Origin of the sequence: Microbacterium sp. NPDC087665 (assembly GCF_044743285.1) — a bacterium.
Classification (GTDB): domain Bacteria; phylum Actinomycetota; class Actinomycetes; order Actinomycetales; family Microbacteriaceae; genus Microbacterium.
The window spans coordinates 514,850-570,174 of record NZ_JBIUWD010000003.1; the positions used below are offsets into that span (position 1 = coordinate 514,850).

General features: G+C 67.9%; 54 protein-coding genes and 1 tRNA gene (2 of these 55 running past the window's edge). 37 read left to right on the forward strand and 18 right to left on the reverse strand.

Going from position 1 to position 55,325, the window contains the following annotated elements:
- The 6 genes from ACIOSY_RS09255 to ACIOSY_RS09280 all read left to right on the forward strand — a co-directional run.
- Nucleotides 1–699: the end of a glucoamylase family protein gene (locus tag ACIOSY_RS09255; RefSeq protein ID WP_400852419.1), read on the forward strand. The gene continues 870 nt to the left of window position 1, outside the view; only the last 699 of its 1,569 coding nucleotides appear in the window; its start codon lies off the left edge, out of view; it ends in the stop codon at nt 697–699.
- A gap of 175 nt (nt 700–874) precedes the next feature.
- A complete protein-coding gene (locus tag ACIOSY_RS09260) occupies nt 875–1,981 on the forward strand; it encodes an ABC transporter substrate-binding protein (protein WP_400852421.1) in 1,107 nt (368 codons plus the stop codon).
- Complete coding sequence (locus ACIOSY_RS09265; RefSeq protein WP_400852423.1) at nt 1,981–2,805, forward strand: ABC transporter ATP-binding protein; 825 nt, start codon at nt 1,981–1,983, stop codon at nt 2,803–2,805. The genes ACIOSY_RS09260 and ACIOSY_RS09265 overlap by 1 nt, the downstream gene beginning before the upstream one ends.
- Nucleotides 2,798–3,649 carry an ABC transporter permease gene (locus tag ACIOSY_RS09270; protein WP_400852425.1) on the forward strand — a complete coding sequence of 284 codons (852 nt, stop codon included), beginning with the start codon at nt 2,798–2,800 and terminating at the stop codon, nt 3,647–3,649. Before ACIOSY_RS09265 ends, ACIOSY_RS09270 begins: the two co-directional genes overlap by 8 nt.
- Before the next feature lie 102 nt (nt 3,650–3,751).
- Nucleotides 3,752–5,131: an NtaA/DmoA family FMN-dependent monooxygenase gene (locus ACIOSY_RS09275; protein WP_400852427.1), complete on the forward strand. Its 1,380-nt coding sequence runs from the start codon at nt 3,752–3,754 to the stop codon at nt 5,129–5,131.
- Complete coding sequence (locus ACIOSY_RS09280) at nt 5,124–6,008, forward strand: PfkB family carbohydrate kinase (protein ID WP_400852429.1); 885 nt, start codon at nt 5,124–5,126, stop codon at nt 6,006–6,008. Before ACIOSY_RS09275 ends, ACIOSY_RS09280 begins: the two co-directional genes overlap by 8 nt.
- 34 nt (nt 6,009–6,042) lie before the next feature.
- Here ACIOSY_RS09280 and ACIOSY_RS09285 read toward each other — a convergent pair whose 3' ends face one another.
- Entirely contained in the window at nt 6,043–6,633 is a 591-nt protein-coding gene (locus ACIOSY_RS09285) for a PadR family transcriptional regulator (protein WP_400852431.1), read from the reverse strand.
- A 103-nt stretch (nt 6,634–6,736) separates the two neighbouring features.
- Between ACIOSY_RS09285 and ACIOSY_RS09290 the strand changes: the two genes are divergently transcribed.
- From ACIOSY_RS09290 to ACIOSY_RS09300, 3 genes are read left to right on the forward strand one after another with little or no spacing between them, the layout of a single operon-like run.
- Nucleotides 6,737–7,246: a flavin reductase family protein gene (locus ACIOSY_RS09290; protein ID WP_400852433.1), complete on the forward strand. Its 510-nt coding sequence runs from the start codon at nt 6,737–6,739 to the stop codon at nt 7,244–7,246.
- Nucleotides 7,243–7,671: a riboflavin kinase gene (locus ACIOSY_RS09295; RefSeq protein ID WP_400852435.1), complete on the forward strand. Its 429-nt coding sequence runs from the start codon at nt 7,243–7,245 to the stop codon at nt 7,669–7,671. The genes ACIOSY_RS09290 and ACIOSY_RS09295 overlap by 4 nt, the downstream gene beginning before the upstream one ends.
- A gap of 60 nt (nt 7,672–7,731) precedes the next feature.
- The gene (locus ACIOSY_RS09300; protein ID WP_400852437.1) at nt 7,732–7,974 is read left to right on the forward strand and encodes a hypothetical protein; all 243 of its coding nucleotides are present in this window, start codon (nt 7,732–7,734) and stop codon (nt 7,972–7,974) included.
- 47 nt (nt 7,975–8,021) lie between these two features.
- On the opposite strand, the gene ACIOSY_RS09305 is transcribed toward ACIOSY_RS09300, so the two are convergent.
- The gene (locus ACIOSY_RS09305; protein WP_400852439.1) at nt 8,022–9,527 is read right to left on the reverse strand and encodes a PucR family transcriptional regulator; all 1,506 of its coding nucleotides are present in this window, start codon (nt 9,525–9,527) and stop codon (nt 8,022–8,024) included.
- Nucleotides 9,528–9,627: 100 nt separating this feature from the next.
- Between ACIOSY_RS09305 and gabT the strand changes: the two genes are divergently transcribed.
- The 8 genes from gabT to poxB all read left to right on the forward strand — a co-directional run bounded on the left by gabT (nt 9,628) and on the right by poxB (nt 21,033).
- Nucleotides 9,628–10,992, forward strand: coding sequence for a 4-aminobutyrate--2-oxoglutarate transaminase (gabT, locus tag ACIOSY_RS09310; protein ID WP_400852441.1), 1,365 nt, complete (start codon nt 9,628–9,630; stop codon nt 10,990–10,992).
- Between the two features lie 101 nt (nt 10,993–11,093).
- Nucleotides 11,094–12,473 carry a flavin monoamine oxidase family protein gene (locus ACIOSY_RS09315; RefSeq protein ID WP_400852443.1) on the forward strand — a complete coding sequence of 460 codons (1,380 nt, stop codon included), beginning with the start codon at nt 11,094–11,096 and terminating at the stop codon, nt 12,471–12,473.
- Complete coding sequence (locus tag ACIOSY_RS09320) at nt 12,470–13,354, forward strand: universal stress protein (RefSeq protein ID WP_400852445.1); 885 nt, start codon at nt 12,470–12,472, stop codon at nt 13,352–13,354. Before ACIOSY_RS09315 ends, ACIOSY_RS09320 begins: the two co-directional genes overlap by 4 nt.
- Nucleotides 13,354–14,895: an APC family permease gene (locus tag ACIOSY_RS09325; protein ID WP_400852447.1), complete on the forward strand. Its 1,542-nt coding sequence runs from the start codon at nt 13,354–13,356 to the stop codon at nt 14,893–14,895. The genes ACIOSY_RS09320 and ACIOSY_RS09325 overlap by 1 nt, the downstream gene beginning before the upstream one ends.
- A 28-nt stretch (nt 14,896–14,923) precedes the next feature.
- A complete protein-coding gene (locus ACIOSY_RS09330) occupies nt 14,924–16,399 on the forward strand; it encodes an NAD-dependent succinate-semialdehyde dehydrogenase (RefSeq protein ID WP_400852449.1) in 1,476 nt (491 codons plus the stop codon).
- A gap of 63 nt (nt 16,400–16,462) precedes the next feature.
- Nucleotides 16,463–17,827 carry an NAD-dependent succinate-semialdehyde dehydrogenase gene (locus ACIOSY_RS09335; protein ID WP_400852451.1) on the forward strand — a complete coding sequence of 455 codons (1,365 nt, stop codon included), beginning with the start codon at nt 16,463–16,465 and terminating at the stop codon, nt 17,825–17,827.
- A 375-nt stretch (nt 17,828–18,202) separates the two neighbouring features.
- Nucleotides 18,203–19,093: an endonuclease domain-containing protein gene (locus tag ACIOSY_RS09340; protein ID WP_400852453.1), complete on the forward strand. Its 891-nt coding sequence runs from the start codon at nt 18,203–18,205 to the stop codon at nt 19,091–19,093.
- A 215-nt stretch (nt 19,094–19,308) separates the two neighbouring features.
- The gene (poxB, locus tag ACIOSY_RS09345; RefSeq protein WP_400852455.1) at nt 19,309–21,033 is read left to right on the forward strand and encodes a ubiquinone-dependent pyruvate dehydrogenase; all 1,725 of its coding nucleotides are present in this window, start codon (nt 19,309–19,311) and stop codon (nt 21,031–21,033) included.
- Nucleotides 21,034–21,145: 112 nt separating this feature from the next.
- Here the strand turns inward: poxB and ACIOSY_RS09350 are convergent, their stop codons facing one another.
- Nucleotides 21,146–23,944, reverse strand: coding sequence for a hypothetical protein (locus ACIOSY_RS09350; RefSeq protein ID WP_400852457.1), 2,799 nt, complete (start codon nt 23,942–23,944; stop codon nt 21,146–21,148).
- Nucleotides 23,945–23,976: 32 nt separating this feature from the next.
- Nucleotides 23,977–25,809 (reverse strand): HSP90 family protein, encoded by a 1,833-nt coding sequence (locus ACIOSY_RS09355; RefSeq protein WP_400852459.1) that lies wholly within the window; start codon nt 25,807–25,809, stop codon nt 23,977–23,979.
- 193 nt (nt 25,810–26,002) lie between these two features.
- Between ACIOSY_RS09355 and ACIOSY_RS09360 the strand changes: the two genes are divergently transcribed.
- The 3 genes from ACIOSY_RS09360 to nusG all read left to right on the forward strand — a co-directional run bounded on the left by ACIOSY_RS09360 (nt 26,003) and on the right by nusG (nt 27,598).
- Nucleotides 26,003–26,075: transfer RNA gene (locus tag ACIOSY_RS09360), tRNA-Trp, on the forward strand.
- A 39-nt stretch (nt 26,076–26,114) separates the two neighbouring features.
- On the forward strand, nt 26,115–26,387 hold the full coding sequence (secE, locus tag ACIOSY_RS09365; protein WP_400852461.1) for a preprotein translocase subunit SecE: 273 nt from the start codon (nt 26,115–26,117) through the stop codon (nt 26,385–26,387).
- Nucleotides 26,388–26,533: 146 nt separating this feature from the next.
- On the forward strand, nt 26,534–27,598 hold the full coding sequence (gene nusG, locus ACIOSY_RS09370) for a transcription termination/antitermination protein NusG (RefSeq protein WP_400852463.1): 1,065 nt from the start codon (nt 26,534–26,536) through the stop codon (nt 27,596–27,598).
- Nucleotides 27,599–27,677: 79 nt separating this feature from the next.
- Here the strand turns inward: nusG and ACIOSY_RS09375 are convergent, their stop codons facing one another.
- Nucleotides 27,678–28,298 (reverse strand): hypothetical protein, encoded by a 621-nt coding sequence (locus ACIOSY_RS09375; RefSeq protein ID WP_400852465.1) that lies wholly within the window; start codon nt 28,296–28,298, stop codon nt 27,678–27,680.
- Between the two features lie 240 nt (nt 28,299–28,538).
- On the opposite strand from ACIOSY_RS09375, the gene rplK reads away from it, so the two are divergent.
- The 6 genes from rplK (at nt 28,539) to ACIOSY_RS09405 (ending at nt 33,338) form a co-directional block, all read left to right on the forward strand.
- Nucleotides 28,539–28,970 carry a 50S ribosomal protein L11 gene (rplK, locus tag ACIOSY_RS09380; RefSeq protein ID WP_053097443.1) on the forward strand — a complete coding sequence of 144 codons (432 nt, stop codon included), beginning with the start codon at nt 28,539–28,541 and terminating at the stop codon, nt 28,968–28,970.
- Between the two features lie 11 nt (nt 28,971–28,981).
- Nucleotides 28,982–29,668: a 50S ribosomal protein L1 gene (gene rplA / locus ACIOSY_RS09385; protein WP_400852467.1), complete on the forward strand. Its 687-nt coding sequence runs from the start codon at nt 28,982–28,984 to the stop codon at nt 29,666–29,668.
- Nucleotides 29,669–29,863: 195 nt separating this feature from the next.
- Nucleotides 29,864–30,838: a hypothetical protein gene (locus ACIOSY_RS09390; RefSeq protein WP_400852469.1), complete on the forward strand. Its 975-nt coding sequence runs from the start codon at nt 29,864–29,866 to the stop codon at nt 30,836–30,838.
- Between the two features lie 204 nt (nt 30,839–31,042).
- On the forward strand, nt 31,043–31,864 hold the full coding sequence (locus ACIOSY_RS09395) for an amino acid ABC transporter substrate-binding protein (protein ID WP_400852471.1): 822 nt from the start codon (nt 31,043–31,045) through the stop codon (nt 31,862–31,864).
- Nucleotides 31,865–31,867: 3 nt separating this feature from the next.
- Complete coding sequence (locus ACIOSY_RS09400) at nt 31,868–32,533, forward strand: amino acid ABC transporter permease (protein WP_400852473.1); 666 nt, start codon at nt 31,868–31,870, stop codon at nt 32,531–32,533.
- Nucleotides 32,520–33,338, forward strand: coding sequence for an amino acid ABC transporter ATP-binding protein (locus ACIOSY_RS09405; RefSeq protein WP_400852475.1), 819 nt, complete (start codon nt 32,520–32,522; stop codon nt 33,336–33,338). Before ACIOSY_RS09400 ends, ACIOSY_RS09405 begins: the two co-directional genes overlap by 14 nt.
- A 15-nt stretch (nt 33,339–33,353) precedes the next feature.
- Here the strand turns inward: ACIOSY_RS09405 and ACIOSY_RS09410 are convergent, their stop codons facing one another.
- Nucleotides 33,354–34,016: a LysE/ArgO family amino acid transporter gene (locus ACIOSY_RS09410; protein WP_400852477.1), complete on the reverse strand. Its 663-nt coding sequence runs from the start codon at nt 34,014–34,016 to the stop codon at nt 33,354–33,356.
- Between the two features lie 70 nt (nt 34,017–34,086).
- Here ACIOSY_RS09410 and ACIOSY_RS09415 point away from each other — a divergent pair, with 70 nt between their 5' ends.
- Nucleotides 34,087–34,965: a LysR family transcriptional regulator ArgP gene (locus tag ACIOSY_RS09415; RefSeq protein ID WP_400852479.1), complete on the forward strand. Its 879-nt coding sequence runs from the start codon at nt 34,087–34,089 to the stop codon at nt 34,963–34,965.
- Here ACIOSY_RS09415 and ACIOSY_RS09420 read toward each other — a convergent pair.
- Together ACIOSY_RS09420 and ACIOSY_RS09425 are read right to left on the reverse strand one after the other, a co-directional pair.
- The gene (locus ACIOSY_RS09420; RefSeq protein WP_400852481.1) at nt 34,956–35,477 is read right to left on the reverse strand and encodes a MarR family winged helix-turn-helix transcriptional regulator; all 522 of its coding nucleotides are present in this window, start codon (nt 35,475–35,477) and stop codon (nt 34,956–34,958) included. The two genes, ACIOSY_RS09415 and ACIOSY_RS09420, sit on opposite strands and share 10 nt — an antisense overlap.
- Nucleotides 35,464–37,164 carry an MDR family MFS transporter gene (locus tag ACIOSY_RS09425; RefSeq protein ID WP_400852483.1) on the reverse strand — a complete coding sequence of 567 codons (1,701 nt, stop codon included), beginning with the start codon at nt 37,162–37,164 and terminating at the stop codon, nt 35,464–35,466. The genes ACIOSY_RS09420 and ACIOSY_RS09425 overlap by 14 nt, the downstream gene beginning before the upstream one ends.
- 315 nt (nt 37,165–37,479) lie before the next feature.
- Between ACIOSY_RS09425 and ACIOSY_RS09430 the strand changes: the two genes are divergently transcribed.
- The 5 genes from ACIOSY_RS09430 to ACIOSY_RS09450 are packed head-to-tail and all read left to right on the forward strand — an operon-like array spanning nt 37,480 to nt 40,578.
- Complete coding sequence (locus tag ACIOSY_RS09430; RefSeq protein WP_400852644.1) at nt 37,480–38,064, forward strand: SipW-dependent-type signal peptide-containing protein; 585 nt, start codon at nt 37,480–37,482, stop codon at nt 38,062–38,064.
- A 7-nt stretch (nt 38,065–38,071) separates the two neighbouring features.
- Nucleotides 38,072–38,728 carry a SipW-dependent-type signal peptide-containing protein gene (locus ACIOSY_RS09435; RefSeq protein WP_400852485.1) on the forward strand — a complete coding sequence of 219 codons (657 nt, stop codon included), beginning with the start codon at nt 38,072–38,074 and terminating at the stop codon, nt 38,726–38,728.
- A gap of 46 nt (nt 38,729–38,774) precedes the next feature.
- Nucleotides 38,775–39,377: a signal peptidase I gene (locus ACIOSY_RS09440; protein WP_400852487.1), complete on the forward strand. Its 603-nt coding sequence runs from the start codon at nt 38,775–38,777 to the stop codon at nt 39,375–39,377.
- The gene (locus ACIOSY_RS09445) at nt 39,323–40,009 is read left to right on the forward strand and encodes a hypothetical protein (protein WP_400852489.1); all 687 of its coding nucleotides are present in this window, start codon (nt 39,323–39,325) and stop codon (nt 40,007–40,009) included. Before ACIOSY_RS09440 ends, ACIOSY_RS09445 begins: the two co-directional genes overlap by 55 nt.
- A gap of 56 nt (nt 40,010–40,065) precedes the next feature.
- Nucleotides 40,066–40,578 (forward strand): hypothetical protein, encoded by a 513-nt coding sequence (locus ACIOSY_RS09450; protein WP_400852491.1) that lies wholly within the window; start codon nt 40,066–40,068, stop codon nt 40,576–40,578.
- Nucleotides 40,579–40,596: 18 nt separating this feature from the next.
- Here ACIOSY_RS09450 and ACIOSY_RS09455 read toward each other — a convergent pair whose 3' ends face one another.
- The gene (locus tag ACIOSY_RS09455; RefSeq protein WP_400852493.1) at nt 40,597–41,289 is read right to left on the reverse strand and encodes a YqaJ viral recombinase family protein; all 693 of its coding nucleotides are present in this window, start codon (nt 41,287–41,289) and stop codon (nt 40,597–40,599) included.
- A 304-nt stretch (nt 41,290–41,593) separates the two neighbouring features.
- Here ACIOSY_RS09455 and rplJ point away from each other — a divergent pair, with 304 nt between their 5' ends.
- Nucleotides 41,594–42,082, forward strand: a complete 489-nt coding sequence (rplJ, locus tag ACIOSY_RS09460) for a 50S ribosomal protein L10 (RefSeq protein ID WP_400852495.1) — start codon at nt 41,594–41,596, stop codon at nt 42,080–42,082.
- Between the two features lie 48 nt (nt 42,083–42,130).
- Nucleotides 42,131–42,514, forward strand: a complete 384-nt coding sequence (gene rplL, locus ACIOSY_RS09465) for a 50S ribosomal protein L7/L12 (RefSeq protein ID WP_400852497.1) — start codon at nt 42,131–42,133, stop codon at nt 42,512–42,514.
- A 54-nt stretch (nt 42,515–42,568) separates the two neighbouring features.
- Here rplL and ACIOSY_RS09470 read toward each other — a convergent pair whose 3' ends face one another.
- The 9 genes from ACIOSY_RS09470 to ACIOSY_RS09510 form a co-directional block, all read right to left on the reverse strand.
- Nucleotides 42,569–43,861, reverse strand: a complete 1,293-nt coding sequence (locus ACIOSY_RS09470; RefSeq protein WP_400852499.1) for a glycosyltransferase family 4 protein — start codon at nt 43,859–43,861, stop codon at nt 42,569–42,571.
- A complete protein-coding gene (locus tag ACIOSY_RS09475; protein ID WP_400852501.1) occupies nt 43,858–45,099 on the reverse strand; it encodes a lipopolysaccharide biosynthesis protein in 1,242 nt (413 codons plus the stop codon). Before ACIOSY_RS09475 ends, ACIOSY_RS09470 begins: the two co-directional genes overlap by 4 nt.
- On the reverse strand, nt 45,099–46,283 hold the full coding sequence (locus ACIOSY_RS09480) for a glycosyltransferase family 4 protein (protein ID WP_400852503.1): 1,185 nt from the start codon (nt 46,281–46,283) through the stop codon (nt 45,099–45,101). Before ACIOSY_RS09480 ends, ACIOSY_RS09475 begins: the two co-directional genes overlap by 1 nt.
- Nucleotides 46,280–47,017: an NTP transferase domain-containing protein gene (locus tag ACIOSY_RS09485; RefSeq protein ID WP_400852505.1), complete on the reverse strand. Its 738-nt coding sequence runs from the start codon at nt 47,015–47,017 to the stop codon at nt 46,280–46,282. Before ACIOSY_RS09485 ends, ACIOSY_RS09480 begins: the two co-directional genes overlap by 4 nt.
- 11 nt (nt 47,018–47,028) lie before the next feature.
- A complete protein-coding gene (locus ACIOSY_RS09490; protein WP_400852507.1) occupies nt 47,029–47,703 on the reverse strand; it encodes an HAD family hydrolase in 675 nt (224 codons plus the stop codon).
- Nucleotides 47,700–48,944 carry a 2-phospho-L-lactate transferase CofD family protein gene (locus tag ACIOSY_RS09495; protein WP_400852509.1) on the reverse strand — a complete coding sequence of 415 codons (1,245 nt, stop codon included), beginning with the start codon at nt 48,942–48,944 and terminating at the stop codon, nt 47,700–47,702. The genes ACIOSY_RS09490 and ACIOSY_RS09495 overlap by 4 nt, the downstream gene beginning before the upstream one ends.
- A complete protein-coding gene (locus ACIOSY_RS09500; RefSeq protein ID WP_400852511.1) occupies nt 48,941–49,711 on the reverse strand; it encodes a glycosyltransferase family 2 protein in 771 nt (256 codons plus the stop codon). Before ACIOSY_RS09500 ends, ACIOSY_RS09495 begins: the two co-directional genes overlap by 4 nt.
- Complete coding sequence (locus ACIOSY_RS09505) at nt 49,708–50,421, reverse strand: hypothetical protein (RefSeq protein ID WP_400852513.1); 714 nt, start codon at nt 50,419–50,421, stop codon at nt 49,708–49,710. The genes ACIOSY_RS09500 and ACIOSY_RS09505 overlap by 4 nt, the downstream gene beginning before the upstream one ends.
- Before the next feature lie 124 nt (nt 50,422–50,545).
- On the reverse strand, nt 50,546–51,550 hold the full coding sequence (locus ACIOSY_RS09510; RefSeq protein ID WP_400852515.1) for a LacI family DNA-binding transcriptional regulator: 1,005 nt from the start codon (nt 51,548–51,550) through the stop codon (nt 50,546–50,548).
- A 274-nt stretch (nt 51,551–51,824) separates the two neighbouring features.
- Between ACIOSY_RS09510 and ACIOSY_RS09515 the strand changes: the two genes are divergently transcribed.
- The 3 genes from ACIOSY_RS09515 to ACIOSY_RS09525 form a co-directional block, all read left to right on the forward strand.
- Nucleotides 51,825–53,150 carry an ABC transporter substrate-binding protein gene (locus ACIOSY_RS09515; RefSeq protein WP_400852517.1) on the forward strand — a complete coding sequence of 442 codons (1,326 nt, stop codon included), beginning with the start codon at nt 51,825–51,827 and terminating at the stop codon, nt 53,148–53,150.
- Between the two features lie 107 nt (nt 53,151–53,257).
- Nucleotides 53,258–54,595 (forward strand): carbohydrate ABC transporter permease, encoded by a 1,338-nt coding sequence (locus ACIOSY_RS09520; protein WP_400852519.1) that lies wholly within the window; start codon nt 53,258–53,260, stop codon nt 54,593–54,595.
- Nucleotides 54,595–55,325 carry the 5' portion of a carbohydrate ABC transporter permease gene (locus tag ACIOSY_RS09525; RefSeq protein ID WP_400852521.1) on the forward strand. Its footprint extends 241 nt past the window's final position, so only the first 731 of its 972 coding nucleotides appear in the window; the start codon lies at nt 54,595–54,597; its stop codon lies beyond the right edge, outside the window. Before ACIOSY_RS09520 ends, ACIOSY_RS09525 begins: the two co-directional genes overlap by 1 nt.

The following is a 55,325-nucleotide window of genomic DNA, read 5'->3' on the forward strand; positions in this document are numbered from 1 at the left end:
GGCGTCGACGTGTGGGAGGGCGCATACCGCTACGCGGGGATGTCATTCGTCCCGAGCTGGGGCGGCAGCATGTTCGAGTCGCTGATGCCCGACCTCCTGGTCCCGGAGACGAGTTGGGGGCCGACGTCGTGGGGGCTCAACCATCCGATCACGGTCGCCGTGCAGGAGCAGCACGGACTCGATGAGGCTGGATACGGATACTGGGGCTTCTCGCCCGCGAGCAACCCGTTCGGCGGATACGCGGAGTACGGCGTTGACGTCGCGGGGATACGTTCCGACGGCTACACCTCCGACGTCGAGCGGACCGACGTCGATATCGACCGGACCGGCTGTGCGGCGGGTGCGAACCCCGCGCCCGAGTTCGGCGACGGCGTGGTGACGCCGCACGCGTCGTTCCTCGCCTTGCCCTACGACCGAGCGGGCGTGCTGAGCAACCTCCGGGGGATCGAGGACGACCTCGGCGGCTATGGTCTCGGCGGGTTCTACGACGCGGTCGCCGTGCGGAGCGGCACGATCTCCGAGCAGTACCTCTCGCTCGATCAGTCGATGATCATGGCCGCGATCGGCAACGAGCTCACTGGAGACTCCCTCAAGGACTACTTCGTGGATTCCGACATGAGGGAGCGCTTGCGGCCCGCGATGCGACAGCAGCACTTCGGTTCGTCGTGGGGAGAGGGAGGCGACGGCTGCGAGGGCTGACCTCCGGTCGGCCCGCCATGAAGAGGTAAGAGCGGCGCACGGACTCTTCACCGAGTCCGTGCGCCGCTCTGTGACCACGCCGATCCGTCGACAATTGGTTTCTTCTTGCTTAGTCAATCTTGACTATGTTACTTTCAACGAGCCATCAATGACGAACGGCCGAGAAGGGACCCTCATGGCTACTCTCACCGCGGAAACCCGATTCCGCACCGCTGCCACCCTGACGTGCGTTCTCGCCGCCACGCTGACGCTCGGAGCATGCTCCGCGCAGACGCCCGGCGGCGATACCGCCCCCACGAACGCCGCTGTCGACGACGACAGCTGCACGCGGAATCAGGATGCCGGCACCATCACCTACATCTCCGGATACGGATACTCGGCCAGCGCCGGGCAGATCGACGTCTTCCTCGCCGAGGAACTCGGCTACTTCGACGAGCTCTGCCTCGACGTCGAAATCAACGCATCCGGCGCGAACGGGCAGCAGCTCGTCGCCTCCGGCCAGGCGCAGTTCACCGCTCTCGGCTCGGCATCCGACGTCATGCTCGCCGCCGCCAACAGCAAGAACCTCACCGCCGTCGCCACCTACGGCACCACCCCGCCGTTCTCGATCTTCGGCAACGAGAAGCTCGAGAGCCTGAAGGACCTCGAGGGCGGAACGCTCGGCTACTTCATCAACCTCACCCCGGTCGCCTCGGCCATGCTCGACGAGGCCGGCGTCGACGTCTCGAAGGTTGAGATGGTGAAGATGACCAACTACGACCCCACCGTCGTCGTGCGCGACCAGGTCGACGCGATCGTCGGATACGCGTCGAACCAGCCGCAGTCGCTCAAGGCGCAGGACATGCCGTTCAGCGAGTTCCTCCCCTCCGACCTCGGGGTCGAGGGCACGTACAACGTGATGGAGGTGAACTCGCAGTTCCTCGCCGAGAACCGTGAGGTCGCCGCCGACTTCATGCGTGCGACGCTCAAGGCGCTGCAGTTCTGCCTCGACGAGTCCGAGGAGTGCATCGACATGCTCGCCCAGCTCGCCGAGGACAGCGGACAGGGCGCCGCGTTCCCGCGCGACCAGCTCGCCCGCACCTGGGAGGTGGAATCCGCCTGGGTGCGCGAGAGCGCCGGCGGCAACCCGGGCGTGCAGACCGCGGCCATGTGGGAGCCCGAGTACGAGCTCGTCGAAAAGTACGGCGACGTCAAGAACGTGCCCGCCATCGAAGACATGATGGACGCCGACCTCGTCGCCGACCTGTACGACGGCGACACCCTCATCTGGCCGGCGAAGTGATGGCCGGCGAAGCGGTGGCGGTCGCGCAGGGCGCGGGCGTCGAGGTCACCGGGGTCACCAAGACCTTCGGGGTCGACGGCTCGCGGGTCACCGTGCTCGACGACGTGAGCCTCACGATCGGCATGGGCGAGTTCGTCTCGGTGATCGGACCGAGCGGATGCGGCAAGTCGACGCTGCTCAAAGTGGTCGCCGGCCTCTTGGACGCCGACTCCGGAACGGTGACGATCGACGGCGAGAGCGTGTCGGCGGCATCCCGCGACAAGAAGATCGGTCTCGTTCCGCAGTCCCCGGCGCTCCTTCCCTGGAAGACCGTGCGGGAGAACGTCGAACTGCCCGTGCGCATCAACGGCAAGGCGAACGCGGGGCGCGTTCTGCGTGACCCGGCGGAACTGCTGTCGACCTTCGGGCTGGGCGCGGCGATGTCGAAGTACCCCGGGCAGCTGTCCGGCGGCATGCAGCAGCGCGCGGCGATCGCCCGGGCGTTCGTGTTCGACCCGGCCATCATGCTCATGGACGAACCGTTCTCGGCGCTCGACGAGATGAACCGCGATCTGCAGCGCATCGCGCTGCTGGAGTTCTGGCAGTCCAATCGCAAGGCCGTCATGTTCGTCACGCACTCGGTGCCGGAGGCGATCATGCTCTCCGACCGCATCGTGGTGATGGCGGCGCACCCCGGCCGGATCGCGCAGGTGATCGATGTGAACCTTCCACGCCCGCGCAACGAGCAGGCCTACGCCACCGACGAGTTCCGCGAGCTCGAAGCGGTCGTGCGCGGGGCGCTGCGCGCCCAGACCGAGAGGCAGACGGAGAAGACCCATGTCTGAGTTGACGATGAGAGACACGACGGCGACGATCGCGACCGCACGCCTGCGCGCCACGAAGCCCCGCGGTGGCGTTCCGCCGTGGCTGCGCTGGGGCTCCTGGGTGCCGACGCTCATCACGTTCGTCATCGCGGCCCTGCTCTGGCAGGTCGTGGCCTGGACCAACCCGTACGTGCTCCCCACGCTCGAAGCGATCGGCGGCAGCCTCGTCGACGATGCGGGCATGTACTGGTCGAACTTCCTCGTCACCCTGCTCGAGGTCGTCGTCGGAGCATCCGCCGGCATCCTCGCCGGATTCCTGCTGGCGGTGGTGATGGCCGAGTTCCAGATCATCGAGCGGGCCGTGATGCCCCTCGTGATCATCGTGATGGTGACCCCGATCGTGGCGATCGCCCCGGCCTTGGTCGTCGCGTTCGGCTTCGGCATGGTGCCGAAGTTCATCGTGACCGGGCTCGTGGTGTTCTTCCCGATGCTGGTGAACTCGCTCGCGGGACTCCGTGACGTCGACCATCGCGCACTCGACGTCTTCAAGACGCTGCACGCCTCGCGGTGGGAGATCTTCCGCGAGCTGCGATTCCCCGGCAGCATGCCGTACGTGTTCGCGGGACTCCGCATCGCCCTGCCGCTCGCGGTGGTCGGTGCGGCGGTCGCCGAGTTCGTCGCGGCCGGTCAGCAGGCGGGCCTCGGCTCGCTCGTGACCACCTCGGCCGCTCAGGCCAACCTGCCCGTCACCTGGGCGAGCATCGCCCTGCTCTGCCTGCTCGGCGTGCTCCTGATCATCGTCCTCGCCCTGGTGCGCAAGCGCGTGCTGTGGTGGAGCGACGGCGAGGTCACGGCCAAGGGCTGACGCGGCATTCGATCCCGGGGCGGGATTCCCCCCTCCCGCCCCGGGGTTCCTCCGGCGCGCCCGGACAACGACATGAACCACCCACAAGGAAGGCACCCGCACATGAGCGATCAGAACAGCGTCAAGCAGCTGCGTCTCGGCCTCTTCGAGAACGCACAGGCCAACGACTCCGGCACGGCGACGTGGCGTCACCCCGACAACAAGCGCTACCTCTTCGACAAGTTCGAGTACTGGCGCGACACCGCGCATCTCGTCGAGGACGCCGGGTTCGACTTCCTGTTCCTCGCGGATGCCTGGGGCTGGGCCGACGTCGCCGGTGAGCGCCCCGACATCTGCTCGGTAGAAGGCCTCGACCTGCCGCGTCTCGATCCGGCGATCATCCTCGCCGCGCTCATCCCCGAGACCACGCGCCTCGGTCTCGTCGCCACCGGATCGACGCTGCTCGAACCGCCCTACTCGTTCGCCCGTCGCCTGGCGACTCTCGACATCCTCTCGGGCGGGCGCATCGGCTGGAACGTCGTCACGACCGGCACCGCCGACACCGCGGTGCAGGGCTTCGGTGTGCCGATGGTCGGCCACGACGAGCGCTACCTGATGGCCGACGACTTCATGCAGGTCGTCTACAAGCTGTGGGAGCAGGCGTGGGAGGAGGGCGCGCTCGAACGCGACAAGGCCGGTCGCTTCGCCGACCCGGGCAAGGTGCACCGCATCGAGCACGACGGCCCGTACTTCCGCTCGCACGGTTACGGCAACACCGCCCGCACGCCGCAGGGCACGCCGGTGCTGTTCCAGGCGGGTGCGTCGCCCGCAGGGCGTGAGTTCGGCGGCAAGCACGGCGAAGCGATCTTCGTCGGCAGTGGCTCGGTCGAGCAGCTGCGTGCGCACTCCACCGCGATCCGCGAGGAGGCCGTGAAGAACGGCCGAGAGGCGAACGACGTGAAGATCATGTCTGCCTTCGCCGCCGTGGTCGGCAGCACCGAGGAAGAGGCCCGGCGCAAGTACGCCGAGGTGGCGGATGCGCAGAACCCCGAGGTGACCGTCGCCTCGTACGCCTGGTTCACGGGGCTCGACCTCTCGGCGTACCCCACCGACACCCCCATGTCGGAGCTGAGCACCGAGCTGTCTCAGACGCAGGTCGCCCGCTTCGCCGACAAGACCGTGGGCGACGTGCTGGGGGACTGGCACGCGCACGGCGTGGGTGCGCGCCCGCTCGTCGGAACGCCCGAGCAGATCGCCGACCGCATGGTCGAGCTCGCCGACGGCGCCGACCTCGACGGCTACCTGTTCGCACCGGTCATCCCGCCCGCCTCCACGGTCGACTTCATCGAGCACGTGATGCCGATCCTCAAGGAGCGCGGCGTGATCGCTCCGCAGCCCGACGAGCCGCAGACCCTGCGCGAACGTCTGATCGGTACGCCCACCCCAGCACTGGCCGACTCGCACCCCGGCGCGCAGTATCGCCGGACGATGACGCGTGTCTGACACCCTCACCGGTGTCGCCGTCGTGGGGAGCGCGAACCTCGACCTCGTGGTCGCGGTCTCGCGCCCTCCCCGCGTCGGCGAGACGCTGCTCGGTACGGCCGCCGGACGCTTCCCCGGTGGCAAGGGCCTCAACCAGGCGGTGGCCGCCGCGCGCAGCGGCGCGGCCACCCGGTTCTGCGCGGTCGTCGGCGACGACGAGGCCGGCACGCTGCTGCAGCGCACCCTGACGGATGCCGGAGTCACCGGCATCCTTCGCCGCTCCGCCGCCGCCCCCACCGGCGTCGCGCACGTGCTCGCGCTCGACGGCGGCGACAACAGCATCATCGTCGCGGCCGGTGCCAATGCGGAACTGGGCGTGGCCGATGCGGTGACCGGTGTCGCGGGCGCGGCGGTCGTGCTCGCCCAGCTGGAGATCCCGGTCGGGAGCGTCGCCGCGGCGCTGCGGACCGCGGCGGATGCCGGCGCGGTCACGCTGTTGAACGCGGCCCCGGCGACGGAATCGGCGATCGCCCTGCTCGATGACGTCGACTACCTGATCGTGAACGAGACCGAGTGCGCCGAGCTCGGGGGCGTCGAACGTCTGCTCGGTGCGGGGGCGGATGCCGTCGTGCTCACGCGCGGAGGTGAGGTTGTGAGCCTGCACCGTCCGCACCGCGACACGGTGCAGGTCGCGGCGTTCCCGATCGACCCCGTCGACACGACCGGCGCCGGAGATGCGTTCTGCGGGGCGCTCGCGGCAGCGCTCGCCGCGGGGGAGCGGATCGAGCGCGCGCTGGTCGTCGCCTGCGCGGCGGGGGCCATCGTCGCCCGCCACCACGGGGCGAACACCGCGGCGCTCACTCCCGAGGCGGTCGCGACGCTCGTCGCGACGCGCTGAGCTCGCCGTTCGCCCATCGGGCGGGCGGTTCGCACTATTCGGTGGCGGGCTCTTCGGGCACCGTCTCGCCGGCGAACACGTACTCGCCGTCGTTGAGGCGGGCGAGCAGATCGAGCAGCCACTGCTTCTCGGCGGTGAGGCGGGCGGTCGACAGGTCGAAGATCTCGCGCACGTACTTCGGTGTCGTCTCGGAGCGCAGGGTGTCCTGCACATCGAAGCCGTTCTGGGTGATGATCGCGTCGCTCTTGATGAGGCGGTGCTCGAGGCCGGCGATCACCTCCTGCCGGCTCAGCACGAACATGAACGACGCGACGGTCATGATGGCCTGGGTGTCGAAGGCGGCGACGTTCCAGAGGTTCTCGCGCAGCATCCGCTGCAGTTCCACCTCGCCGGCGGGGGTGATGCGGTAGGTCGTGCGGGCGGGGCGCTTGCCCTCGGTCTCGGTGCCGCTCTCGGCGATGTAGCCGTCGACCTCGAGGGCGCGCAGCGCGTTGTAGATCGAGCCGGGCTGGATGTGGGCCCACTCGTCGACGTGCCAGGTCATGAGTTCTCGGCGCAGGAAGTAGCCGTGCACCGGCTGGAACTGCTTGACGGCACCGAGGACGACGAGGCGGGTGGTCGACATGCCCCTCATGCTAACGGCTGGTGCGCGAATTGCCTGTTGTTTGCATGGTCAAAAATGCTTATGATCAGAACTAGTCAAAGTTGACTAACGAAAGGACACCGAAATGTCGACTGCCGTGACCGATGCCCTTCCCCGGGACCGCGCCCTGCGCCGAGCGTTCTCCGTCTACCCCACGGGCGTCGTCGCCCTCGCCGCCGAGGTCGACGGACGCGCGGTCGGGATGGCCGTCAACTCCTTCACCTCCATCTCGTTGGAACCGGCTCTCGTCGCCATCAGCGCGGCCCGCACCTCGAAGACCTGGCCGGTGCTCCGCGCCGTTCCCGAGCTCGGCATGAGCGTGCTCGCCGCTCATCACGAACCGCTGAGCCGCCTGCTCTCGTCGCGCGAGGACGACCGCTTCGGCACGCACGGCTGGCACCGCAGCGAGCAGGGCGCCGTGCTCGTGCAGGATGCCGCGCTCTGGCTGACCTGCCGGCTGCACAGCACCTTCGACGGCGGCGACCACGAGGTCGCGCTCTATGAGATCGCCGACATCACGGTGTTCGACGATGTCGAGCCGCTGGTCTTCCAGCAGAGCCGGTATCGCGCCATCTCGCCCTTCGAGACGGAATGACGGTGCCGCCGTCGGCGGTGATCGGGGGCGTGGTCGTGCCCGGCGACGGGCGGGGACGCGACCTCGGATTCCCCACGGCCAACCTCGCGCTCGACGACGGCATCCTGCCTGCCGACGGCATCTACGCCGCGTGGGTGCGCATCGACGATGATGCGCACCCCTGGGCGGCCAGCGTCAGTGTCGGCGCCAACCCCACCTTCGCGGGCGACCGAGAACGCCGCGTGGAGGTGCACCTGCACGACGCCGACATCGACCTGTACGGCCGGCGGCTGCAGGTGCAGCTCGTCGCGCATTTGCGCCCGACGCTGCGGTTCGCCGATGTGCCCGAGCTGATCGCGCAGACGGCGGACGACGTCGAGCGCTGCCGGGTGCTGCTCGGGGCAAGTGCGCTCGGTTCCGCGGAGCGCGAAGGCCGGAGGCTATGATCTGTCGAAATCACGGGAAATGATGGGCGACGTCGTAGAGCCCTCGACGAGAGATGGCACATGGGCTTTATGGCATACGCCAAGCAGACCTTTTCCAACAGTGTGGTCGCCGTGTACGAGTTCGGCTTCCGGCCGGAGGAGCCGATCCACGGGTCATTCGTCGTCTCCCTCGCAGACCCCTCTGACTGGCACGTGTTCGGCGCCGATCGAGTCCCCCGTACGGCCGAGGTGACATATCGCAAGGGGGCGGCGCTGTTCGGGGAGTCCGGCGAATGGCCGCTGTGGATCAGCTTCAACTCCTGAGCACCGTCCGGGTGCTGTTCGGCGGTTAGGCCCGCTCCCGTCGCACTTCAGTCCCGCGCCGTCTGCAGCAGTGCCCACAGTTCGGCGCGCGCCGGGAACGACGACAGGTCGATGCCCAGCAGTCCACCGGCCTGGGTGATCCGTGACCGCAGGGTGTGGCGGTGCACCCCCAGTGATTCCGCGGCGGCCTCGGCGCGGGCATCGTGCTCCAGCCAGACCCGCACCGAGGTCTCGAGCTGGCCTCCGGTCTGCAGGTCGTGCTCGCGCAGGGGAGCGAGGCGCGATTCGGCGACCAGGCGCGCTTCGTCGGTGGCGAGGGCGGCGAGGATGCTCGTGCCCACGGCATCCGCATAGCGCGCGGTTCCTGCGGCGCTCTGCTGGCGCAACGCCGTCTGCGCCTGCGCGTGGGCGCGAGAGAAGGCGGCGTACGTCTCGGGGGCGGACACGCCGATGCGGATGCCGAAGCGTTCGGCCGCCTCGTCGAGCAGCTCTTCGTCCGACGCCGAGACGCACATCGTCACCCCATCGTCGGACTCGGCGAGGAAGACGGCCGTGCCGTGCTCGACGCGATGACGCTCCCACCAGTCCGCGAGCGGGCCGGCGGGCGCATCGCCCGCCACCGCCACCACGATCGGTGCGGGCGGGAGCGACCCGAGCACCCGGCGGGGCAGGGTCGGGTCGTCTGCGAGAAGGGAGCGCAGCAGCTGGGCGTGCAGGCGGCGACGACTGCGGGCGAGCTGTTCGCTCTGTTCGAGCGCGAGACCGGCCATGGCGATCACCGAGGTGACCACCGAGCGCGCTTCGGGATCGAGCGTGTCGCTGGCCAGGGCGATCACGCCGCGCAGGTTGCCGCCGCGACCGACCGTGAACAGCATGAACGTGCGGTCGTCGAGCGTGAGCGACTGGCCCGTCTCGAGTCCGCGCGTGAGCACGTCGCCCACGCGGTCGGCGAGGCGTTCGAGCGACGCGGGGCCGATGGCGTCCCGCGGATGCCCGTGCATCAGTGACCCGGCGGCGTCGAACATCCCGGTCCAGACCCCCAGGCGGCGGGCGAGCTCGGTGAGGATCGCGTCGAGTCCGTGCGGGCGCAGGGCGGCGAGGGCGAGAGCGCGCTGCGCGTCGAGCGCCCACGACCGGCGGGCGTACACCTGGGCGGCGATGGCTTCGGAGTGGGCGCGCGCCACGGCGATGAACGGTGTGCGGTACGGCACTTCGAACAGCGGCATTCCACGTGCCGCGCAGGCGGTGACCAGTTCGTCGGGAACGCCGGCGCGATAGACATCGGTGCCGAAGCCGAGGCCGAGCACCCCGCGGTCGGCGAGGCGGGCGACGTACGCGTCGATGTCGGCCGTGTCGTCGAACTGCGTGCCCGTGGTGAGAAGCGCGAGATCTTCGGCCAGGAACGGGGTCGGGTCGGCGAGGTCGGAGCTGTGCACCCAGCGCAGCGGGCGTTCGAGAGACTCGGCCGGAAGCTCTTCGTCGGTCGAGACCAGGTGCAGCCCGAGGTCGCGGCGGCGCAGCAGTGTGCGCAGTGTGGGTTGGTCGGCGGCCACGGATGCTCCTGCAAGGGTTTGTACAGAACGGCGAAGTCGGTGTTCAGATTGTACGCGTCGGCGAATGCATCCGTCATCGACCCGGTCGTACGCTCGCGACATGGCACTCCTCGACACCGCATCCCCCGTCGTTCCTCTCGGAGGACCCGAGCTCCCCCAGGAGCGTCGTCTGGTCACCGAACTTCCCGGCCCGCGGTCGGCCGAGATCCTGGCACGCAAGGCGGATGCCGTGGCTGCGGGCGTCGGACACACCGTGCCGATCGCCGCCGTCGCCGCCGGAGGGGGAGTGGTCGTCGACGCCGACGGCAACTCGCTGATCGATCTCGGATCGGGCATCGCCGTGACCTCGGTCGGCAACGCGCACCCGAAGGTCGCCGCGGCCGTCGCCGCCCAGGCCGCGCAGTTCACGCACACCTGCTTCATGATCTCGCCGTACGAGTCGTACGTCGGCGTCGCCGAGGCGCTCAACCGCATCACCCCGGGTGACTTCGCGAAGAAGAGCGCCCTGTTCAATTCGGGCGCCGAGGCGGTCGAGAACGCGATCAAGATCGCCCGCAAGTTCACCGGCCGTCAGGCCGTCGTCGCCTTCGACCACGGCTACCACGGCCGCACCAACCTGACCATGGCGCTCACGGCCAAGTCGATGCCGTACAAGAGCGGCTTCGGTCCCTTCGCTCCCGAGGTCTACCGCGCCCCCATGTCGTACCCGTTCCGCGACGGACTCGAGGGTGGCGAGGCCGCAGCCCGCGTCATCCTCCAGCTCGAGAAGCAGATCGGCGCCGACAACCTCGCCGCCGTCATCATCGAGCCCATCCAGGGTGAGGGCGGCTTCATCGTCCCCGCCGAGGGCTTCCTCCCCGCGATCGCCGACTGGTGCCGCGCGAACGGCGTCGTCTTCATCGCCGACGAGGTGCAGACCGGCTTCGCCCGCACCGGGCACATGTTCGCGAGCGAGATCTTCGGCATCGAGCCCGACCTGATCACCACCGCCAAGGGCATCGCCGGCGGCCTTCCGCTCGCCGCCGTCAGCGGCCGGGCCGAGATCATGGACGCCTCGCACGCGGGCGGCCTCGGCGGCACGTACGGCGGCAACCCGATCGCCTGCGCCGCAGCCCTCGCCTCGATCGACGTGTTCGAGAACGACGGGGTGATCGAGCGTGCCCGCGAGATCGGAACCCTCCTCACCGATCGCCTCACCGCACTGCAGCAGAACGACCCGCGGATCGGCGACGTGCGTGGACACGGCGCGATGATCGCCGCCGAGTTCGTCGACCCCGAGACCAAGGCTCCGGATGCCGCGCTCACCGCCGCGGTCGCCAAGGCCGCCATCGCCCAGGGCGTCATCGTGCTCACCTGCGGCACCTACGGCAACGTCATCCGCTTCCTGCCGCCGCTCTCGATCGGCGACGACCTGCTGAACGAAGGCCTCGACGTCGTCGCTGCGGCTCTCGCCGCGGCGGCGTAGTTCGCGGTCGCGCTTTCGCGCGACCGGACCACCACGTCCGGTCGCGACCTTGATCGGGGGATTACAGGTCGCGACCGGCACTTCCAACAAAGGAGTTGTACATGGCTGAGATCACTCGTGACGTCCTGATCATCGGTGCCGGAGCTGCAGGGCTCACGGCGGCGAACGACCTGCGCAAGGCGGGGCTCTCCGTCGCCGTCCTCGAGGCGCGCGACCGTGTGGGCGGACGCCTGTGGACCGACGTCATCGACGGCGCCATGCTCGAGCTCGGCGGCCAGTGGGTCTCGCCCGACCAGCAGGCCCTCATCGACACGATCGACGAGCTCGGGCTCGAGACGTACAGCCGCTACCGCGAGGGCGACAGCGTGTACGTCGGCCCCGACGGGAAGACCTCCCGCTTCACCGGCGAGATGTTCCCCGTGTCGGCCGAGACCGAGAAGACGATCGCCGACATCACCGAGCGTCTCGACGCGATGGTCGCCGAGATCGACCCGGATCGCCCCTGGGAGCACCCGAAGGCGGCCGAGTGGGACATCGTCACGTGGGATGCCTGGCTGCGGCAGCAGACCGACGACGACGAGGCCGTGCGCAACCTGGCCTTCGCCACGGGTTCCGCCATGCTCACCAAGCCGACGCACTCCTTCTCTCTTCTGCAGTCGCTGCTGATGGCGGCATCCGCCGGTTCGTATTCGCACCTGGTCGACGCCGACTTCATCCTCGACAAGCGCGTCGTGGGTGGCCTGCAGCGCGTGCCGATCCTGCTCGCCGAGCGCCTGGGCGACGATGTCTTCCTCAACCAGCCCGTGCGCTCGCTCGAATGGGGCGACACCGGTGTGGTCGCGACGACCGACGACCTCACCGTCAGCGCCCGCTTCGCGATCCTCGCGCACGCCCCGGTGCTCTACAGCCGCATCTCGTTCGTGCCGCCGCTGCCGCGTCGCCAGCACCAGCTGCACCAGCACCTGTCGATGGGCTTCGTGATCAAGGTGCACGCCGTCTACGACCGTCCGTTCTGGCGCGAGCAGGGTCTCAGCGGCACCGCCTTCAGCCCCTACGAGCTCTCGCACGAGGCCTACGACAACACCAACCATGGTGACGAGCGCGGCACCCTGGTGGGCTTCGTCTCCGACGCGAACGCCGACGGCGTGTTCGAGCTCTCGGCGGAGGAGCGCAAGGAGCGCATCCTCGAATCGCTCTCGCACTACTACGGTCCCGAGGCGAAGAACCCGGTCGTCTACTACGAGAGCGACTGGGGCACCGAGGAGTGGACCCGCGGCGCGTACGCGGCAAGCTTCGATATGGGTGGCCTGCACCGCTACGGCGCAGACCTGCGTGCGGCCGTCGGCCCGATCCACGTCGCGTGCAGCGACATGGCGGGAGCCGGCTACCAGCACGTCGACGGCGCCATCCGCATGGGACACCTGGTCGCGACGAACATCATCGACGCCGGTCGGGCCGCCACGGCAGCGAGCGGCGCATGACCTCCGCTATCGTCGTCGGCTACACGGCGACGGATGCCGGTGCGGATGCCGCGGCCCTCGGGGCGCGCATCGCACGCAGCATCGGGGCGACCCTCCACCTGGTGATCGTGCTCCCCGCCGAGGGGACGCGCAGCCCGGTGGTGCCGCCGGAGCGCGCCTACGAGGACCACATTCGGGCGCAGGCGAAGAAGTGGCTCGAAGACGCGATCCTGCGTCTTCCGCACGACCTCCCCAGCCGCGGTCACGTGCGCATCGCCGAGTCGTTCGCCGAAGGGCTGCTCGCTGCGGGTGAGGAGTTCGACGCCCGCCTGATCGTCGTCGGTGCCGCCGGCGACAGCATCTTCGGCCGTCACCGCCTCGGCAGCGTCGCCTCCGAGTTGCTGCACTACTCGACGATCCCGGTCGCCCTCGCTCCGGCGGGCTCCGCCACGCAAGACGACCACGTCATCCCGCGGGTGACCGTCGCGGTGGGCCAGCGGCCCGGCGCCGAGGCTCTCCTCGACGAAGCATCCGCTCTCGCCGCCGAGAGCCGGGTCGATCTGCGACTGGTGTCGCTGGTGCCCTTCGACGTGCCACCGGGTCTCGACACCGGCGCCATCCGCGTGGTGGGCAACGCGCACGCCCACGACGTGCTCGCCGTCGCCAAGGAACTCCTTCCCGACGGCCTCGGCGCCATCGTCGAAGAGGCTCCGGGCGAAAGCGTCGAAGACGCCGTGTCGAACCTCTCCTGGCTCCCGGGCGAGGTCATTCTCGTCGGCTCCAGCAGGCTCGCACAGCCGCGACGCCTCTTCCTGGGCTCCACCGCAGCGAAGATGCTGCACGTGCTGCCCGTTCCCATGATCGTCGTCCCGCGCACGCGCGGTGAAGCAGGAGACCGCTGATGAGCAGCACCGATCGGGCGACGGAGCCCGAAGCCGTAACCACCGGCATTTCCAGCAAGGGTCTGAGCGCCGGAACGATTGGACTGCTCGGCGCGATCGTCATCGGCATCTCTTGCATCGCCCCGGCGTACACGTTCACCGCGGCGGTCGGCCCCACGGCATCCACCGTCGGCCCGCAGATCCCCGCGATCATCCTCGTCGGCTTCATCCCGATGCTGCTCGTCGCCTTCGGATACCGCGAGCTCAACAACCGCATGCCCGACTCGGGCACGTCGTTCACCTGGGCGACCCGGGCGTTCGGCCCCTGGATCGGCTGGATGGCCGGGTGGGGACTCGTCGTCGCGACGATCCTGGTGCTCTCGAATCTCGCCGGCATCGCCGTCGACTTCCTGTTCCTGCTCATCTCGCAGATCACCAACAACCCCGACATCGCCGAACTCGCCAGCGTCACCTGGATCAACATCGGCGTCTGCCTGCTCTTCATGCTGGCGGCGACGATGATCTCGTACCGCGACATGCAGACCACGCAGAAGCTGCAGTACTGGCTCGTGAGCTTCCAGATCCTCGTGCTGGTGTTCTTCGCCGGTGCGGCGATCGTGCAGGCGGTCAGCGGCAACGGCTTCGACTACCAGCCGTTCGACCTGAACTGGTTCAACCCGTTCGCGATCTCGTCGTTCAGCGCGGTCGCCGCCGGACTCTCGCTCTCGATCTTCATCTTCTGGGGGTGGGACGTCACCCTCACGATGAACGAGGAGACCAAGGATCCCGAGAAGACACCGGGCCGTGCGGCCACGGCCACAGTCATCACCATCGTCACGCTGTACCTGCTGCTCGCGGTCGCGATGATCATGTTCGCCGGCGTCGGCACGGGAGAGCTGGGTCTCGGCAACGAGAACATCCAGGAGAACGTGTTCTTCCACCTCTCCGGCCCCATCCTCGGACCGCTCGCCTTCCTCGTCTCGCTCGCCGTGCTCACCAGCTCCGCGTCGTCGCTGCAGTCGACGTTCGTGGGCCCGGCGCGCACGCTCCTCGCCATGGGGCACTACGGCGCGCTGCCGAAGTCGTTCGCGAAGGTCAGCCCGCGGTTCTTCACCCCGGGCTACGCCACCATCGCCTCGGCCATCGTCGCCTCGGCGTTCTACGCCGTGATGCGCGTCGTCAGCGAGAACACCCTGTGGGACACGATCCTCACGCTCGGCATGATGATCTGCTTCTACTACGGCATCACCGCGTTCGCCTGCGTCTGGTATTTCCGCAAGCAGTGGTTCGACTCGGTGCGCAACGTGTTCTTCACCTTCCTGTTCCCGCTCATCGGCGGGCTCATCCTGGCCGTGCTGTTCGTCACCACGCTGATCGACTCGATGGACCCGGCCTACGGCTCGGGTGCGCAGATCGGTGGCCTCGGCATCGTCTTCATCCTCGGCATGCTGATCATCGTCGTCGGCATCGCCGTGATGATCTGGAACGCCATCAAGCGTCCGGCCTTCTTCCGCGGCCAGACGCTCAGCATGGACGCCCCGGCCAGCCTCCGCCGTCGCTGAACCCCGCCCTCCTCAGAGAAAGAGAATCATGACCTCGCAGATCGCACCCGCTGAGCAGGCGCTGCTCGACAGCATCCCCACCGGCCTCTTCATCGACGGACAGTGGACGGATGCCGAGACCGGCGGCACCTTCGATGTGACCGACCCCTCGACCGGAGCGGTCATCCGCACGATCGCGGACGCGACGCCGGCCGACGGCATCCGCGCCCTGGATGCGGCGGTCGCCGCACAGGAGTCGTGGGCGGCGACGGCACCGCGCGTGCGCAGCGAGATCCTGCGCCGGGCGTTCGACCTCGTGCAGCAGCACAAGGAAGACCTGGCGCTGCTGATGACGCTCGAGATGGGCAAGCCGCTCGCCGAGGCGCGCGGCGAGGTCGTCTACGGTGGCGAGTTCCTGCGCTGGTTCAGCGAGGAGGCCGTGCGCATCAGCGGCCGCTACGGCATCAACCCCGAGGGCACCGGCCACATGGTCGTCTCGCAGCGCCCCGTGGGCCCGTCGTTCTTCGTGACGCCGTGGAACTTCCCGTTCGCCATGGCGACGCGCAAGATCGCCCCCGCCCTCGCCGCCGGGTGCACCGTGGTCATCAAGCCCCCGGCCCTCACGCCGCTCACGACCATCTTCTTCACGAAGCTGCTCGAAGAGGCAGGGCTGCCCAAGGGCGTCGTCAACGTCGTGCAGACGTCGAAGTCGAGCGCTCTGTCGGCCCCGATCATCGCCGACCCGCGCCTGCGCAAGCTGTCGTTCACGGGCTCGACCGAGGTCGGCCGCAAGCTCATCGCGCAGGCCGCCGAGGGCGTGCTGCGGGTGTCGATGGAGCTGGGTGGCAACGCCCCGTTCGTCGTCTTCGAAGATGCCGACCTCGACAAGGCCGTGGAGGGCGCGCTGCTGGCGAAGTTCCGCAACATCGGCCAGGCCTGCACGGCGGCGAACCGCTTCATCGTGCATGAGGACGTCGCCGACGAGTTCGCGCGTCGCATCGCCGAGCGCGTCGAGGCCATGAAGATCGGCCGCGGTACCGAAGACGGCGTCGCGATCGGACCGCTCATCGATGCGGATGCCGTCGCGAAGGCCGAAGAGCTCGTCGGCGATGCCGTCGAGCGCGGTGCGAAGCTTCTCGCCGGCGGCAACGCCCTCGAGGGTACGGGCACGTTCTACGAGCCCACCGTGCTCACCGATGTCGTGCCCGGCAGCGCCATCCTCCGTGAGGAGATCTTCGGACCGGTGCTCGCGATCTCGACGTTCTCCACCGAAGACGAGGCCGTGCGCCTCGCCAACGACACCGAGTACGGCCTGGTGTCGTACGTCTTCACCGAGAACCTGCAGCGCGGGCAGCGCATGATCGACGGCCTCGAGACCGGCATGATGGGTCTCAACGTGGGCGTCGTCTCGAACGCGGCCGCCCCCTTCGGAGGCGTCAAGCAGTCGGGTGTCGGCCGCGAGGGCGGTTTCGAGGGCATCCACGAATACCTGTCCACCAAGTACACGCTGATCCCGGTCTCCTGACACTCGGCGTGGGTCCCTGAGCTCGTCGAAGGGCCCCACGCCATCCAACCGAGAGGACTCGACATGACCGACTACGCCGTCATCAACCCCGCCACCGGAGAGACGCTGGCGTCTTTCGACACCTTCACGGATGCGCAGATCGAGCAGGCGCTCGTCGCCGCCGACGAGGCGCACCGCGAGTGGTCGCGCAGCTCCACCGTCGCCGAGCGCGCCGCGCTGCTGCGTCGCGCCGCCGAACTGCACCGCGAGCGACGTGAGCAGCTCGCCGACATCTTCGTGCGCGAGATGGGCAAGCCGCGTGAAGCCGCGCTCGGCGAGGTCGACTTCGCCGCCGATATCGCCAAGTACTACGCCGACCAGGCGGAGTCGATCATGGCCGACCAGCCGATCGCGATCCTCGGCGACGGGTCGGCGATCATCCGCCGCTCCTCGCTCGGGCCTCTCGTGGGCATCATGCCGTGGAACTTCCCGGCCTACCAGATCGTGCGTTTCGCGGCTCCGAACCTGATCGTCGGCAACACGATCCTGCTGAAGCCGGCCCCGCAGTGCCCCGAGTCGTCGACCGCGATCGAGGCGATCTACCACGACGCCGGGTTCCCGAAGGGCGCCTACCAGAACGTGCTCGCCACGAACGATCAGATCGCGACGATGATCGCCGATTGGCGTGTGCAGGGCGTCTCGCTCACCGGCTCCGAGCGGGCGGGTGCGGCGGTCGCCGAGATCGCCGGACGCAACCTCAAGAAGGTCGCGCTCGAGCTCGGCGGATCCGACCCGTTCATCCTGCTGTCGACCGACGACCTCGACGCGACCGTGCAGGCCGGCGTCGACGCACGTCTCGACAACAACGGGCAGGCTTGCAACGGCGCGAAGCGCTTCATCATCGTCGATGCGCTCTACGACGCCTTCGTCGAGAAGTTCACGGCGGCGATGGCGGCGGTCGAGGCATCCGATCCGACCCTCGACGACACGGTGCTGGGCCCGGTGGCCTCGCAGACGGCGGCCGAGAACCTGCAGAAGCAGATCGATCAGGCCGTCGAGCAGGGTGCGACGCTGCTGACCGGCGGCACCCGCGACGGCGCGTTCTTCGCTCCGACCGTGCTCGCCGACGTGACGCCCGCCATGAACGTGTACCGCGAAGAGCTCTTCGGCCCGGCCGCGGTCGTGTACCGCGTGGCCGATGAGGATGCGGCCGTCGATCTGGCGAACGACACGACCTTCGGTCTCGGCTCGTACGTCTACACGACCGACGCCGAGCAGGCCGAACGCGTCGCCGACAAGATCGAGGCCGGAATGGTCTACGTCAACCTCGTGCTCGCCGACAGCCCCGAGCTGCCGTTCGGGGGAGTGAAGCGCAGCGGTACCTCGCGCGAGCTCGGACACCTCGCCGCCGACGAGTTCGTCAACAAGAAGCTCATCCGCATCGGCTGAGCGTCTGCTCCTCTCGCTCTCGCTGAGGGGTCAGGAAACGCCGCCTTCCGCCCCGGGAGGCGGCGTTTTCCGACTCCTCACGGGTGTCGGAGCGTGGCCGCTCCCGCTGAGGGGTCAGGACATGCCGCTGCGTGAGCTGCGAACGTGGCGTGTCTCGACCCCTCGCGATGGCGCGAGACGCGGGGCGGGGGCGTGCGGGTGATTTCCCGTGAAGATGAGGGGTCGAGACACGCCGCTGAGAAGGGGCAGGACGCGGCATGTCGTGACCCCTCACGGCTCCTGCACCGTGTTGTTTCTGTCGGGGTTATGCACGACGCATGGGGTTGATCGACCTTGCGGCGCCCCGCTCGAGGGAAGCGAAGTCATGATCGGCGGATGCATCCATCGCCGCTCCCGATCGGAACACCTGCCGCGTTCACGGTTTCCGCGGGGCTGGCTCTCGGCATCACGTGTAAGCGGCTGCGCGCGAAGGACCTCAGCGCGCCGTTTCACGGGACTCGGGCGCGCATCGCGCTCGACGACGAAGAGCGGCTGCGTCTCCTCCTCGAGGCACTCCCCGCGCACGCCTTCGTGTGTGGGACCACAGCGGCGCTTCTCTGGGAGCTGCCGTTACCGCGGGCGGATGAGGCGGATGCGCGGGCACGCCCGCGGGTCGGCGTCGCCCGGCACGAGACGCGGATTCGTCGCGCCGGCGCATCGGGGCATCGGCTCGACGTCGGTGAGGATGATGTCGTCGTCATCGACGGGATTCGGGTCTTGGCGCCTGCGCGAGTGTGGATCGATGTCTCGCGAGTTCTGTCGCTGCCGCGCCTTCTCGCGCTCACCGACGCGATCATCAGTCGCCGGCATCCGCTCGCCACTTTCGATGAGCTGATGGTCATTCGCGAGCAGTTCGCTGGTGCCCGCGGTGCGAAGGCGAGGGAACGCGCTCTAGAACTGGCCGACGACCGAGCCGAGTCGCCGCGCGAGTCGATGGTGCGGCTGATCCTGATCGACGCTGGTCTGCCGAGCCCCCAATGCAACGTCGAGATTCGTGACGGGCGCCGGTTTGTCGCCCGTGTCGACATGCTCTATCCCGAGGCGCGCCTGATCATCGAATACGACGGCGACCATCATCGAGACCCCGATCAGTGGAGTCGAGATCAGATCCGTCGGGCAGAACTCGAAGCCCTCGGCTATCGCTACGTGACCGTCACACGCCGAGACTTCGATGATCCCGCGGCACTCGTCCGTCGCATCCGACGGTTGCTCGCCGCCTCCTCCTGATCTGAAGGGTCACAACACGCCCCATCACGGCTCGGGAGGCGGCGTGTGCTGACCCCTCACACCGGGCTCTCCGGGCGAGATCTCGTGAGAGGTCAAGACACGCCGTTCGGCCGCGGGTGAATGCGGCGTGTCCTGACCCCTCGCGGTCTCATGCGCGCCCAACATTCGACATTTGATCCAGGCCACGCACACGGCCGCGGGCGTAGGGTCGAAGCATGGCCAATGTCGCTGAGAACATCGTCAAGACACTCCACGCCAACGGGATCGACCGGGTCTACGGACTCCCGGGCGATTCGCTCAACGGATTCACCGACGCCCTGCGCAAAGACGGCACGATCCGCTGGGTGCACGTGCGACATGAAGAGGCGGCGGCCTTCGCCGCGGCTGCGGATGCCGCCACCACGGGTGACCTCGCGGTCGTCGCCGGATCGTGCGGCCCGGGCAACCTGCACCTGATCAACGGCCTCTACGACGCCAACCGTTCGCGCGTGCCCGTGCTGGCGATCGCCGCGCACATCCCCACGAACGAGATCGGTACGGGGTACTTCCAGGAGACGCATCCGCAGGAGCTGTTCCGGGAGTGCAGCGTCTACGTCGAGTACGTGGCCGATGCCTCGCAGATGCCGCGTCTGATGGAGATCGCGATGCGCGCGGCGATCGAGCAGCGCGGCGTGGCCGTGCTCGTGATCCCGGGCGACGTGGCGCTCTCCGACATCGCCGATGATCGCCACGTCGTGATCGAGCGCACCCGCCCGGTGATCGTGCCCAGCGGCGACGAGCTCGAGAAGGCCGCGACGCTGCTGAACGCGGCGAAGAAGGTCACGATCCTCGCGGGCGCCGGTGTCGAAGATGCGCATGACGAGGTCATCGCCCTCGCCGACGCGCTCGGAGCGCCGATCGTGCACGCGCTCCGCGGCAAGGAGTTCATCGAGTACGACAACCCCTTCGACGTGGGCATGACGGGCCTGCTGGGCTTCGCATCGGGTTTCCGGGCGATGGAGGCCGCAGACACCCTGCTGGTTCTCGGCAGCGACTTCCCGTACGAGCAGTTCTATCCCGAGAAGGCGACGACCATCCAGGTCGACATCCGCGGTTCGCAGCTCGGCAAACGGCATCCGCTCGACCTGGGTCTCGTCGGCGACGTGCGGGCCACGGCGGATGCTCTGCTCCCGCGTATCGCGCGCAAGGACGACCGCGGCCACCTCGACGACGCGCTCACGCACTATCGCAAGACGCGGGCGAAGCTCGACGACCTCGCGGTGCCGACCAAGGCGGGCCGTCCGATCCACCCGCAGTACCTTGCCAAGCTGCTGAACGACCAGGCCGCCGACGATGCGATCTTCACTGCCGACGTGGGCTCGCCGACCGTGTGGGCCGCCCGGTACCTGCACATGACCGAGAAACGCCGTCTCATCGGATCATTCACTCACGGTTCCATGGCGAACGCGCTGCTGCACGGCATCGGCGCCCAGGTCGCGCATCCCGGCAGGCAGGTCGTCGCGCTCGCCGGAGACGGCGGGCTGGCGATGATGCTGGGCGAGCTGATCACGCTCACCCAGAACGACCTCCCCGTGAAGACGATCGTGGTGAACAACTCGTCGCTCAACTTCGTCGAGCTCGAGATGAAGGCGGCCGGTTTCGTCACCTACGGCACTGACCTGAAGAACCCGAGCTTCGCGGCGATCGCCGAGGCGATGGGCATCTTCGCCCGCCGGGTCGAGAACAGCGAAGACCTGCCGGATGCCGTGGCCGAGGTGCTCGCGCACGATGGCCCCGCACTGCTCGACGTCGTCACCGAACGCCAGGAGCTGTCGATGCCCCCGGCGATCGAGGCGGCCCAGGTGAAGGGCTTCGCGCTGTACGCAATCCGCACGGTGATGTCGGGCCGCGGTGACGAACTGCTCGACCTCGCCAGGGCGAACTGGCGTCAGCTGTTCTGACTCTTCGTCTCGCTGCGCTCGCTCAGCGACCGGCGTTCGTCTCGCTGCGCTCGCTCAGGGACCGGCCTTCGGTTCCTGAGCGAGGAGCGCAGCGACGAGACGAAGGGCCCGCTCAGCTCTCGATGAGTGCGCGCACCTCGGCGGCCTCGCCGTGTCGGCCGAGACTCTCCAGCACGTCGCCGAGTTCGAGGGCGGCGACCTGTCGCAGTGGGGGGAACTCGCCGCTGTGCTCGAGGGCGCTGCGGTAGACGGCGACGGCGTCTTCGGCACGCCCGTCGCCGTTGAGCACCCGTGCCGCGAAGAGCTCGGAGCCGCCGGCGGAGCCGAGATCGCCGAGCGCTGCGAAGCCGTCGGCGGCGGTGAGAGCCGCGGCGACGGCCTCATCGACGCGTCCGAGCTGTGCGAGCGCCCGACCGCGCGAGTCGGTGACATCGGCGAGCAGCCAGCCGGCCTCGTGCTCGGTGGCGAGAGCGGCGACCTCGTCGAAGAGGGCGAAGGCTCGTTCGTCCTGACGGCCGCCGTAGGCCTGGCCGAGGTTGTGCAGCACGTCGACCAGTACGCCGACGGCATCCGGAGCGCGACGCACGATCTCGGCCGCCGATTCGAGCAGCGCGATCGCGTCGTCGTTCTCGTCGAACCGCGCGAGGATCTTCGCCTGCTCGCTCATCGCGCTCGCCTGGTCGGCGTGCTCCTCGTCCTGCCCGAAGAGGTCGGCCGCGTAGCCGAAGGCTCCGACCGACTGGCCGTACTCGCCGGCGGCGCCGAGCGAGCGCGCGAGCAGCATGGCGGTGGCGGCGCGCGATGCGGGCGCGACCTCGGCCTTCTCCTCGCGTTCGAGCACGGTGCCGAACAGCTCGGCGGCTTCTTCCGCGTCTCCCGCCGAGAGCATGGCCCGGGCGAGGCGGAAGTCGACGGCGGTCGCGTCACCGCCGTCCTGCGCGACCATCCGCGACAGCACGCGGAAGCGTGTCACCGCCTTCTCAGGGTCGCCCGCGTCTTCCCACAGCGACCCGGCGAGCAGGTGCGCCGAGCCGAGGGCTCGCGTGGCGCCGAGGCCGGCGATCAGGCGGCACACCTCGTCGGCGTCGGCCGCTCCCTCGGCGAACTGCTCGCTCCCGCCGCGAATGCGTGCGCGCGTCTCGAGCGCGTGAGCACGGTGCCCGATGCTGAGGTCGTCCTGCGCGAGGAATCGGTCGAGCAGGACGGATGCCGCCTCGGTGTCGTTCCTGTGCAGCAGGGCCGAGATGGCGACGAGGGTGGTCGTGTTCGACAGGCGCACGTCGTCGGCCTCGGCGAAGGCACGGGCCGCCTTCTCGGCGAGGTCGAGCGCGGCATCCACCTGATCGGCCTGCAGATGCAGCGAGGCGCGGCTGAGGGCGAGGTCGCCGCGCGACCACGCGGGAAGACCCCCGGCAGCGGCGAGTTCGCGGTCGAGTGCGGCAGCGTCTTCGGGGGTGTTCAGGCCGAAGGTGGCCAGCCCCAGGCGCTCTTCGAGGTCGGCCTGCTCGGTCTTGCCGGCGGCACGGAGAGCGGCGATGCGCTCGGGCAGCAGCGCGCGGGCCTCATCGACGCGGTCGAGGGCGATGAGGATGCCGAGGCGCATCGACATGACCTGTGCGCGCTTCGCCGGGTCCTCGACCTCGAGTGCGCGGGGCAGGGCATCGAGCGTGTCGTGCTCGGAGCCGTACTGGGCGAGTTCCATCGCCCGCTGGTACCAGCCCTCGGCATCCGTCGGGGTCGATGGGGAGGGCTGGGCGACGAAGGCATCCGACCGGATGGGCACGTCGTAACTCTCGCGGCCGACCGCGCGCATGCGCTCGAGGCTGCGCGCATGACCGTCGGTGCCGTCGCGCTGGTCGAATTCAGCGGCGAGACGCTCGGCGGATGCCCAGGCGGAGGCGGCGAGATCGGCGGCGTTCCAGACGCCCTCGTGCGCACCGAAGAACGGGGCGAGCTCCGCGGAGTCGGCCCCGCGCACGGGGGTGTCGCCGTGGCCCGCGGCGGTGACGCGGTCGAGTGCGACGGCGAACGCCGACAGCGCCGCGAAGTGCGCGTCGACGTTGAGCCCGTCGTGCGCGAGCCAGGCGATGTGGCGCTCGACGAGGGCCAGGGCGCGGGCCTCATTGCCGGTGATCGCGGTGAACACGATGTTGTTGGCGACGATGCGCAGGTTATCGGGGTTGTCCTTCGCGAGGCGGTAGCTGCGCAGGTGCGCCGTCTTGGCCTCGTCACCGCGGCCGCTGCGCAGGTAGGGCACGAGCACGCGCGACAGGGCGTGCTCCGGCTCCTCACCGCACGAGAAGCCGCCCTCGATCATCTCTTCGACGAGGCGGATGGCATCGGCATCCCGCTCCGTCTCGGCGAAGAAGCCGGCGAACTGGCTGCGCCCGCAGGCGTCGCAGTGGCTGTGGTCATCGCGGGGCGTCGCCTCCAACTGCACGCGCAGCGCTTCGGCGTCGTCGAGGCGACCGGCGTCCCAGGCATCCTCGAAGCGGGCCGTCAGCACGCCGCTCAGGCCGAGGCCGCCCGTGCGATAGTGCGCCTCCATGTCGTCGAGTACGGCGGCGATCTGCTCCTGCGAGAACGCGGGTGACGAGCGCAGCGACGACGCCATCCACTTGAACTGCCACATCAGGTCGGCGCCGCCGTAGTCGAGGTCGGCGGGGAAGCGCTGCGGGTCGGCGTCGTGGCGGGCCAGGCACCAGGCGAACGAGTTCAGCATCACGTCGGTGGCGCCGCCCATGTTCGCCGAGGCCGTCTGCCGCATGCGGGCTTCGTACTCGAGCCGCTCGTCGCCGAGCTCGAGAGACAGGGTGACGGCCTCGGCGACGAGGGCCTGCTCCGCCGGACCCCAGGGGGTGCGATCGATCTCTTCGAGCAACTGCTGGAAGCGCTTCTTCGAACGTGCCATGGCGTTCCCTTCGTCAGGGGTCGGTCAGTGGATCAGCGCGGGGACTCGTCCGCGGGGCCGCCGAAGGGGAGGGTGTCCTCTTCGAGGCCGGCGGAGAGCGACACGAGATCGCTGAGGGCTGTGGTCATCAACGCCCGGTCGGCGTCGGTGAGCGGGTGGTGGCCGGCGAGAAGGGCCTGGATGTAGAGAAGCTGCAGGGTGCGTGCGAACACCGCATCGTCGTGCACGCGCACGAGCGCCCGCACCACGCGATTCGACCAGTTCAGGCAGAGCTTCGCGCTGAGGTCGTCATCGCGAGAAGCCGAGAACGACTGATCGATCTTGTCGAGCACGCCGCCCCAGAGCGACCCCGTGATGCCCTTCGTGCGGCCGCGATCGATCGCGCGCAGCACCTCGGGGTCGGCGACGTAGAGCCCCGTGAGCGCCGGGCGGTCGATCGAGCGCACGACGACGGAGCATCCGGATGCCGCGAGCACGGCGCTCGCGCGCGCCTCGAGTGCCACGGCCGCATCGCGGTCGTCGAGGGGTGGCGGGTCGAGGCGGTCGAGCTCGCTCGTGACATCGACCTTCTCGACGGTCACCTCGGGGTGCAGCTCGGGCAGCATCCGGATGAGGTCGGCGTCGTAGAGGTATCCGCCGTTGACGAGCACTTCGGATGCGGGGGAGATGCCCGCGACCTGGCGGAACTCGTCGACGGACTGCGCGTAGCGGATGTGCGGATAGCGCTCGACGAGGTCGCCGATGCGCATCGTGCCGTGCGAGGTCTCGACGCTCAGCCAGCGGGTGATGAACTGCGCCAGCTCTTCGTCGTGGCGCACGAGCGACTTCAATCCCAGCTCGTGGATCGCGACGAACTGGGCGAGGCGGTGCGGCTCGCGCAGACCCAGCTCGAGGATCCACCGACGGATGCCCGCGCCGAGCTGTTCGCGCACGCGTTCGAGCGCGGCATCCTCGACGAGCGATTCCCGGCTCGCGGTCGGCGCGAGTCCGGTCGAGTCGATCACCGCGCGCACGAAGAACGCCCATTCGGGGAGCACATCCGAGGCTCGTTCGGAGAGCAGCATCCGTCCCAGATACATGCGCGTCGCCTGCCGCGCGCCGGGCGGCGGCGCGTAGGGGAGCACGTAGGCGAGTCCGCGGGTGCCGGTGGCGGGCTCGTGCAGTTCGATCACGTCGAGGGGGCTCGCACCGAGCAGCTCGCGTCCGTACTGCACGGCCGTCTTGGGGGTGCCGTCGAGGAAGGGGGCCTCGTGGGTGATGTCGTCGTCGCCCGCCCCGCTGTCGATGGTCACTCGCACGGGGAGGAACTCGCCGAAGGCGGTCGCGAGTTCGCGCACGGCGGCCGGGCGGAGCAGATCGCCGGCGTCGAAGCGGGGAACGAGGTGCACGCTGGTGCCGATCGGCAGCTCTTCGTCGATCTCGGCGACCTGGAAAGTGCCGTCGGAGCTGCCCGTCCACTCGACGGATGCGCCACCCTTGGCGCTGCGGGAGCGGATCACGATCGTGTCGGCCACCATGAAGCAGCTGAGCAACCCGATGCCGAACTGGCCGAGGTAATCGCTGCGCGGCAGATCGAAGATGTCGCGCTTCGAGCTGCGACCGACCGTCGCCAGCAGATCGGCGACCTCGGAGGCGGTGAGACCCACGCCGTCGTCGCGCAGCACAAACTCGCCGTTCTCGGCGGTCAGCGGCGTGATGCGGATGTGCCCTCCGCCGCCGTCGACCTCGCGGCGGGCCGTGATGGCATCGCGGGCGTTCTGGAGCAGCTCGCGCAGATAGACGCGGGGGCTGGAGTAGATGTGTCGGCTGAGCAGGTCGACGACGCCGCGCAGATCGACCTGGAACTGCTGCACATCTACCGACATCGACGCCCCTCCCAGAGAATCCCCGCACCGAAGCCTACAAGAGCACGCGGGGTCGGCCCGGTTCGATCAGCGGCGACGGATGCCGTACACTGGGTGAGCAGTTTGTTCTCTGCATTCTTTCGCCGTGCCTCGGGTCTCCCGAACGCCGTTCCGTGACAGGATGGAGAGAGCACCCCGAGACCTTCCGGTCTCTAGGGCGGTAGCTCAATTGGCAGAGCAGCGGTCTCCAAAACCGCAGGTTGCAGGTTCGATTCCTGTCCGCCCTGCGCGTCAGCGCACGCTGACACACGAAAGGTACATTCAGGATGAGTCAGGACGAACCGCGCGGCGAAGTCATCGCGACTGGCGCTACTCGCGAGAAGAGCGGCAATGCCTTCTCCAGGTTCTTCGGGGGCATCGCCCTGTTCATCCGCCAGGTCATCTCCGAACTGCGCAAGGTCGTCACGCCGACCCGCAAGGAGCTGTTCAAGTTCACCGCGGTGGTGCTCGTCTTCGTTCTGATCGTCATGGGCATCGTCTACGGCTTGGACACTCTGTTCGCGTTCGTGACGCACTGGGTATTCGGAATCCCTGACTGATGACCTCTCCGCAGTTCGCGCCGCAGCCCGACCGATACGTCTCCGCGGCTCGCACGCGGTCTGACTTATACGTCTCCGCGGCACGCGCCGCAGTCTGACTTATTCGTCTCCGCGGCTCGCGCCGCAGTGAAATGGAAAGAAGTAACGTGTCTGAAAGATATTCCGACGACGCCGACTGGGCGCCCGCCGCAGAGCAGTCCAGCGAGGAAGACGAAGCCCAGGAGGGCAACGTCCTCGCGGGAGAAGAACTCGCATCGACGCCGGCCGAGCACGTGGCTCTGCACGTCGAAGACGAAGACGGCGATGACGAGTCCGCAGACGCAGACGACGACATCGAAATCGAAGACCCGGAGGCAGACGCCATCGTGAACGACGCTCTCAACCTGGACGAGGCGGCAGAGGCCGAAGCCGCCGCCGAGGTTCTCAACGACTCCGTGGCCGAAGAGACCGCCGAGCAGCAGGCTGCCGCGGCCGACGAGGTCGCCCCCTACGACGGTCCCGACGTGAACGGCGACGAAGACCGTCCGGCCGCCGACGTCGATGCGGACTCCGAGTCCGACGAAGAGGCTTCCGACGAAGACGCCGAGGAAGACCCCTACGAGGCTTTCCGCCTCGACCTGCGCATGCTCCCGGGCAAGTGGTACGTCATCCACTCCTACGCGGGCTTCGAGCGCAAGGTCAAGGCGAACATCGAGCAGCGCAAGTCGACGCTCGAGGTCGAGGACGAGATCTACCAGATCGAGGTCCCGATGGAAGATGTCGTCGAGATCAAGAACGGCCAGCGCAAGATGGTCACCCGCGTGCGCATCCCCGGCTACGTGCTGGTGCGCATGGAGCTCACGGAAGACACCTGGTCCGTCGTGCGTCACACCCCGGGTGTCACGGGCTTCGTGGGCAACGCCCACAACCCCACGCCGCTGCGCTTCGAAGAGGCCTTCAACATGCTGAAGTCGCTCGTCGAGGTCAAGGACATCCCGACCGCGAAGAACATCGCGTCGAAGGGTGGACTGGCCGTCGCTCGTCCGCTGCCGGCCGAGGTCGACTTCGAGGTCGGCGAGACCATCACGATCAAGGAGGGTTCGTTCGCGGGCCTTCCCGGTTCGATCAGTGAGATCAAGCCGGAGAGCGGCAAGCTCACCGTCCTCGTCTCGCTCTTCGAGCGCGAGACCCCGGTCGAGCTCTCGTTCGACCAGGTCACGAAGATGGTCTGACCCAGAACTTCGCAGAAAGAACGCCCCGCCGGTTCGTCCGGCGGGGCGTTCTGTGTTTAGGGGGAGCGTGCAGGCGAACTCAGTCGCGCTCGGCGGAGGCGACCATGGCCTTCACGAAGAAGGCGACGCTGTCTTCCGGGCCGTTCTCGACGCGCTTGAACGCCTTGCCGAGGGGGTTGGAGTAGTCGCCCTTCGGCCCGACGACGAGCAGGTCGAACGGGCTCCAGAGCGGAACGTCTTCGGGCTTGGTCGTCCAGCGGTATCCGTGCTTCCGCACCATGACCTCGCCGACGTAGAACCCAGCGGTGAGCACGGTCTCGGCGACGGCGTCGCTGCCGGGCTCCTCGAAGTTGCTCAGCACGCCGTCGACGGCAGCCAAGCTCTCGACGGTGTAGTCGAGAGTGATGCCGTCGATGTTCTGCACCGCATCGACGAAGGTCTGCGCGTGCGCTGCGGCGTAATCGACCTCGGGTGGATGCTGCAACCGCAGTCCGCGGCCGGAGAAGGCCGGGCCGCGCGGAGCATCCGTCTCACCAGGGATCGAACCGCGAGATGCATCCGTCCCGGCGATCTCGGCCGCGAGTTCGGCCTCGAGGTCGGTGCCACGGATGATCGACATCGCCGTCGTCGGCGGCGCCGCTTCCACCCGGGGCGCGGGTGGGGGAGTCGGGGTCTTCGGCTTGCGGCGGAACAGTCCCATTCGTGCTCTCCTTCTCGTGTCGCGGCTCGGCAGCCAGACCCTTTCACCCTGCCATCCGGTTCCGACATCTGCCTGAGAATGCCCGCGATCCGCCGGAGGTGCGGGCGGCGGCATCCATCCGGTAGACTCATATGGTTTGTGCGCCGTTTCTGCGTGCGCGCGAACAGCACCGCTGTCCGGAATAGCCGGATCGCGGGAGAGCGGATGCATCCGGCATCCGTTCGAGGAAAGGAAGAGGATATGGCACCGAAGAAGAAGGTGACCGGCCTGATCAAGCTTCAGATCAACGCTGGTGCAGCCAACCCGGCGCCGCCGATCGGCCCCGCGCTCGGTCAGCATGGCGTCAACATCATGGAGTTCTGCAAGGCTTACAACGCCGCGACCGAGTCGCAGCGCGGCAACGTCATCCCCGTCGAGATCACCGTCTACGAGGACCGCAGCTTCACGTTCATCCTGAAGACCCCGCCCGCTGCGGAGCTCATCAAGAAGGCTGCCGGCGTGCCCAAGGGCTCGTCGACGCCGCACACGGTCAAGGTTGCGAAGATCACCAAGGACCAGGTCCGTCAGATCGCCGAGACCAAGCAGGCCGACCTGAACGCGAACGACATCGAGGCTGCCTCGAAGATCATCGCCGGCACCGCCCGTTCCATGGGCATCACGGTCGAGGGCTGAGGAGAATAATCATGGCTAAGTCCAAGGCTTACAAGGCTGCCGTCGAGAAGATCGAGGCAGACCGTTTCTACACTCCCGCTGAGGCTGTCGCCCTGGCGAAGGAGACCGGCTCCGCGAAGTTCGACTCGACCGTCGAGGTCGCGCTGAAGCTCGCTGTCGACCCCCGCAAGGCAGACCAGATGGTGCGCGGCACCGTCATCCTGCCCCACGGCACCGGTAAGACCGCCCGCGTCATCGTGTTCGCCACCGGCCCCGCGGCCGAGGCTGCGATCGCCGCAGGTGCCGATGAGGTCGGCGGCGCCGAGCTCATCGAGAAGGTCGCCGCCGGCTGGACCGCGTTCGACGCGGCCGTCTCCACCCCGGAGCTCATGGGCCAGGTCGGTCGTCTCGGTAAGGTCCTGGGTCCGCGTGGCCTGATGCCGAACCCGAAGACCGGCACCGTGACCCCCAACACGGCCAAGGCCGTCGAGGAGATCAAGGGCGGAAAGATCGAGTTCCGCGTCGACAAGCACGCCAACGTGCACTTCGTCGTCGGCAAGGCCTCGTTCTCTGCCGAGCAGCTCAACGAGAACATCGATGCAGCGCTCGAAGAGATCGTGCGTCTCAAGCCGTCCAGCTCCAAGGGCCGCTACATCCAGAAGGGTGCGGTGTCGACCACGTTCGGCCCCGGCATCCCGCTGGACGTCAACGCCATCTGAGTGTGACTCTCTGAAACGCCCCCGGGTCCGCCCGGGGGCGTTTCTGCGTCCGCCGGGGTGCGTGCCCATCCGCTCCGGTAGCATTTTCTGTCGGTCTGGGGTGATCTTTCCGACAGAAAGTGCGACGGGAGCGGACAGTGGGCAGGGCTGTGGATAACGCCGACGACGGCTGCTCGAATCCGGAACAGTGAGCGGATGCTCTCACCACGCGACCTCCCGGCCTCGCTCGGCACCGTCTTTCACATCGCGGAAGCCGCAGCCCAGGGCGTCAGTCTGGAGCGGATGCGGCGTGCGGATCTCGTGCGCCCGTTCGCCGGCGTCCGCGTCCGCGTCCGCGTCCGCGACAGTGCACCCGCCGCTCTGGCCACGCACCATGATGACTTCGCACGACGCTCCCACGAGTTCCGGATGGGCGCGCTCGCATACGCGCCGAGGCTCCGTCCCGGGCAATTCTTCAGTCATGAGACGGCAGCCGCTCTGTGGGGCGCGCCGCTTCCGACCCCGGGCGACCGAGAAGGCGCAGCGCCGGTTCATGTGAGTGTCTTCGGGGATGCGCCGTTGCCTCGCGTCCGCGGCGTCATCGCGCACCGCGCGCGCGTCGAGACGTCGACGGTGCGTGTACTCGGCGGCGTTCCGGTGTCGTCTCCCGCGACGACGTGGGCGTCGCTCGGAACACTGCCGCTTTACGATGTCGTGGCGATCGGTGACTACCTCTGTCGGGTGTGGCGCATGGGCAGAGGTCGTCCGGATGCCGGTCGCGAGCCCCTTGCGACTCGCGACGAGCTCGCCGCGTCGATCGCGGCCGGCCGCCGCGTCGGCATCCGGCGCTTGCGGCAAGCGTTGACGATGGTGAGGGAGGACTCCTGGTCGCCGCGCGAGAGTCTCGTGCGATGCATCCTTCATGACTACGGTCTGCCCGAACCGAGCCTCAACATCGATGTCTTCGATGACGAGGGCAGCTTCTTGGGATGTCTCGACCTCGCGTTTCCGGAGCAGAAGGCAGGCGTCGAATATCACGGGCTCCTGCACGCTGCCACGTATGCGAAGGATGTCGAGCGGATGGCTCGCCTTCGCGCTGCTGGATGGACGATCATCGAGGTCACGGCAGAGTCTCTTCGCGACGAGGGAGCGCTGGTGCGTCGCATCCGGGCAGTACTTCGGGGCCGCTGACTGCCGCTCCGGTCGCACTTTCTGTCGGCTTGGAGGGTTCTTTCCGACAGAAAGTGCGACGGGAGCGGCTCTGCACCCGCGATATACCGAACGAAATGCGGCGTCATCGGATGCTGTCGCCACGCCCGCGCCGCTTACTGTGGGGGAGTTCCCGCGGCGGTCGCGTAAAATCGCCCCGCACGCTTTCACCCCAGGAGGGTCTTCATGTCTCGTCGCTTCATCGCCGTCACCGCACTCGTCGTCGCAGCCGCAGCGCTCACCGCCTGCAGCGGGACGAGCGCACCGGAGAACTCCGCAGGCAGCGGCGAGAGCTCCGAGGTATCCGACTTCGGTCTCGTCAAGGACGGCACGCTCACGGTCGGCACCGAGGGCACGTACCGCCCCTTCAGCTTCCACGCCGACAACGGCGCGGGCGAGCTGACCGGCTACGACGTCGAGATCATCGAGGCCGTAGCCGACAAGCTCGGCCTCGAGGTGCAGTTCGAAGAGACGCAGTGGGACGCGATCTTCGCGGGTCTGGATGCCGGTCGCTTCGATGTCATCGCGAACCAGGTGACCATCAACGACGAGCGCGAGGAGAAGTACCTCTTCAGTGACGCGTACACCGTCTCGCCCGGTGTGATCGTGGTGGCGGAAGACGACGACTCGATCTCGTCGTTCGCCGACCTCGACGGCAAGACCACGGCGCAGTCGCTCACCAGCAACTGGAACGACCTCGCCACCGAGTCGGGCGCGAAGGTCGAAGGCGTCGAGGGATGGGCGCAGGCCGTCGAGCTGCTGCGTCAGGGACGCGTCGACGCGACGATCAACGACAAGCTCACCTTCCTCGATTACGAGACGACGAACAGCCCCACGGGTCTGAAGATCGCCGCCGAGACCGACGACGCCGGCGAGCAGGCGTTCGCGTTCACCACGGACAAGGAATCGCTCGTCGAGGCCGTGGATGCCGCACTCGAAGAGTTGCGCGCCGACGGCACCCTCGCCGAGATCAGCGAGAAGTACTTCGGCGAAGACGTCTCGCAGTAGCCGATGGAGAACCCCTGGCAGCTGTTCCTCGATTCGCTCGGGCCCATCGCCCTGGCGGGTCTGACGGCTACGGTACCGCTCGCGCTGGCATCGTTCGCGCTGGGGTTGTTGATCGCGGTCGGGATCGCCCTGATGCGGATCTCGGTGAACCCGCTCCTGTCGGGGATCGCCCGGTTCTACATCTCGGTGATCCGCGGCACTCCGCTGCTCGTGCAGCTGTTCGTGATCTTCTACGGCATGCCGTCGATCGGCATCATCATCGACCCGTGGCCGAGTGCGATCATCGCGCTCTCGCTCAACGTGGGCGGTTACGGCGCCGAGGTGGTGCGTGCGGCGATCCTGTCGGTGCCGCAGGGGCAGTGGGAGGCCGCGTACACGGTGGGCATGAACCGCACCCGCACGTTGACGCGCATCATCCTGCCGCAGGCCGCGCGGGTGTCGGTGCCGCCGCTGTCGAACACGTTCATCTCGCTCGTGAAGGACACGTCGCTCGCTTCGTTGATCCTGGTCACGGAGCTGTTCAAGGTGGCGCAGCAGATCGCGTCCACCACCTACGAGTTCATGGTGCTCTACCTGGCGGCAGCGCTGGTCTACTGGGTGTTGTGCCTGGTGCTGTCCCTGGGGCAGGGCGCCCTCGAGAGGAGACTCGACAGCCGTGTCGCTCACTGACCCCCTCGCAGCACCCCCGGCGGCGGAGGCTCTTCTCACCGCCCGCGGCCTGCGCAAGAGCTTCGGAGACAACGAGGTGCTGCGCGGCATCGACCTGACGCTCCACCGCGGGGAGGTCGTCGTGCTGATCGGACCGAGCGGCTCGGGCAAGACGACGGTGCTGCGTGCACTCAACGGGCTCGAGACGCCGGATGCCGGCACGATCGTCGTCGAGGGCGGTCCGGACATCGACTTCGCCCAGGCGGCGACGACGAAGCCGAGCATCCGGAAGCAGAAGCGCCTCGCCCTGCGGGATCGTTCGGCGATGGTGTTCCAGCACCACAACCTGTTCCCGCACCTCACCGTGCTCGAGAACGTCATCGAGGGTCCGTGGCGCGTTCAGGGTCGCCCCAAGGACGAGGTCGTCGCCGACGCTCTCGTGCTCCTCGATCGGGTGGGCCTGAGCGACAAGGCGGATGCTCGTCCGCATCAGCTCTCGGGTGGTCAGCAGCAGCGTGTCGGCATCGTTCGCGCCCTGGCGTTGAAGCCCGACCTGCTGCTGTTCGACGAGCCGACGAGCGCCCTCGATCCCGAACTCGTGGGCGAGGTGCTCCTGGTCATCAAGGAGCTCGCCGACGAGGGATGGACCATGGCGGTCGTCACGCACGAGTTGAGCTTCGCCCGTGAGGCGGCCGACCACGTGCTCTTCATGGACGGGGGAGTCGTCATCGAGCAGGGCGCGCCCGCGCAGCTGTTCAGCGCCCCGCAGCACGAGCGCACGCAGCGGTTCCTCACGCGCATCATGCGGCCGATGGACGGCATCTGACCGTCTCCGTGCGATTCAGCCGCCCAGCACCGGCAGCACCAGGCTGACGGCGAGCGAGATCATCACGACGGCGATGAGGGCATCCAGGATGCGCCAGGAGCGCGGCGTGCGCAGCCACCGTCCGAGGTAGCGCGCCCCGAAGCCGAGGGCGGTGAACCACAGGATGCTCGCCGCCACCGCTCCGGCGGCGAACAGCCAGCGCTCCTCACCGTGCGTCGCGGCGATCGAGCCGAGCATGAGCACCGTGTCGAGGTAGACGTGCGGGTTCAGCCAGGTGAGGGCGAGCACGGTGAGCACGACGGGTGCGAGTGCGGTGCGGGAGACCGTGGCGGTGCCCGCTCCGCGTGTGTCGGTCGCGGTGCCGGGCGAGGGTTCGGAGGCATCGAGCGCCTGTCCCTCGCCGCGCCGGGCCCGGCGGGCGGCGAGCAGACCGTAGGCGAGCAGGAACAGCGCGCCCGCCCACCGCGCGACGACCACGAGCCAGGGGGCGGCCGCGATCACGAAGCCGAGTCCTGCGACGCCGGCGATGATGAGCGCGGCATCCGAGAGCGCGCAGATGACGACCACGACGAGCACATGCTCACGACGGATGCCCTGGCGCAGCACGAAGACGTTCTGAGCGCCGATCGCGACGATGAGCGAAAGGCCGAGGCCGAGGCCGGAGAGCACGGAGAGCATGTTCTCAGCGTAGAAACTCCGCATGTACAGCACCAGCGAAGATTCCTACCGAACCATTAGCCTGGCTAATGTGAGAATCGACCCCGAACTCGCCGCCACGCTCGCGGCCGTCGCCGACGAGGGCACGCTCGACGCGGCATCCCGTCGCCTGCAGATCACTCCGTCGGCCGTCAGCCAGCGTCTGCGTACTCTCGAGCAGCAGCTCGGGCGCGTGCTGGTGGTGCGCTCGAAGCCCGCGCAGCTGACGGCGGCGGGGGAGTCGGTCGTGCGACTGGCCCGCCAGATCGCTCTGCTGGAGCAGGACGCGCTCGCGGGACTCGGCATCGATGACGCGAGCCTGCCGCAGCGGCCCGTGATCCCGCTGGCGGTCAACGCCGACTCGATGGCGACCTGGTTCCTGCCCCCGCTCGCGCGACTGTCCGCACAGCACGGCGTCGATTTCGATCTGCACCGCGACGACCAGAACTTCACCGCCCGCCTGCTCGAATCCGGCACGGTGATGGCCGCGGTCACGAGCGAGCACGCACCGGTGGCAGGATGCTCCGTCTCACCGCTCGGCGTCTTGGAGTATCGCGCGGCGGCGTCTGCGGAGTACGTGCAGAGATGGTTCCCCGAGGGGGTGACCGAAGAGGCGCTGGCATCCGCGCCTTTCGTCGACTTCGATCGGCGCGACACCCTGCAGCACGAGTGGCTGCGTATGCAGGGCCTCGCGCCGCAGGGCATTCCCCGCCACTACGTGCCCGCATCGCACGACTATGCGCTCGCGGTCGAACTCGGCCTCGGGTGGGGGATGGTGCCGCGGCTGCAGCGCACCGACGGTCTGGTCGATCTTGGCGGTCCACCGCTGCGGGTCGCGCTGTTCTGGCAGCAGTGGAACCTGCGCTCGGCCCTGCTCGACACGATCGCCACCGAGATCGCCGCCGAGGCGCGCGCCGTTCTTCAGCCCTGAGCGTCCGTTCCCGTCTCGGCTGTCCGGTCGAGCCGAGGCATCCCCGGCGTGCCGCCCGAGGCGAGTGCGTGCAGCAGGTGGGTCAGATTGTCGATGTCGGAGACGCTCCACTCGGAGAGCGTCTGCATCAGCATCCCCTCCTGCGGCCGGCGCGCCAGCGCGAGGCGTTCGCTGCCGTGCCCCGTGAGTCGCAGGAGCGACGAGCGCCGGTCGGTCGGGTCCGATGTGCGTTCGACCAGGTCGAGCTCCTCCAGCTCGCGCACGGTGCGGCTGGCCTGCCCCTTGTCCATGAGCATCCGTTCCGCCAGCGCGGAGACCGTCACCTGCTCGCATCGTGCGATCGTGGTGAAGGCCTTGTACGCCCCGGGGAGCATTCCGGGGCTCACCCGGTTGGCGTTCTCGAGGATCAGACGCCGGAAGTGCGTGATCAGCTCGCCGAACTCGCCCTCGAGGGCGCGGACCGCATCGGCCCGCGCCTCCGAGGCGTCGAGGATGGTTTCAGCGTCGGGCATCGGATGCAGCTCCGGCCTCGCCACCTCGACCGTCGGTGACCGTCACGGTGCCCGTGGTGGGGGCGCCGGCGAGGGCGACGGAGTTGGAGATCGCCGTCTCTCCAGCGTTCTCGGCCGCAGCATCCGCCGAGGCGCGCTCGCTGGTCGTCATCGTCGTGAGCGGCCGGTTCGGAAGGAACAGGATCGCGATCAGGCTGATGACGGCGAGCGGGATGCCGATGAGGAACGCGTGCGAGATCGCCTGGGCGTAGAAGTCCTCGACGATCGAGCGTACGGGCTCCGGAATCAGACGCACCTCGGGAAGCGTGCCGCTCGTGAGCTGCGCCGCGACGTCGGCCCCTTTCTCGCCGAGCTGGGCGATCGCCGCGCCGAGGCGTTCCTTGCCATCGGTGAACAGTCCGGTGAGCGAGTTCGCGAGCACCGCGCCCATGACCGAGACGCCGACGGTGCCGCCGAGGCTGCGGAAGAAGGTCACGCCCGAGCTCGCGACGCCCATCTCGGTGGGCTTGGCGACGTTCTGCACGATGAGCACGAGGTTCTGCATGGTCATGCCGACGCCGGCGCCCATGAGGAACATGTACACCGAGACGAGCACGAAGTTCGTGTCGTAGTGCAGCGTCGACAGCAGCGTGGATCCGGCGGTCAGCAGCACGGCACCGAGGATCAGGTAGCCCTTCCACTTGCCGAAGCGGGTGACCAGCTGGCCGACCACCATCGACGAGATCAGCAGGCCGGCCATCATCGGCAGCGTCATGAGCCCGGCCTCGGTCGGGGTGGCGCCGCGGGAGAGCTGCATGTACTGCGCGAGGTAGACCGAGGTGCCGAACATCGCGACGCCGATCGAGATCGACGCGATGACCGAGAGGGTGAACGTGCGGCCGCGGAACAGGGTGAGCGGGATGAGCGGTTCGCGCACCTTGAGTTCGACGATGATGAACGCGATGGCCGCGACGATCGCTCCGCCGACCATGAGCACGGTCTCGGTGCTCCACCACTCGAAGGTGGAGCCGGCGTTGGTGATCCAGATGAGGATCAGTGAGACGGCTGCCGAGAGCAGCACGATGCCGACGTAGTCGATCGACGCCTTGCGGGTGCGTTCGGTGCTGATGTGCAGCGTCTTCTGCAGGATGATCAGCGCGGCGACGGCGAAGGGGAGCGCGACGAAGAAGTTCCAGCGCCAGTTGGCGGTGTCGGTGATCCAGCCGCCGAGCAGGGGGCCGCCGACGGTCGCGACGGCCATGACTGCACCGAACAGGCCCATGTACCGGCCGCGCTCGCGGGGGCTGATGATGTCGGCCATGATGACCTGGCTGAGGGCGGCGAGCCCACCGCCACCGATGCCCTGGATGGCGCGGAACGCGATCAGCGTGTTCGTGTCCTGCGCGAATCCGGCGGCAGCGGTCGCTCCCACGAAGATGACGATCGCGAGCTGGATGAGCAGCTTGCGGTTGAACAGGTCGGCGAGCTTGCCCCAGATCGGCGTGGAGATCGCGGTGGTGAGCAGGGTCGCGGTGATGACCCAGGTGTAGGCGGACTGATCGCCGCCGAGGTCGTGCACGATCACCGGCATGGAGGTCGAGACCACCGTGGTGGCGATCATCGAGACGAACATGCCGAGCAGCAGCCCGGTGAGGGCTTCGAGCACTTGGCGGTGCGTCATCTTGATGGGGGCGGAGTCCGTGGACATGCAGGACCTTTCGCAGTCGGAGAGTGGATGCTGCGACAGCTCTGGCGCGCGCGAATTTGGTTGAACTTCGTCAACTATAGAGCGATCGTTGATGTTCGTCAACCATCTCGAAGCGGCAACGGAGTGCTGGTTCCTGTGAATAGGCCTTGTATATCGGTCGATGGTGGGGAACGATGTGGGCAACGCAACGGTGCGGGCTACTGAGGGGTGGCCATCGTCGTACCCGCGCGGAACTCAACCAGATTCCTGAGGGGGAATTGCGACATGGCTACAACGATCAGACAGCGCAAGATTCTGGCATGACTGGCGGGAGGGCTGGTGCTCGGCGTCGGGACCGCGGCGGTACTCGCCGCCTGGAACGACTCCGAATTCGCGACCGGTACCTTCACCGCCGGCACGTTCGATCTGCAGGGCTCCACCGCCGGCGATGTGAACGCCAGCTACGGCGATCACAACGTCGACACCGGCGGCACCGCCGCGACTCTTGCATTCACTCTGCCCACCGGCATCGTCAGCAACATGTCTCCCGGTGACTCGGTGTACGCCGGGTTCTGGGTGCGACTCGCGCCGGGCACGACGACCGGAGCCAATCTGTCAGCCGCCGGAACGACCGCCGATGCGGCGGCGACCTCGAACTCGGGGCACCTCGCCTACCAGGTGTACCAATTGGCGCCCGGCGCGACCTGCAACGCCGCCAGCGCCACGGGCACACCCGTGGCGACCGGAGCGACGCTCGACGCGCAGACGGGGGTCACACCCATCGCGCTGACGAAAGGCGCCGACGCCGCCACGCCCGGCACCGCGGTTCAGCTCTGCTTCAAGGTGACGGCCGACGCGACTCTCAAACCGACCGTCGCGACGGTGGCGACCTGGAAGTTCACGGCCACGTCGACGAACTGAGTGCACGATGCACACCCGCAGCTCCGTGCGGGAGGGGAAGCGTCTGCGTTCCCGACGAATACGAGCGCTCCTCGCCGGAGGGCTCGTGCTCGGACTGGGCGCGACAGCCACTCTCGCCGCATGGAACGACTCGGAGTTCGGAACGGCGACCTTCACGGCCGGCAAGTTCGATCTCGTCGGGGCGACCGACGGGGCGACATTCACCGGTCATGCGACGACGGGCACGGCGGCCACGCTGAGCTTCGTCGTGGCGCCGACGGCGATGGCACCGGGCAACACCACCTACGCGCTGTTCAGCGTGAAGACGGCGAACCCGTCGGTCGCCGGCACGCTGCAGCTCACCGCCGGGGTTCCGGCAGGGACCGGGCTCTCCGCGTACCTCACCTACGGGGTGCGGCTGGTGCCCACCGCGGCCACGGCGAGCCAGTCCTGCACGGCCGCGACGTACGCCGCGGCATCCGCTGCAGCGACCGTCGTCGTCGCAGACGGGTCGGCGCTCACCGTGAACGGCGCCGCCACGGCGACCGTGCCGCAGGCGGTGACGGCCAACGGCGGCAACCAGCTGAACTACTGCTTCGCCGTCACCCTGCCCACGGCGGCGGGAAACGGGGCGCAGGGGCTGAACATGACCCAGACCTGGCAGATCCAGGGGACGTCGTCCTAGCTGTCGCCGACAGCGGAAGGGCTCAGGGAAACCGATGAGCATGCCGATGACGAGACGGAGCCTGCGCGAGCAGGCCACGTCCGCCCAGGTGCACGCACCGGCATCTGCGTCGACCCCCCGCGCCGGTGAACCCCGGCGCGGGGTCGGGGGGATGCTCGGCGACGTCGTGCTCTGGATCGCGGCCCTCGGCGGGGTCGTCTGCATCGTGCTGGTCGTGCTCGCCCTGACCGCCCAGATCACGCTCATCATGTTCTCGACCGGATCGATGTCCCCGACGATCCCGGCGGGATCCGTCGCCGTGGTGCAGCGGGTCCCGGCATCCGACATCCGTGTGGGCGACGTCGTCACCGTCGATCGCGTCGACGAGCTCCCGATCACGCACCGCATCACGTCGGTCTCCGAGGGGGCGTCCGCGGAGGAGCGGGTCATCACGATGCGCGGCGACGCGAACGCATCCGACGATCCGTTCCCCTACACGGTGACATCGGTGCGCACCGTGCTGTTCGCCGTACCCGGGATCGCGACGCTCATCGTCGCGATGGGCGACCCGGTCGTGCTGGGTGGCATCACCGTCGCGGCGGCGCTCCTGGTCGTATGGGCGTTCTGGCCGCGCAGCCCGGCGTCACGTCGCACGATGGGCAGCTCATGAAGCGCGCGCTGGCCCTGGTCGGCCCGGCGATCGTGATCTCCGGGGCGCTCGCTGCCGCGCCGGCCTGGGCCGCGTCGACCACGGAGATCGTGCAGGGCCGGGTGCTGCGGCTCGTCTCCGTCGCCGACTGGGCGTCCGCATCGACCATGCTCCCCGGGCAGCCCATGCAGTGGGATGTGGCGGTGAGCGCCGAAGCCGCCGAGCCCGGCACCGTGACGCTCTCCCTGAGCGCGCAGGGTGACGCGGCCCTTCTCGTCGACGCCTCGCTCTGCATGCAGCAGTGGGAGCAGAGCGGATGCCCCGGCGGGGCGAGCGTGCTTCGGTCGGCATGGAGCATCCCGCTCGATGGAGCGGAGGTCGCGCTCGCCGACTTCGCCGCGACGGATGTCGGTCACCTGCGACTGTGGATCACCCTGAGCTCCGACGACGGGGAGGGCGTCACCGAGGTGCGCGTGCATGCGCGGGGCGTGGGGGAGAGCGTCGTGGTCGGGCCGGACGGCCCGCTCGCCGCGACCGGAGGGGCGGTCGCCCCGTGGGTGATCGGCGCGGGCGCGGTGCTCGCGGTGGCGGGTGTCGCGCTCGCCGGGAAACGGGCCGATCGCTCGGCGCAGGCGCGAGGGGGTGACGTGTGAGCGGCGCGACGGGAGACCGCGCCTCGCGCTCGCGCGCGCGAGCAATGAAGAGACGGATGCTCGCGGGCATCCTGGGTGTGTCGATCCTGGCCGGCGTAGCCGCTGCGCCGGCGGTGCAGACGACCGAAGCCCGCTTCCTCGACACGGAGGAGGTGGCCTCGTCGACCTTCACGGCGCTCAAGCTGGCGCCGCCGCAGATCACCGCGGTGGTGAACTGCTCGGGTCTGCTCGGGCTCGGCCTTGCCAACGGCGTCACCCTGGACTGGACCATGCCGGTGGGCGCGGCCTACACAGGGTTCACTCCCGCGAACAACGTGCAGTGGGCGTTCAACTCGGCGGGCACCAACTGGCAGGCGGTCACCACGACCAGCCCGTCGGCGGGGGTCTACCGCACCACCTTCAACACCGGTGTGATCAACGACCTGCTCAGCCTTCTGCTCGGGGGAACGATGACGTTCCAGGTGCGCACGAAGGTCGGCACGAACTGGGTGTCGACGGGGGCGTCGAAGGTGACGTTGACGAATGCCCTCATCAATCCGACCTGCTCGGCGCCGGTCAACGGCACCTGAGCCGTGAGGTGGGCCGGGTCAGTCGGCCAGCGCCAACGCCCGGAAGGCGTCGCGCTCGCGCAGCTGCTGGCGGCGGCTCGCGGCTGCTTCGACGGCGGCCTCGACTGCGGCCGACGGCACCTGCTGGCCGGTCGTGCGGCGGTAGAGCTCGTCGATGAGGTTGGTGGCGAGGCCGACGAGCTTCGCGATCTCGCGGTCGTCGCGGTCGATCCACACGCAGCGGGGCTCGTCGTGGATCGGCGCGAAGTCGACGTGCTCCTCCCAGACGAAGAGGGTGCGCTCGGCGCCGAGCACATGCTGCTGCCACCACACCTGGCGCAGGTACGTGCGCGGGATTCCGCGCCACGCCTTGTTGGTCGTCTTGATCTCGGCGAGCTTCACGCGGCCGTCGGCATCCACCCCCACGCCGTCGGGGGTGGCGAGATGCCGGTGCTCGACCTCGGCCCGGAACAGGGCCGACGAAGGCAGGATGCCGTGGGTCGCCGCCACCCAGGCGGCGATCTCGGGTTCGCGGCGCCGACCGTGGTCGGTGTAGGCGTTGCCGCCGAAGCGCGGCCCGCCGCCGAGCTTGGAGTCCGCGGCGCGCGCGATCGACTTCTCGCTCGTGAGTCCGGCGACATCGGTCGCCGTGATCCCCCGGGACCGGGCCCGCATCCACGCGACGCGGTCACGCGAGTCCGCGACGATGCGTGCGGCGAGTTCGGGAGTCACCCACCGAGCCTAACCCCGCCCTCCGACGTCCTCGCCCGCACACGCCGCGCGCCCGCTCCTCGACCCCGAGCGCCAATTTGGGGAGCGGGATGCCGTGGGGTACAGTTGTCTCAACCGAAGACCGCTGGTCATCGTCGTGTGCGCAAGCACGAGACGATCGAAGCTCTGCACAGCAGGGTCCCGCGCAGGTGTCACGAACTTTCAAAGCTCCGTGCGCTTGCGCCGGAGCTTTTCTGTTTTTTGCAGGTGGTCGAGGTCGGCGCCCCACCACCGTGCGGCGCCTCGTACACACCAAGGAGTGACCATGGCGCAGAAGGATGCATCGGTCGCCGAGCTCACGAAGTCATTCGAGAACTCGTCCGCCGTCCTGCTGACCGAGTACCGCGGTCTGACGGTTGCCCAGCTCAAGGAGCTGCGCAACAGCATCCGTCAGGACGCTGAGTACGCCGTGGTGAAGAACACGCTGACCAAGATCGCCGCGAACAACGTGGGGATCACGTCGCTCGACGACGACCTCAAGGGTCCGTCGGCTGTCGCTTTCGTGCACGGTGACTTCGTCGCCACTGCCAAGGCTCTGCGTGACTTCGCCAAGGCCAACCCGCTTCTCGTGATCAAGTCCGGCATCTTCGAGGGCAACGCCCTCTCTGCCGACGAGGTCAACAAGTACGCCGCGCTGGAGAGCCGTGAGGTTCTGCTGTCGAAGGCTGCGGGCATGATGAAGGCGACGATGGGCAAGGCTGCGGCCACCATCGACGCGCTTCGCGAAAAGCTGGAGACCGCAGAGGCCGCGTAAGCGTCCGGCGATCTCGTCTACAAACCCCATCTATCTAGGAGATACATCATGGCGAAGCTTTCCACCGAGGAGCTGCTCGAGCAGTTCGCCGGCCTGACCCTCATCGAGCTCAACGACTTCGTGAAGGCGTTCGAGGAGAAGTTCGAGGTCACCGCTGCTGCACCCGTCGCCGTTGCCGGCGCTGCGGGTGGCGCAGGCGCTGCCGAGGCCGAGGAAGAGAAGGACTCCTTCGACGTCATCCTCGAGTCCGCTGGCGAGAAGAAGATCCAGGTCATCAAGACGGTCCGCGAGCTCACCTCGCTCGGCCTCGGCGAGGCCAAGGCTGTCGTCGACGGTGCACCGAAGGCCGTCCTCGAAGGCGCGAACAAGGAAGCCGCCGAGAAGGCAAAGGCTGCTCTCGAAGAGGCAGGCGCCACGGTTACCCTCAAGTAATCAGCGTCACCGCACTTCCGCGAAAGCCCCGGGTCCGCCCGGGGCTTTCGCGCGTCATGGAGCGCTTGAGTGCGCAGATCTTCCGCGGCGAGTGCGCGGCCACGCGCGGCGGGAGGACGCCGCCTCGCGATAGATCTCGGCAGTCCGTGCCGCTGCTCGTGGCCAACTGAATGCGGCGGCGGCAAGGGACGCGCCCGCTGCCCCCAGCCTCTGGCGCTCTTCGTCATCGAGGAGCAGCGCAATGATCGCGGCGGCGATCGAACGGGAAGACCGGCTCTCAACCCTTCGTACGGCGGATGCGTCCGGATCGCCGGAGAAGATGCGGGAGAAGCCATCGCCGAGGATCGTCGGGACGCCGAGCGACATCGCTTCCGCCGCCACGAGCCCGAACGGCTCGAACAGAGAGGGGAACACGCAGAGGTCCGCCGCCTGGTAGTACGCCATCAACTCCTCGCCCTCGACGAACCCGCCCACGTGAACGATGCCGTCCGACACATCCAACAGGCGGGCCTCCTTCTGCACACCGGCCGCATCTCCCTGCCCGAGGAAGACGACGATCACGTCGGGGATGGCAGTGCGCACCAGGGGCAGCGCGCGCACGAGAGGGATGACGCCCTTCTGCTCCTCCAGACGCCCGACGAAGAGCAGCATGCGCGTGGCGGGAGAGATGCCCAGGCGGAGCCTGAGGTCTGCGGCTCGTCGACGGGCCGCAGCGAGGTCCCCAGCCATCGTCGGTACTTCCCGTTCGAAGGTGCCGCCGAGCGGTACCACCTCTGTACGCCCCTTCGGCCAGCCAGCTTCTTCGAGCTGCGCGCGCACCTCCGGTGTCGCGACGATGACGCTTTCGGACAAGCGCGCGATCGTGCGTTCGATGGCTGCGAAGAGACCGAGCGGATCTCGAATGGTCTTCCTGCTCGCGACGCCGTACTCCGTCGTGTGGACATGGAACACGAGAGGAACGCGGAACGCGAGCCTGAGGAGGAGCGCGCAGACGAAGTTCGTCGAATCGTGCACGGCGACGATGTCGGGTCGTGCTTCGCGGCGGATGGCGATTTGTGCGACGTAGCGCAGGTTGCTGACGATGACGTGCGCAGTCAAGAGGACGAAGTCACGTCGGCGGGTGCGGTTGACATCATGATCGAGGAGACGCCTGAAGATCCGGCCGACGGGGCGGTGCACAGGCGTGCCCTGAGGCGTGGAGGAGTGGCGGGGGAGACCGCCGTCGTTGAGGCTGAACACCTCGAGGTCCACGAGCTCCGCGAGGGGAGCGTGGATGTGTTCCGCGTAACGACCCAGGCCGCTCGTTATATACGGAGGGAACTGGTTGATCACGAATGCGACTCTCATGAGGTGGCCTTCGGGTCTCGGTATCGGTGGCGAGCGACGAGGATGACGAGAACGACGAGGAGGAGATTGGTGAGGATGAATGCAACCAGCGCACCCTCCAGCTGCCAGCCGCTGATTGCAATCGCCTGCGTGGCGAGCACGAGCGGCGTTCCTGCGAGCATGATGTACGCGAACGCCCTGGACCCGCGCACGCCGTCCATGGACAGTATGAAGAAGAAGAGATTGAAGACGGTGTGGATGGCGATTCCTATCGCTGCGAGCACGAAGAGGGCGATGTCGTAGGGGTACTCGGCGCGGAGGAACCAGAAGACGGTGGCGCTCGCGGCGAAGGAGACGGCGGCCGTCGCCGCCGCGATCAGAGGGGTGAGCTTGAGCATGCGGCGGAGCAGCGTCCGCGTGTTCGATACGGCGAGGAGGGGGAGGAGCACCAGGCCGGCGCCCTCGGTGACGACGACTCCGAGTAATCGCTTCGGGAATCCGTTGTACAGCGCGTATACCCCCACCTCGTGAGGAGTCGCCCACAGGTTGAGCATGAGGCTGTCCGCGCCGAAGACGATCGTGGTCAGGGCGGACGACAGCGTCAGCAACGCACCGAGCCGGAGGATGCGTCTGGCGGTTTCCGTCGACCAGCGGGGATGGCGGATCGGCGAGGCGATGACCGCGGCGACTGCGAAGGCGAGGGCCGTCGCGGATACGACCAGCAGGAAAGGTTGCGGGTCGCGTACACCATCGAGCAGCATCCACAGGGTGATAGCCAACGTCACGGCGGCGATGACGGTCTTGATCGTCAGCAACGTCACGAGGCGTCTCGATCCGCGTAAGACGGCCTCGGTCAGGATCATCGTGCTCAGGCAGGCCGCGACGAGCACGGACAGCAGGGAGTCCTCGTGCGATAGCCCCGAGAGAATGGAGAGCAGGGGAGCGCAGGCGGCGAACACCGCCGTGCCCGCCGCGATGAAGAGCGCCCCGGTCGCCAGCGCTGACCCCACAATCGTGGGCCGTTCGTCGGCATCCGCCCGAGGGAGTTCCTGGTAGAGCACGAAGTGCACGTTCGCCAGGAGGGGGACGCCGAGGATGCCCGCGACCGTAATGACGACCGTGAAGAGCCCGAAGGAGTCCGAGCCGGCGAGGGCGGCGATGGCAAAGGCGTTCGCGGCGGTGAGCGCGCTGGAGAAGACACTCGCCCCTGTCGCCAGCAAATGCCCTCGTCCCGGGAGAAGGCGATCCCGCGCTGCCATCACCTGCTCGCCCGTCGATACAGCTCGACGGTGCGCTCGGCAGCGTGCTCCCAATCGAACCGTTGCAGCGCGACATCGGCGGCGGTCTGCGGGGAAGGAGACACGAGGAGGGAGCCGATCATGGATGCGAGCGAGCCGGGGGTGTCGTCCAGGACGCGGTGCCCTGCTGCGGCGACCTCATCGGAGAAGCCGGTGCCCAGCACCGTGCAGACGCCCAGGGCGATCGCCTCGACAGCGGCGAGTCCGAAGGGCTCGTAGCGCGAAGGGAAGACGCAGACGTCTGCGGCGAGGAAGTGCTCGTAGACGGCCGCCTCATCCAGGAAGTCGTCGATCCACACGATCGACGTGGAAGACGGCGACCGGGTGAGTGCCCGTTCGAACGTCTCCGTCTCTGTGCCGTGGGCTGAGCCACGGCCGACGATCACGATTGTCGCGTCGGGGTGTCGGGAGAGCAGTTCGGGAGCGGCCGCCACCAGTGTTCCGGCGCCCTTATGCTCCGCGAGGCGTCCGACGAACAGCACCATCGGGCCATTCACCCCGAGCGTCCTTCTCACCCTGTCTCGGATCTCCAGGCGCTGCTCGACCGGTTGGGAGAGGAAGTCGTCGAGGGTGGGGGAGCGCACCCCGTGAGGGATCACGGCGATCTTCTCCTCGAGCCATCCTCGCGACACGAGCTGTGCCCGCATCCGCGTGCTCGGCACGACGATTGCACGAGCACGCCGAGAGAGCAGGTCCTCGAGCAGACGGATGATCCTGCCGACGATCGGCCGTTGACCGGTCACTGTCGTCGTCGCTTCAGAGGTGTGAATATGAAAGACGACCCGTCGGCCGATCGTGGCCAGCAGGAGCCCGACCCCGGCGGAGCTCCAGTCGTGCACGGCGATGACGGAGCCCCGTCTCCCCGCACTGGATCTCGCCAGGCGCATTGTCGCGCGAAACGTGAAGGCGACGAGATCCGCCGCCCTGGCAGTGCCGTGCCGATCTTCCACCCGTCGGCCGTAGAGTCGCGCGCGGGTTCCGTCGGGTAGGCGTTGGCGGTCGGAAGACCCGAACCCCACCGCCACCACCGCAGCTCCCGAGCGGCGGAGCGGCGGGAGGATGCGTTCGACGTATCGCCCGAGTCCGCCCAACACGGCAGGTGGCAGCTCGGTGCACACCCACGCGACCCGCATCAGCTCGGTCATATCAGGGAACGACGGGCGAACTCGAGATCTTCTGGAGTGTTCACGCCGCGGGCTTCGACCTGGTCGACAGCCTCGACCGTTGTGACGGCCCAGCCCAGATCCCTCGAGAGGTACGCGAGGAACGGGAGGAAGTTCACCTCGCCGGTGAGCTGCCCGAGCTCGTCGTCTCGTATGCGGTCGAGATAGGTCTGCCACGCTTCTTTCAACCCCTCGGCGGTGAGCAGGAACGCACCCACATCAGAGATGCCGCCCGGGCGGCAACTGTCGCCTTCCCTCGACTGCTTCACGGCGACGAGCGAGGAGTCGTGGAACACATACTCGACGTAGGGAGCGGCGGGACGGACGACCGGCATCGTGAGCCGTGGCCCGGTACCGTCGCGATGCGCCTCGACAGTCCTCACCAGTGTCGTCGCACGCAGATTCACCTGGTCGCCCCAGACGACCAGGATGTCGTCGTCGGCGGACCAGGATTCGGCGTCGCGGAAGACGGCGTCGCCCATGCCGATCGGGATCGGCTGCACTCCCGTGGAGACGAGCCCGGAGGCGATCTCGCTCATGGCGAGGTCCCGGAAGAGAGTCTCGCCGTCGGGGGAGAGGACGACATGCACATGATCCGCCACAGTCGACAGCGATTCATGGAGCAGATGCCAGACACGGTGTCCGCGTGCGACGGGGACGAGGATCTTCGGCAGGTCGGCCCCCAGACGGGTGCCTCGTCCAGCGGCGGGGACCACGGCGCGCACCCTCATGCGTCGGCCGTCATCCGGATCGACGCTTCGAGAAGGGCAGCGAGGTCTGCGATCGACGGCAGGCCGGGGACGTGTGCGGGTCGGTGACCGCCGACGCCGATGACCGCCAGGCCCGCGCTCAACGCCGAGACGATCCCATTGGCCGAGTCCTCCACCGCGACTGCCTCCTCGGGGCGGCAGCCGCTTCGCTCGCATGCGACGACGTACGGATCGCCCGCCGGCTTGGATCGTTCCGCATCCTCGGCCGTCACGAGACCTGCGATGAACGGAATGAGGCCCGTCGCCGACAGTGCCGCTGCGGCGGAGGACCGGCTGCCGCTGGTGACGATCATCGCGGGGCGCCCTTCGTCATGGAGAGTGGAGAGGAGGCGCCGTGCCCCGGGCAGAGCGACGACCTCGCCATCGTCGACAGCCTGTCGGTACAGCGCCTGCTTCGTGCGCAGAATCGTGTCGACCAGGGTCGTGTCCTCGATGCCGAGCGCTCGCAGAGCGGTGCGCGTGGACATTCCGCGCACGCTCGCATAGTCGAAGAGCCGGATCGTCGTCGGCGCCATGCGAGAGAGTACGGCCTCGAAGGCCTTGCGGTGCGCCTCGGTGGAATCGATCAGGGTGTCGTCGAGGTCGATCATCCACCGGGGACGTGCGATCGCCGCGGCCAGCGCTGTACTCATGCGATGCTCTCGCTTACGGCCGGGGTCAGGAGGCCGATCAGCAGGTCGGCCGCACGAGCGCCGTCGTGCACGCCGAGCCGGGAAGGATGCTGGAGATCGGCGTCGATCCAGGTCGCTCCTCGCCAAGGCCCGTCGTGGCCGAGCGGTCGCCCGGGAAGCGGCGGGTGGGGGCGGCCGTGCTCTTCCGAGGGGCGATGCGCGAGGACATGCGTGACGAGGGAACGGTTCGTGTTCTTCGGGTCGCCGAGATACTCGAGGGTGCGTGAGGCGAGCATGGTCGCGTCGTATCCGCGGATATCGTGATCTGCGGACAGGTTCGTGACGAGGACCTTTCTCGCACCCCTGTTGGCGAAGATCGCTTCCCCGACTCCCGGCGTGAGGTACGACGGCAGGAGGGAGGAATGAGGGGTGCCGGGGCCGTAGACGATGAGGTCCGCGTTCGCGATCGCTTCGCGGGCTTCGTCGCCGAGGCGGAGCTGTGCCTGTCGAGCGGTAAGTCGATCCGCCTTCGCATCGGCGGTCAACGAGGTCAGCGAGTCCAACTCTTCGGGGCTCATCGGCGAATCGATGAGGAAGATCCGACGGATGGGCGAGGGGGACTGCGGTTCGACGATGTCCGCCTCGTCGTGGAGGATCTCGCCCGACTCCTTCAATGCGACGAGGTACGCGTTCTCGCCGTTCGTGACGTTCGCGAGCGTGAGGGGAGAGCCGAAGGCGCGGGTCGTCCTCGTGATCGCCGCGTTGAAGTCGCGGCCCCTGCGCAGGTACGCTCCCGCGAAGACGAGATTGCCGAGTGAGCAGTCGTCGAGAGCGAAGACGACGTCGGGGCGGCGGAGATGGGCGATGATCGCGTCGAGTTCGGGGAGGACCCGTTTCGCGACATCGCGGTCGAGATGGGTGGACCATTCGACAGAAGCGATGGGATAGGCGACGAGATCGCGGATGGCGGACAGGTCTGCCACGGTGCTCCCCTCCGCGAGACGATGCTCGAGGAGATGGAGCGCGGCGGCGTCCGCGGGGGACCCGCCCTGGAGGTGATGGACGAGTCCCTTGCGGAAATCGGAGGGGCCGAGCATCCCCGGAAGCAGTCTGCGGATCCGGCCCGTCGACAGCCCGTTGTCATAGCCGTTGACGATGAGGGTGAGCGACTCAGGACAGAGGCCGAGGAGGGCTTCGGCGATGGTGGCGCTCCCTCGGCCCCCGCAGAACAGAGCGATCCGCGGCGATTCGACCCCGATCATCGAGCGACCCTCTCGTCTTCTTGCCGCAGAGAGGTGCTTCTGAGCACGCCGAGCTTGAGGAGAAGCCGGCGATACCCGAGATATCCGACGAAGAGCGCACGGTCGCGGGCGCCCTTCCACACGCGCCAGCCGCGAGTGCCGGAGGGTCGTGGCCGGTGCTCGATGGGGATCTCGTGCCACACGGCTCCGATCTCACCCAGGCGCGCGGTGAGTTCTGTGGAGCAGTTCATGCCCCTCGATTCCAGACGAAGTGATCGGAGGAGGGGTCCGCGCGCGACCTTGAAGATTGAGTTGTAGTCGTGATAATGCGTCCTGTGCAGGAAGTTGGCGACGGCACCGCTCGACCACGAACCCAGACGCAGGAAGAGGGTGTCCGCTTTCTTCGTCCGCCAACCGCTGAGCGCGTCCGCCGAGCCTCGGTGCATGAGGGGAAAGAAGCGATCGAGGTTCGCTATCGGGAACTGGCCGTCGGAGTCGATGATGGCCACCCAGTCCAGTCGGCTGGCCGCGATCGCGGTGGCGATCGCGACACCGGCACCGCGGTTGTGATCGTGGGTCACGACGGTGAGCTGGGGGTACCGCGATGCCCAGACGGAGAGCACAGCGGGTGTGGCGTCCGAGCTTCCGTCATCGCACACGACGATCTCCCAATCATCGATCTCCTTGTGCTCCGAGAGGTAGGTGGCCCACTCTTCGAGGGTCGCGGCGAGGGCGGCTTCCTCGTTATAGGCCGGTGAGACGACGGACAACGAGAGCGCCCTGTTCATGACCGCGAGCCGTCTTCGGTGCCGGTGATGCTGGCAAGCCATCGGTCGAGCGGCAGAAGGTTCACGCCGATCAGCAGCGGCACGTGCGCGAGCGCGAAGACGATGGTCCACCCGAACGGGATCGGCCCGCCGGTTATCGCATTGATATGCGGGGCGTCGATGACGGTGGGGAGGTCGACCGGATTGACCACCCACCACATGATGTCGAGGAACCCGGAGAAGAGCAGGATCGCGCCGGAGAGCGAGATCTTCACGACTCGCCCCGATGTGCCTCCGCCGAAACGGTACGCCGCGGCCGTCGTCAGGAGAATGAGCGGGAAGAGGAGGTTGTAGAGGAAGAGGTAGAACGTGTCTCCCTCGACCCGTGCCGTATCGGTGAAATAGAGGCCGCTGATCCGTGGCACGAGGTAGCCCGTGATCACCGCGAACGGGAGGAGGAGCAGAAGATACGCAGTTCGGGAACGCACCGGGAAGAGTGCGATCGCGAGTGTGAGCGCGACGTAGGCGAAGAGCTTGACGACGAACGAGAGGAGCGTGTTGTCCTCTCTGCCGCTCGGTGCCAGGAGCGAAGTCGCGATGAAGACAGCGCATCCGATGACGGCGCAGATCCACCAGAGGTGGGCCGCCCATCGGCGGCGGGGCGACGAGGGCGATCCCTCGTAAACGGATACGTGCTGATCTTGCTCGCGATGACGGCGTCGTTGCTCCATGCGGGTCCCCTACGGTCTCATTGCTGCTCCGAATATGCTTCGACGCCCCCAGCGTCCCAGCAGCATACATGCGGAGGGCTCGTGCGCGACCGATCTCTCCACAGCCCGAGATCGCCGGCGACGATCAGCGGGGAGCGGCGGTGGAACCGCGCACGACGAGAGCGGATGCCGCGGCCACCTGTTCGAGCGGAGCCTCCGGGTCGTCCATCCGCTGCCGCAGCAACCGCACGGCGTCGTGTCCTTGCTCGCGCGGAGACTGGTGGATCGTCGTGAGGGCGAACAGTTCAGCGTGCTCGTGGTCGTCGATGCCGACGACACTGAGTTCGGTCGGGACGGCGATTCCGAGGCGACGAGCCGCGATCACCGCTCCGATGGCCGCCTCGTCGCATACGCCGACGATCGCGGTGGGGCGATGGCGTCGGTCGCCGAGCAGGCTCACCGCCGCGGCGTAGCCGTCCGACAGCGTCGGGGCGGCGCCGGCGACTCTGGCCTGATCGGCGAGCCCCGCGGTGCCGAGCGCCGCGAGGTACCCGTCGATCCGACGTTCGTCTCCGAAGCTCAGGGCCGCGGCGTCGGTCGTGCCGCCGACGAAGGCGATCGACGTGTGACCGAGCTCGATCAGGTGCTCGGTCGCGATGCGCGCAGCGGCGGCGTCGTCGATCGACACCGCGCTCGATCCTTCGCTGTAGGGGCCGACGCTGACGAGGGGGCGCCCGGTGTCGCGGAGTCGTTCCAGTTCGTGGGCGCTGGGCTGGATGCCGACGGCGATGATGCCGTCGAACCGGCGGCGCGACAACACGTTCTCGAACAGATGCTCTCGCGTGTGCGATCCTTCGGGCACCCCGTACAGCGAGAGGTCGTAGTCGAGCGCGAAGAGCGATTCCTGGATGCCCGAGAGCAGCTCGGAGAAGAACCAGCGGTCGACGGGCGGCATGACCACGCCGACGGTCTGCGTGCGGCCCGTGGCGAGGCTCGTGGCGGAGGAGTGCGCGACGTACGAGAGTTCCTGGGCGGCGGCCACGACACGGCTCCTGGTGTCGTTCGACACGTATCCGCGACCGCTCAGGGCCCGGCTCGCCGTGGCTTTCGAGACGCCGGCGCGTGCTGCGACGTCGGCGATCTTGCTCATCGGTCCTCCTCGACCAATCCATGCAGCGCGCGGGGGATGCGCCGATGTCAGCGTAGTAGCAACCGGGGTCGAAAAGGAACCGGTTCCACACGTTCGAGATGAGAGCGCTCCCATTCCGCATCCCGATATGCCAGGAAAGGATGCGATGTTGTGACATTCCCCAGTTGTGCCGGGGCGGGGAAGCCAAGTAGGTTTACCTGGAATCGGTTCCCCAATGGTTGCGGCGATTGCTCCCCTGGGCGAACGGATGATCTACCTCAGAGGAGAAAAACACATGGCTTTGTCACAGCGATACCGCCTTCTCGCCCCCATCGCACTCGTCGGAGTCGCGGCTCTCGCGCTCTCGGGTTGCGCTGAAGGGGGAAGCGGCGACGGCGGCGGAGACGCCAAGGAGACCGTCCGCATCTCGGGCGGCATCACCGGCCCCCAGGCCGATGACCTCAACAACGCCTTCGATTCCTTCACCGAAGAAACCGGGATCAAGGTCGAGTACACCGGCGACAAGGGCTTCGAGGGCAACATCGTGACCAAGGTCACCGGTGGCGACGCTCCCGACATCGCCGTCGTCCCCCAGCCGGGTCTGCTCAAGACCCTCGTCGACACCGGCAAGGTCATTGCCGCCCCGGAGGGCGTCGAGAAGGCGGTCGACGAGAACTGGTCGGAAGACTGGAAGAAGTACGGCACATTCGACGACACGTTCTACGCGGCGCCGATGCTCGCCAATCTCAAGGGCTACGTCTGGTACTCGCCGAAGCAGTTCGCCGAGTGGGGTGTCGAGGTGCCGAAGACGTGGGACGAGATGCTCGCCCTCACCGACACCATCGTCGAGAAGACCGGCACGCCCGCCTGGTGCGCTGGGTTCTCGTCCGAGGCCGCGTCCGGCTGGCCGGGCACCGACTGGATCGAAGACCTCGTGCTCCGTCAGTCCGGCCCGGAGGTCTACGACAAGTGGGTCGCCGGTGACGTCAAGTTCACCGACCCGGAGATCAAGGACGCTTTCGACGCCGTCGGCGAGGTCCTGCTCAACCCGGAGTACGTCAACGCCGGCTACGGCGACGTCAAGAGCATCAACTCCACGGCGTTCGGCGATGTCGCTGCGGCTGTCGCCGACGGCAGCTGCGCGTTGACGCATCAGGCCTCGTTCCTCGAGGTCAACTTCCGCGATGTCCAGACGGCCGAGGGCAATGAGCCTGTCGTGGCACCTGACGGCGACGTGTACGCGTTCATCCTTCCGGGCATCGAAGAGGGCGAGCTCCAGGTCGAGGGCGGTGGCGAGTTCGTTGCTGCCTTCAACGACGACGAGTCCACCGTGAAGGTTCTCGAGTACATGGCATCGGCCGAGTTCGCAGACGCCAGTGTCGAGGCGGGCGGCGTGATCTCTGCCAACAAGAACGCTGACGCCAACCTCGCCTCGAGCGAGTTCCTCAAGGAAGCCATGCTGATCATGCAGGACGACTCGACGGTCTTCCGCTTCGACGCCTCTGACCTGATGCCTTCGACGGTCGGAAACGGTTCGTTCTGGAAGGGCATGGTCGACTGGATCGACGGCAAGGACACCGACACGGTGCTCTCCGACATCCAGGCCGGTTACGAGAACTGATCTCGTTGACCGCGCAGAGTTGACCTGAACGGGGTCGGGCCTCAGCCCGACCCCGTTCCTCCCATCCATACCGCTCGGGTACGTTGCCGTACTCAGAAGGGGAACCCATGTCGCAATTGACCGTCGACACGCCTGTCAAGGCCGACGCTCCCGTCACGACGCACGGTGTCGATGCGAAGGGGCGGGCGATCACTCGCATCGTCCTCGCCGTCGGTTTCGTCCTCCTCATCGCGATCGCGCTGCTTCTCGTCTTCACCACTTCCAACGAGGAATCCGCTCGCGTCACGATCGGCTTTTCGCTGAATAGCTTCTTCGTCTGGCTCGGCGGGATGAATCCCCTCGTGCAGATCCCCATCGTCATCCTGGCCTTCGGCCTGGTCGTCGGGATCATCCTGGTGCTCATCGAGTACGCACCCCGTTCCGGGCGCGGCTACTACATCATGCGTCTCGTCGCATGCCTCGCGATCCCGGTGCTGGCCTTCCTGCTACTGCGCCCCTACGCGAATGCCGTGCTCTACGTCGTCGCGATCGCGCTGCTCGTCGGTGCGCTGCTCTTCTTCGCCGACTACCGCTCGCGCCAGGGCGCCGGATACCTGTTCCAGCTCACGCTGTTCATGGCCCCGGCCGCGATCATGCTGATCCTCGGGCTCATCTACCCGGCGATCTCTACCATCTTCAAGTCGTTCTTCAACAAGAAGGGCGACGAGTTCGTCGGCATGGAGAACTATGTCTGGGTCTTCACCAACCCGGTCGGGACCTCGTCGGTCATCAACACGATCCTCTGGGCGCTGCTCGCTCCGACGATCTCGGTCGCGATCGGACTCGCGTACGCGGTCTTCATCGACCGGGCGCGCGGCGAGAAGTTCCTCAAAGTGCTGGTGTTCATGCCCGTGGCGATCTCGTTCGTCGGTGGCGGCATCATCTGGAAGTTCATGTACGACGCGCGCCAGGGCGACCAGATCGGTCTGCTCAACGCGATCGTCACCGCTTTCGGCGGCGACCCCGTGCAGTGGCTGGCCGTGAAGCCGATCATCAACACGCTCATGCTCCTCGTCGTCTTCATCTGGATGCAGACCGGATTCGCGATGGTGATCCTCTCCGCTGCGATCAAGGCGGTCCCGATCGAGCAGATGGAGGCCGCCGAACTCGACGGAACCAACGCGTGGCAGCGGTTCCGCAACGTCACCGTTCCCGGCATCCGCGGATCCCTGATCGTGGTGCTCACGACCGTCACGATCGCCTCGCTGAAGGTGTACGACATCGTCGCCGTCATGACCGGTGGTCGCGACGAGACCAGCGTGCTCGGCTTCGAGATGGTCAACCAGCAGCAGCGCTTCCAGAGCTACGGACACTCCTCGGCACTCGCCGTGGTGCTGTTCCTGTTCGTGCTGCCGCTGATTATCTACAACGCCCGATCGATGGCCAAGCAGAGGGAGATCCGCTGATGAGCGCCACACAACTCGTCGTCACACCCGACAACCGCACCAAGCGGCAGGTCGAGCGGGACACCCGCCGCAACGAGGCGATCGCCCACAAGAAGCTGACGTCGAAGGGCGCGACGATCACCGCCGTGATCATCGCCATCTTCTGGACGATCCCGACCTTCGGTCTCTTCGTCACGTCGTTCCGTCCGGGTTCAGACACCCAGTCGTCCGGCTGGTGGACGGTCTTCTCCGACCCGAAGTTCACCCTCGACAACTACATCGAGGCGCTGAGCTCCGGTGGCACGTCGACGACCCTGGGCTCCGCGTTCATCAACTCGCTCGCGATCACGTTGCCGGCCACCGTCATCCCGATCGTGCTCGCGTCACTCGCCGCGTACGCGTTCGCCTGGATCGACTTCAAGGGCCGCAACATGCTCTTCGTGTTCGTCTTCGCGCTGCAGATCGTGCCGATCCAGATGGCCCTCGTGCCGCTGCTCAGCCTGTTCTCCGACGGCCTGACGATCAACGACGTGCCGATTTTCCCGGGCTTCGGCCTCAACGACGTGCAGTACAGCTTCGCCCGCGTTTGGATCGCGCACGCGATCTTCGCGCTGCCGCTGGCGACGTTCATGCTGCACAACTTCATCTCGGAGATCCCGGGTGAGGTCATCGAAGCGGCCCGCGTCGATGGCGCCGGCCACGGCCAGGTGTTCTTCCGGATCATCCTGCCGCTGGCGACGCCGGCGATCGC

Excerpts from the sequence above, each read along its gene's own strand:
- ACIOSY_RS09260 (WP_400852421.1), top strand. The coding sequence starts at position 875 with ATGGCTACTCTCACCGCGGAAACCCGATTCCGCACCGCTGCCACCCTG.
- ACIOSY_RS09265 (WP_400852423.1), top strand. The coding sequence starts at position 1,981 with ATGGCCGGCGAAGCGGTGGCGGTCGCGCAGGGCGCGGGCGTCGAGGTC.
- ACIOSY_RS09270 (WP_400852425.1), top strand. The coding sequence starts at position 2,798 with ATGTCTGAGTTGACGATGAGAGACACGACGGCGACGATCGCGACCGCA.
- ACIOSY_RS09275 (WP_400852427.1), top strand. The coding sequence starts at position 3,752 with ATGAGCGATCAGAACAGCGTCAAGCAGCTGCGTCTCGGCCTCTTCGAG.
- ACIOSY_RS09285 (WP_400852431.1), bottom strand. The coding sequence starts at position 6,633 with ATGTCGACCACCCGCCTCGTCGTCCTCGGTGCCGTCAAGCAGTTCCAG.
- ACIOSY_RS09290 (WP_400852433.1), top strand. The coding sequence starts at position 6,737 with ATGTCGACTGCCGTGACCGATGCCCTTCCCCGGGACCGCGCCCTGCGC.
- ACIOSY_RS09295 (WP_400852435.1), top strand. The coding sequence starts at position 7,243 with ATGACGGTGCCGCCGTCGGCGGTGATCGGGGGCGTGGTCGTGCCCGGC.
- ACIOSY_RS09300 (WP_400852437.1), top strand. The coding sequence starts at position 7,732 with ATGGGCTTTATGGCATACGCCAAGCAGACCTTTTCCAACAGTGTGGTC.
- gabT (WP_400852441.1), top strand. The coding sequence starts at position 9,628 with ATGGCACTCCTCGACACCGCATCCCCCGTCGTTCCTCTCGGAGGACCC.
- ACIOSY_RS09315 (WP_400852443.1), top strand. The coding sequence starts at position 11,094 with ATGGCTGAGATCACTCGTGACGTCCTGATCATCGGTGCCGGAGCTGCA.
- ACIOSY_RS09320 (WP_400852445.1), top strand. The coding sequence starts at position 12,470 with ATGACCTCCGCTATCGTCGTCGGCTACACGGCGACGGATGCCGGTGCG.
- ACIOSY_RS09325 (WP_400852447.1), top strand. The coding sequence starts at position 13,354 with ATGAGCAGCACCGATCGGGCGACGGAGCCCGAAGCCGTAACCACCGGC.
- ACIOSY_RS09330 (WP_400852449.1), top strand. The coding sequence starts at position 14,924 with ATGACCTCGCAGATCGCACCCGCTGAGCAGGCGCTGCTCGACAGCATC.
- ACIOSY_RS09335 (WP_400852451.1), top strand. The coding sequence starts at position 16,463 with ATGACCGACTACGCCGTCATCAACCCCGCCACCGGAGAGACGCTGGCG.
- ACIOSY_RS09340 (WP_400852453.1), top strand. The coding sequence starts at position 18,203 with ATGCATCCATCGCCGCTCCCGATCGGAACACCTGCCGCGTTCACGGTT.
- poxB (WP_400852455.1), top strand. The coding sequence starts at position 19,309 with ATGGCCAATGTCGCTGAGAACATCGTCAAGACACTCCACGCCAACGGG.
- ACIOSY_RS09350 (WP_400852457.1), bottom strand. The coding sequence starts at position 23,944 with ATGGCACGTTCGAAGAAGCGCTTCCAGCAGTTGCTCGAAGAGATCGAT.
- ACIOSY_RS09355 (WP_400852459.1), bottom strand. The coding sequence starts at position 25,809 with ATGTCGGTAGATGTGCAGCAGTTCCAGGTCGATCTGCGCGGCGTCGTC.
- secE (WP_400852461.1), top strand. The coding sequence starts at position 26,115 with ATGAGTCAGGACGAACCGCGCGGCGAAGTCATCGCGACTGGCGCTACT.
- ACIOSY_RS09375 (WP_400852465.1), bottom strand. The coding sequence starts at position 28,298 with ATGGGACTGTTCCGCCGCAAGCCGAAGACCCCGACTCCCCCACCCGCG.
- rplK (WP_053097443.1), top strand. The coding sequence starts at position 28,539 with ATGGCACCGAAGAAGAAGGTGACCGGCCTGATCAAGCTTCAGATCAAC.
- rplA (WP_400852467.1), top strand. The coding sequence starts at position 28,982 with ATGGCTAAGTCCAAGGCTTACAAGGCTGCCGTCGAGAAGATCGAGGCA.
- ACIOSY_RS09390 (WP_400852469.1), top strand. The coding sequence starts at position 29,864 with ATGCTCTCACCACGCGACCTCCCGGCCTCGCTCGGCACCGTCTTTCAC.
- ACIOSY_RS09395 (WP_400852471.1), top strand. The coding sequence starts at position 31,043 with ATGTCTCGTCGCTTCATCGCCGTCACCGCACTCGTCGTCGCAGCCGCA.
- ACIOSY_RS09400 (WP_400852473.1), top strand. The coding sequence starts at position 31,868 with ATGGAGAACCCCTGGCAGCTGTTCCTCGATTCGCTCGGGCCCATCGCC.
- ACIOSY_RS09410 (WP_400852477.1), bottom strand. The coding sequence starts at position 34,016 with ATGCTCTCCGTGCTCTCCGGCCTCGGCCTCGGCCTTTCGCTCATCGTC.
- ACIOSY_RS09420 (WP_400852481.1), bottom strand. The coding sequence starts at position 35,477 with ATGCCCGACGCTGAAACCATCCTCGACGCCTCGGAGGCGCGGGCCGAT.
- ACIOSY_RS09425 (WP_400852483.1), bottom strand. The coding sequence starts at position 37,164 with ATGTCCACGGACTCCGCCCCCATCAAGATGACGCACCGCCAAGTGCTC.
- ACIOSY_RS09435 (WP_400852485.1), top strand. The coding sequence starts at position 38,072 with ATGCACACCCGCAGCTCCGTGCGGGAGGGGAAGCGTCTGCGTTCCCGA.
- ACIOSY_RS09440 (WP_400852487.1), top strand. The coding sequence starts at position 38,775 with ATGACGAGACGGAGCCTGCGCGAGCAGGCCACGTCCGCCCAGGTGCAC.
- ACIOSY_RS09445 (WP_400852489.1), top strand. The coding sequence starts at position 39,323 with ATGGGCGTTCTGGCCGCGCAGCCCGGCGTCACGTCGCACGATGGGCAG.
- ACIOSY_RS09450 (WP_400852491.1), top strand. The coding sequence starts at position 40,066 with ATGCTCGCGGGCATCCTGGGTGTGTCGATCCTGGCCGGCGTAGCCGCT.
- rplJ (WP_400852495.1), top strand. The coding sequence starts at position 41,594 with ATGGCGCAGAAGGATGCATCGGTCGCCGAGCTCACGAAGTCATTCGAG.
- rplL (WP_400852497.1), top strand. The coding sequence starts at position 42,131 with ATGGCGAAGCTTTCCACCGAGGAGCTGCTCGAGCAGTTCGCCGGCCTG.
- ACIOSY_RS09470 (WP_400852499.1), bottom strand. The coding sequence starts at position 43,861 with ATGAGAGTCGCATTCGTGATCAACCAGTTCCCTCCGTATATAACGAGC.
- ACIOSY_RS09475 (WP_400852501.1), bottom strand. The coding sequence starts at position 45,099 with ATGGCAGCGCGGGATCGCCTTCTCCCGGGACGAGGGCATTTGCTGGCG.
- ACIOSY_RS09480 (WP_400852503.1), bottom strand. The coding sequence starts at position 46,283 with ATGACCGAGCTGATGCGGGTCGCGTGGGTGTGCACCGAGCTGCCACCT.
- ACIOSY_RS09490 (WP_400852507.1), bottom strand. The coding sequence starts at position 47,703 with ATGAGTACAGCGCTGGCCGCGGCGATCGCACGTCCCCGGTGGATGATC.
- ACIOSY_RS09495 (WP_400852509.1), bottom strand. The coding sequence starts at position 48,944 with ATGATCGGGGTCGAATCGCCGCGGATCGCTCTGTTCTGCGGGGGCCGA.
- ACIOSY_RS09500 (WP_400852511.1), bottom strand. The coding sequence starts at position 49,711 with ATGAACAGGGCGCTCTCGTTGTCCGTCGTCTCACCGGCCTATAACGAG.
- ACIOSY_RS09505 (WP_400852513.1), bottom strand. The coding sequence starts at position 50,421 with ATGGAGCAACGACGCCGTCATCGCGAGCAAGATCAGCACGTATCCGTT.
- ACIOSY_RS09510 (WP_400852515.1), bottom strand. The coding sequence starts at position 51,550 with ATGAGCAAGATCGCCGACGTCGCAGCACGCGCCGGCGTCTCGAAAGCC.
- ACIOSY_RS09515 (WP_400852517.1), top strand. The coding sequence starts at position 51,825 with ATGGCTTTGTCACAGCGATACCGCCTTCTCGCCCCCATCGCACTCGTC.
- ACIOSY_RS09520 (WP_400852519.1), top strand. The coding sequence starts at position 53,258 with ATGTCGCAATTGACCGTCGACACGCCTGTCAAGGCCGACGCTCCCGTC.